51 protein-coding genes, 1 other RNA gene, 1 pseudogene and 1 other annotated feature (1 of these 54 cut by a window edge) are annotated in these 57671 nt (G+C 52.9%); of the genes and pseudogenes, 30 read left to right on the top strand and 23 right to left on the bottom strand.

What is annotated here, in order from left to right; translation table 11 throughout:
• Positions 1-67 precede the first annotated feature (67 nt).
• The 7 genes from cyoE to M2374_RS17280 all read right to left on the bottom strand — a co-directional run bounded on the left by cyoE (position 68) and on the right by M2374_RS17280 (position 7684).
• On the bottom strand, positions 68-958 hold the full coding sequence (cyoE, locus tag M2374_RS17250; protein WP_181688417.1) for a heme o synthase: 891 nt from the start codon (positions 956-958) through the stop codon (positions 68-70).
• Between the two features lie 11 nt (positions 959-969).
• Positions 970-1299, bottom strand: coding sequence for a cytochrome o ubiquinol oxidase subunit IV (locus tag M2374_RS17255; RefSeq protein WP_096758072.1), 330 nt, complete (start codon positions 1297-1299; stop codon positions 970-972).
• Complete coding sequence (locus M2374_RS17260; protein ID WP_096758071.1) at positions 1299-1913, bottom strand: cytochrome o ubiquinol oxidase subunit III; 615 nt, start codon at positions 1911-1913, stop codon at positions 1299-1301. Before M2374_RS17260 ends, M2374_RS17255 begins: the two co-directional genes overlap by 1 nt.
• On the bottom strand, positions 1903-3894 hold the full coding sequence (cyoB, locus tag M2374_RS17265; protein ID WP_096758070.1) for a cytochrome o ubiquinol oxidase subunit I: 1992 nt from the start codon (positions 3892-3894) through the stop codon (positions 1903-1905). Before cyoB ends, M2374_RS17260 begins: the two co-directional genes overlap by 11 nt.
• A 19-nt stretch (positions 3895-3913) precedes the next feature.
• Positions 3914-4861, bottom strand: a complete 948-nt coding sequence (cyoA, locus tag M2374_RS17270) for a cytochrome o ubiquinol oxidase subunit II (RefSeq protein ID WP_181688416.1) — start codon at positions 4859-4861, stop codon at positions 3914-3916.
• A gap of 725 nt (positions 4862-5586) precedes the next feature.
• The gene (ampG, locus tag M2374_RS17275; RefSeq protein ID WP_137362732.1) at positions 5587-7062 is read right to left on the bottom strand and encodes a muropeptide MFS transporter AmpG; all 1476 of its coding nucleotides are present in this window, start codon (positions 7060-7062) and stop codon (positions 5587-5589) included.
• A gap of 43 nt (positions 7063-7105) precedes the next feature.
• The gene (locus M2374_RS17280) at positions 7106-7684 is read right to left on the bottom strand and encodes a lipoprotein (protein ID WP_096758067.1); all 579 of its coding nucleotides are present in this window, start codon (positions 7682-7684) and stop codon (positions 7106-7108) included.
• A gap of 307 nt (positions 7685-7991) precedes the next feature.
• On the opposite strand from M2374_RS17280, the gene bolA reads away from it, so the two are divergent.
• The 9 genes from bolA to fadM all read left to right on the top strand — a co-directional run bounded on the left by bolA (position 7992) and on the right by fadM (position 18478).
• Positions 7992-8309: a transcriptional regulator BolA gene (bolA, locus tag M2374_RS17285; RefSeq protein ID WP_096758066.1), complete on the top strand. Its 318-nt coding sequence runs from the start codon at positions 7992-7994 to the stop codon at positions 8307-8309.
• Between the two features lie 346 nt (positions 8310-8655).
• The gene (gene tig / locus M2374_RS17290) at positions 8656-9954 is read left to right on the top strand and encodes a trigger factor (RefSeq protein WP_096758065.1); all 1299 of its coding nucleotides are present in this window, start codon (positions 8656-8658) and stop codon (positions 9952-9954) included.
• Positions 9955-10201: 247 nt separating this feature from the next.
• Positions 10202-10825 (top strand): ATP-dependent Clp endopeptidase proteolytic subunit ClpP, encoded by a 624-nt coding sequence (gene clpP, locus M2374_RS17295; protein ID WP_096758064.1) that lies wholly within the window; start codon positions 10202-10204, stop codon positions 10823-10825.
• A gap of 251 nt (positions 10826-11076) precedes the next feature.
• Positions 11077-12351, top strand: coding sequence for an ATP-dependent protease ATP-binding subunit ClpX (clpX, locus tag M2374_RS17300; protein ID WP_096758063.1), 1275 nt, complete (start codon positions 11077-11079; stop codon positions 12349-12351).
• Between the two features lie 187 nt (positions 12352-12538).
• Positions 12539-14893 carry an endopeptidase La gene (lon, locus tag M2374_RS17305; RefSeq protein WP_181688415.1) on the top strand — a complete coding sequence of 785 codons (2355 nt, stop codon included), beginning with the start codon at positions 12539-12541 and terminating at the stop codon, positions 14891-14893.
• Between the two features lie 190 nt (positions 14894-15083).
• Positions 15084-15374: a nucleoid-associated protein HU-beta gene (gene hupB, locus M2374_RS17310; RefSeq protein ID WP_219352570.1), complete on the top strand. Its 291-nt coding sequence runs from the start codon at positions 15084-15086 to the stop codon at positions 15372-15374.
• A gap of 203 nt (positions 15375-15577) precedes the next feature.
• Positions 15578-17452, top strand: a complete 1875-nt coding sequence (ppiD, locus tag M2374_RS17315; protein WP_174360584.1) for a peptidylprolyl isomerase — start codon at positions 15578-15580, stop codon at positions 17450-17452.
• 146 nt (positions 17453-17598) lie between these two features.
• Positions 17599-17973 carry a helix-hairpin-helix domain-containing protein gene (locus M2374_RS17320; protein ID WP_096758060.1) on the top strand — a complete coding sequence of 125 codons (375 nt, stop codon included), beginning with the start codon at positions 17599-17601 and terminating at the stop codon, positions 17971-17973.
• A 106-nt stretch (positions 17974-18079) separates the two neighbouring features.
• A complete protein-coding gene (fadM, locus tag M2374_RS17325) occupies positions 18080-18478 on the top strand; it encodes a long-chain acyl-CoA thioesterase FadM (RefSeq protein WP_096758059.1) in 399 nt (132 codons plus the stop codon).
• A gap of 104 nt (positions 18479-18582) precedes the next feature.
• On the opposite strand, the gene queC is transcribed toward fadM, so the two are convergent.
• A complete protein-coding gene (gene queC, locus M2374_RS17330) occupies positions 18583-19278 on the bottom strand; it encodes a 7-cyano-7-deazaguanine synthase QueC (RefSeq protein WP_115259230.1) in 696 nt (231 codons plus the stop codon).
• 64 nt (positions 19279-19342) lie between these two features.
• Positions 19343-21043 carry an SgrR family transcriptional regulator gene (locus M2374_RS17335; RefSeq protein WP_181688414.1) on the bottom strand — a complete coding sequence of 567 codons (1701 nt, stop codon included), beginning with the start codon at positions 21041-21043 and terminating at the stop codon, positions 19343-19345.
• Positions 21044-21166: 123 nt separating this feature from the next.
• Here M2374_RS17335 and cof point away from each other — a divergent pair, with 123 nt between their 5' ends.
• Positions 21167-21985 carry an HMP-PP phosphatase gene (cof, locus tag M2374_RS17340; protein ID WP_137400406.1) on the top strand — a complete coding sequence of 273 codons (819 nt, stop codon included), beginning with the start codon at positions 21167-21169 and terminating at the stop codon, positions 21983-21985.
• A 51-nt stretch (positions 21986-22036) separates the two neighbouring features.
• Here cof and M2374_RS17345 read toward each other — a convergent pair whose 3' ends face one another.
• Positions 22037-23092, bottom strand: coding sequence for a PLP-dependent cysteine synthase family protein (locus M2374_RS17345; RefSeq protein WP_220131786.1), 1056 nt, complete (start codon positions 23090-23092; stop codon positions 22037-22039).
• A gap of 112 nt (positions 23093-23204) precedes the next feature.
• Between M2374_RS17345 and decR the strand changes: the two genes are divergently transcribed.
• The 5 genes from decR to amtB all read left to right on the top strand — a co-directional run bounded on the left by decR (position 23205) and on the right by amtB (position 29134).
• Positions 23205-23663 carry a DNA-binding transcriptional regulator DecR gene (decR, locus tag M2374_RS17350; RefSeq protein WP_164496612.1) on the top strand — a complete coding sequence of 153 codons (459 nt, stop codon included), beginning with the start codon at positions 23205-23207 and terminating at the stop codon, positions 23661-23663.
• Between the two features lie 44 nt (positions 23664-23707).
• Positions 23708-25480 carry a SmdA family multidrug ABC transporter permease/ATP-binding protein gene (locus tag M2374_RS17355; RefSeq protein WP_181688413.1) on the top strand — a complete coding sequence of 591 codons (1773 nt, stop codon included), beginning with the start codon at positions 23708-23710 and terminating at the stop codon, positions 25478-25480.
• On the top strand, positions 25473-27251 hold the full coding sequence (locus M2374_RS17360; RefSeq protein ID WP_181688412.1) for a SmdB family multidrug efflux ABC transporter permease/ATP-binding protein: 1779 nt from the start codon (positions 25473-25475) through the stop codon (positions 27249-27251). The genes M2374_RS17355 and M2374_RS17360 overlap by 8 nt, the downstream gene beginning before the upstream one ends.
• A 226-nt stretch (positions 27252-27477) precedes the next feature.
• Positions 27478-27816 carry a P-II family nitrogen regulator gene (glnK, locus tag M2374_RS17365; RefSeq protein ID WP_096758051.1) on the top strand — a complete coding sequence of 113 codons (339 nt, stop codon included), beginning with the start codon at positions 27478-27480 and terminating at the stop codon, positions 27814-27816.
• A gap of 31 nt (positions 27817-27847) precedes the next feature.
• Positions 27848-29134: an ammonium transporter AmtB gene (amtB, locus tag M2374_RS17370; RefSeq protein WP_096758050.1), complete on the top strand. Its 1287-nt coding sequence runs from the start codon at positions 27848-27850 to the stop codon at positions 29132-29134.
• A 74-nt stretch (positions 29135-29208) separates the two neighbouring features.
• Here the strand turns inward: amtB and tesB are convergent, their stop codons facing one another.
• Entirely contained in the window at positions 29209-30069 is an 861-nt protein-coding gene (tesB, locus tag M2374_RS17375) for an acyl-CoA thioesterase II (protein WP_096758049.1), read from the bottom strand.
• Positions 30070-30281: 212 nt separating this feature from the next.
• On the opposite strand from tesB, the gene M2374_RS17380 reads away from it, so the two are divergent.
• Positions 30282-30851 (top strand): YbaY family lipoprotein, encoded by a 570-nt coding sequence (locus M2374_RS17380; RefSeq protein ID WP_096758048.1) that lies wholly within the window; start codon positions 30282-30284, stop codon positions 30849-30851.
• A 31-nt stretch (positions 30852-30882) separates the two neighbouring features.
• Here the strand turns inward: M2374_RS17380 and M2374_RS17385 are convergent.
• Positions 30883-31272: pseudogene (locus tag M2374_RS17385) on the bottom strand (MGMT family protein).
• Positions 31273-31356: 84 nt separating this feature from the next.
• Here M2374_RS17385 and ffs point away from each other — a divergent pair.
• An RNA gene (gene ffs / locus M2374_RS17390) (signal recognition particle sRNA small type) lies at positions 31357-31453 on the top strand.
• A gap of 50 nt (positions 31454-31503) precedes the next feature.
• Here ffs and M2374_RS17395 read toward each other — a convergent pair.
• Entirely contained in the window at positions 31504-32931 is a 1428-nt protein-coding gene (locus tag M2374_RS17395) for a PLP-dependent aminotransferase family protein (protein ID WP_096758046.1), read from the bottom strand.
• Between the two features lie 88 nt (positions 32932-33019).
• Here M2374_RS17395 and M2374_RS17400 point away from each other — a divergent pair, with 88 nt between their 5' ends.
• Both M2374_RS17400 and M2374_RS17405 read left to right on the top strand, forming a co-directional pair.
• Positions 33020-33631 (top strand): YitT family protein, encoded by a 612-nt coding sequence (locus M2374_RS17400; protein ID WP_146717226.1) that lies wholly within the window; start codon positions 33020-33022, stop codon positions 33629-33631.
• 82 nt (positions 33632-33713) lie between these two features.
• Complete coding sequence (locus tag M2374_RS17405) at positions 33714-34067, top strand: DUF1428 domain-containing protein (protein WP_115259217.1); 354 nt, start codon at positions 33714-33716, stop codon at positions 34065-34067.
• A gap of 53 nt (positions 34068-34120) precedes the next feature.
• Here M2374_RS17405 and M2374_RS17410 read toward each other — a convergent pair whose 3' ends face one another.
• Positions 34121-35674 carry an EAL domain-containing protein gene (locus tag M2374_RS17410; RefSeq protein ID WP_115259216.1) on the bottom strand — a complete coding sequence of 518 codons (1554 nt, stop codon included), beginning with the start codon at positions 35672-35674 and terminating at the stop codon, positions 34121-34123.
• Between the two features lie 184 nt (positions 35675-35858).
• Between M2374_RS17410 and M2374_RS17415 the strand changes: the two genes are divergently transcribed.
• Positions 35859-36119: a type B 50S ribosomal protein L31 gene (locus tag M2374_RS17415; protein ID WP_115259215.1), complete on the top strand. Its 261-nt coding sequence runs from the start codon at positions 35859-35861 to the stop codon at positions 36117-36119.
• A 1-nt stretch (position 36120) separates the two neighbouring features.
• On the top strand, positions 36121-36261 hold the full coding sequence (gene ykgO, locus M2374_RS17420) for a type B 50S ribosomal protein L36 (protein WP_005125190.1): 141 nt from the start codon (positions 36121-36123) through the stop codon (positions 36259-36261).
• Positions 36262-36334: 73 nt separating this feature from the next.
• On the opposite strand, the gene M2374_RS17425 is transcribed toward ykgO, so the two are convergent.
• From M2374_RS17425 to acrA, 5 genes are all read right to left on the bottom strand, one after another.
• Positions 36335-36808, bottom strand: coding sequence for a YlaC family protein (locus M2374_RS17425; protein ID WP_096758041.1), 474 nt, complete (start codon positions 36806-36808; stop codon positions 36335-36337).
• 381 nt (positions 36809-37189) lie between these two features.
• Positions 37190-37408, bottom strand: a complete 219-nt coding sequence (locus M2374_RS17430) for an HHA domain-containing protein (RefSeq protein WP_002892050.1) — start codon at positions 37406-37408, stop codon at positions 37190-37192.
• A 27-nt stretch (positions 37409-37435) separates the two neighbouring features.
• Positions 37436-37810, bottom strand: coding sequence for an Hha toxicity modulator TomB (gene tomB / locus M2374_RS17435; protein ID WP_115259201.1), 375 nt, complete (start codon positions 37808-37810; stop codon positions 37436-37438).
• A 488-nt stretch (positions 37811-38298) separates the two neighbouring features.
• The gene (acrB, locus tag M2374_RS17440) at positions 38299-41448 is read right to left on the bottom strand and encodes an efflux RND transporter permease AcrB (RefSeq protein ID WP_096758039.1); all 3150 of its coding nucleotides are present in this window, start codon (positions 41446-41448) and stop codon (positions 38299-38301) included.
• Positions 41449-41470: 22 nt separating this feature from the next.
• The gene (acrA, locus tag M2374_RS17445; RefSeq protein ID WP_096758038.1) at positions 41471-42664 is read right to left on the bottom strand and encodes a multidrug efflux RND transporter periplasmic adaptor subunit AcrA; all 1194 of its coding nucleotides are present in this window, start codon (positions 42662-42664) and stop codon (positions 41471-41473) included.
• A 141-nt stretch (positions 42665-42805) separates the two neighbouring features.
• Here acrA and acrR point away from each other — a divergent pair, with 141 nt between their 5' ends.
• Positions 42806-43450: a multidrug efflux transporter transcriptional repressor AcrR gene (gene acrR / locus M2374_RS17450; protein WP_096758037.1), complete on the top strand. Its 645-nt coding sequence runs from the start codon at positions 42806-42808 to the stop codon at positions 43448-43450.
• Between the two features lie 126 nt (positions 43451-43576).
• Positions 43577-46942 carry a mechanosensitive channel MscK gene (gene mscK / locus M2374_RS17455; protein WP_115259200.1) on the top strand — a complete coding sequence of 1122 codons (3366 nt, stop codon included), beginning with the start codon at positions 43577-43579 and terminating at the stop codon, positions 46940-46942.
• 46 nt (positions 46943-46988) lie between these two features.
• Here mscK and rsmS read toward each other — a convergent pair whose 3' ends face one another.
• Both rsmS and priC read right to left on the bottom strand, forming a co-directional pair.
• Positions 46989-47150 carry a pleiotropic regulatory protein RsmS gene (rsmS, locus tag M2374_RS17460; protein ID WP_137362740.1) on the bottom strand — a complete coding sequence of 54 codons (162 nt, stop codon included), beginning with the start codon at positions 47148-47150 and terminating at the stop codon, positions 46989-46991.
• Positions 47151-47164: 14 nt separating this feature from the next.
• The gene (gene priC, locus M2374_RS17465; protein WP_096758033.1) at positions 47165-47692 is read right to left on the bottom strand and encodes a primosomal replication protein N''; all 528 of its coding nucleotides are present in this window, start codon (positions 47690-47692) and stop codon (positions 47165-47167) included.
• Positions 47693-47761: 69 nt separating this feature from the next.
• Between priC and M2374_RS17470 the strand changes: the two genes are divergently transcribed.
• From M2374_RS17470 to htpG, 6 genes are all read left to right on the top strand, one after another.
• Positions 47762-48139 (top strand): DUF454 family protein, encoded by a 378-nt coding sequence (locus M2374_RS17470; RefSeq protein WP_096759456.1) that lies wholly within the window; start codon positions 47762-47764, stop codon positions 48137-48139.
• 194 nt (positions 48140-48333) lie between these two features.
• The gene (gene apt / locus M2374_RS17475; protein ID WP_096758032.1) at positions 48334-48885 is read left to right on the top strand and encodes an adenine phosphoribosyltransferase; all 552 of its coding nucleotides are present in this window, start codon (positions 48334-48336) and stop codon (positions 48883-48885) included.
• A 209-nt stretch (positions 48886-49094) separates the two neighbouring features.
• Entirely contained in the window at positions 49095-51020 is a 1926-nt protein-coding gene (gene dnaX / locus M2374_RS17480) for a DNA polymerase III subunit gamma/tau (RefSeq protein WP_135912452.1), read from the top strand.
• Positions 50353-50417: a sequence feature (DnaX frameshifting element), on the top strand. It overlaps the preceding gene by 65 nt.
• A gap of 62 nt (positions 51021-51082) precedes the next feature.
• A complete protein-coding gene (locus M2374_RS17485; protein ID WP_046276079.1) occupies positions 51083-51412 on the top strand; it encodes a YbaB/EbfC family nucleoid-associated protein in 330 nt (109 codons plus the stop codon).
• Positions 51412-52017: a recombination mediator RecR gene (gene recR, locus M2374_RS17490; RefSeq protein WP_096758029.1), complete on the top strand. Its 606-nt coding sequence runs from the start codon at positions 51412-51414 to the stop codon at positions 52015-52017. Before M2374_RS17485 ends, recR begins: the two co-directional genes overlap by 1 nt.
• A gap of 110 nt (positions 52018-52127) precedes the next feature.
• Positions 52128-54002 carry a molecular chaperone HtpG gene (htpG, locus tag M2374_RS17495; protein WP_117342134.1) on the top strand — a complete coding sequence of 625 codons (1875 nt, stop codon included), beginning with the start codon at positions 52128-52130 and terminating at the stop codon, positions 54000-54002.
• Between the two features lie 58 nt (positions 54003-54060).
• On the opposite strand, the gene M2374_RS17500 is transcribed toward htpG, so the two are convergent.
• Both M2374_RS17500 and M2374_RS17505 read right to left on the bottom strand, forming a co-directional pair.
• Entirely contained in the window at positions 54061-54747 is a 687-nt protein-coding gene (locus tag M2374_RS17500) for a GntR family transcriptional regulator (protein WP_115259195.1), read from the bottom strand.
• Positions 54748-54784: 37 nt separating this feature from the next.
• Entirely contained in the window at positions 54785-56695 is a 1911-nt protein-coding gene (locus tag M2374_RS17505; protein WP_181688411.1) for a fructose-specific PTS transporter subunit EIIC, read from the bottom strand.
• A 241-nt stretch (positions 56696-56936) separates the two neighbouring features.
• Here M2374_RS17505 and M2374_RS17510 point away from each other — a divergent pair, with 241 nt between their 5' ends.
• A protein-coding gene (locus tag M2374_RS17510) for a pyruvate formate lyase family protein (RefSeq protein ID WP_181688410.1) crosses the window boundary here: on the top strand, positions 56937-57671 show its 5' end (the start). Its footprint extends 1557 nt past the window's final position; only the first 735 of its 2292 coding nucleotides appear in the window; its start codon is at positions 56937-56939; its stop codon lies off the right edge, out of view.

Raw genomic sequence — 57671 nt, forward strand, 5'->3', positions numbered from 1 at the left:
CAATGTGCTTTTTGTAGGCCGGATAAGGCGTTAGCCGCCATCCGGCATAGAAGATGTGACGATTAACTTACCAGACGTAAGTCAGCAGGTTCTGCGAGTTTGGCACCATAAAGTCGACGGACATCATCACGGAAAGCGCGGTGATGGCAATGATGGAGAAACCGAACAGCTTGCGCGCCCAGACTCTGTCATCTTCCACTTTATATCCGCGCAGCGCCATGCCTAACCACCAGACGCTCACCGCCGCAGCAACAATCAGGTATTTATAACCTGCATAGCCGCCGAGGGTTAGCATCAGCGTGGCGATAGCAAACGCCACGATGTACAGCGTGATATGGTTCTTCGCCACCGAAATGCCTTTCACCACCGGCAGTACCGGAATGTTGGCAGCCTGATAATCCTTAAAGCGGAAAATCGCGATGGCGTAAGAGTGCGGCATCTGCCACAGGCTGAAAATCGCCAGCAGAATCAGCGCACCGCTGTCAAAGCTCCCCGTCACGGCGCAGTAGCCAATCACCGGCGGCGCAGCGCCGGAGAGTGAGCCAATCAGCGTACCGTAGACCGAGTGGCGTTTCATGTACAGGCTGTACACGCCAACATAGACCACGAAGCCCATCACCCCCAGCCAGCAGGCCAGAGGGTTCGCGCCAAACCACAACAGCATAAAGCCAGCAATACCCAGCAAGGTGGCGTATACCAGCGAGACCGCAGGAGAAATCAGACCTTTAACCAGCACACGGTTTTTGGTCCTCTCCATCTTCCTGTCGATATCCCTGTCGATGTAGTTGTTAAATACACAACCCGACGCCACAACCAGTGACACCCCAACCAACGTGTAGATAAACAGGGGATAATCAATGCTACCTTTAGAGGCCAGCAGGAATCCACCAATCACCGAGATCAGGTTGCCAAAGATGATGCCTGGTTTCGTTACTTGCAGGTATTGCTTAAACATCATAATCGCCGCTCTTAGTGCATCATCATGTTGTAGTTCAGGTTCCACATAATCCAGATGGAGCCCACAACCAGAATGGCGATGATTAGCACAGTAAAGACAAAGGCCGTCATGTTCCAACCTTCATCAGATTTGCTATTCATGTGCAGGAAGCACACCAGGTGAACCAGTATCTGTACCACTGCCATAATGAGGATAGTCCCCAGAATAACGGCAGGAGAGGCAGAACCTGTCATCACCATCCAGAACGGAATGACCGTCAGGATGATAGACAGGATAAAACCTGTCATGTAGGTTTTTACGCTGCCATGGGATGCGCCGCCGCTCACGTTTGAATGACTCATTACATCGCCCCCATCAGATAAACAACAGTGAACACGCAGATCCACACCACATCCAGGAAGTGCCAGAACAGGCTCAGGCACATGATGCGGGTACGGTTAGTGCTGGTCAGGCCGCGACGGGCAACTTGCACCATCAGCACCGCCATCCAGATAAGACCGGAAGTGACGTGCAGACCGTGCGTACCAACCAGCGCGAAGAACGCCGACAGGAAACCGCTACGATCTGGGCCCATATCGTTAACAATCAGGTGATGGAATTCATAGATTTCCATCCCGATGAATCCGGCACCGAACAAGAAGGTCAACGCCAGCCAGGAAATCACCTGGCTCTTGTTGTTCTTGTACATGGCAATCGCCGCCATGCCGTAAGTAATGGAGCTGAATAACAGCAGGAAGGTCTCTACCAGGACGAACGGCAGCTCAAAAATGTCCTTACCTGTTGGGCCACCTGCGGTGCCGTTCACCAGAACGGCATAGGTTGCAAACAGAATAGAGAACAGAATGCAGTCGCTCATCAGGTAGACCCAAAATCCGAAGATTTTGTTCTGACCTGCATCGTGGTGCCCGTGTTCGTGCGCGTGGGCATTCGCGTGCGCTAAAGTATCAGTTGCCATTTTTCAGCCCTGCCTTAGTAATCTCATCGAAATGCTGATTTTCCAGTTTTTCGACTTCCGGGACCGGCACGTAGTAATCCACGTCTTCATCAAAGCTTTTCACGATCCAGCTGATAATCATGCCTGCGAAGCTTGCAATTGCCAGCCACCAGATATGCCAGATCATGGCGAAACCAAACAGTGTTGCGAAGGCGGTAATGACGATACCGGCGCCGCTGTTCTTCGGCATATGAATCTCTTCATAGTGCGTAGGTTGCTTATACGCTTCGCCTTTTTCTTTCATTTCCCAGAAGGCATCACGCTCGTGAACGTGTGGCACAACGGCAAAGTTGTAGAACGGAGGCGGGGAAGAGGTTGCCCACTCCAGCGTACGACCACCCCACGGGTCACCGGTCAGGTCACGGTTCTGCTCGCGGTCGCGAATAGACACGTAGATCTGAATCAGCTGGCACAGGATACCCAGTGCAATCAGCGCGGCACCGCAGGCGGCAACGACCAGCATCGGATGGAACTGCGGGTCAATCTGCTGGCTGAGACGACGGGTCATACCCATAAAGCCCAGCACATACAGCGGCATAAATGCCACGAAGAAGCCGATGATCCACAACCAGAATGCGCGTTTGCCCCAGGTTTCGTTCAGCGTGTAGCCAAACGCTTTTGGCCACCAGTAGGTCATACCGGCGAAGCAACCAAATACCACGCCGCCGATGATAACGTTGTGGAAGTGCGCAATCAGGAACAGGCTGTTGTGCAGTACGAAGTCCGCACCCGGAACCGCCAGCAGTACGCCGGTCATACCGCCGACTGAGAAGGTCACGATGAAGCCAATCGTCCACAGCATCGCTGAGTGGAATACGATACGGCCCTGATACATGGTGAACAGCCAGTTGAAGATCTTCACCCCGGTAGGGATGGCGATAATCATGGTGGTAATACCGAAGAAGGCGTTAACGTTAGCGCCTGCACCCATGGTGAAGAAGTGGTGCAGCCAAACAACGAACGACAGAACGGTGATACACACGGTTGCCCACACCAGCGAGGTGTAGCCAAACAGGCGTTTACGCGAGAAGGTCGCTGCGATTTCGGAGAATACCCCGAAGACCGGCAGAATCAGAATGTACACTTCCGGATGGCCCCAGGCCCAAATCAGGTTGATGTACATCATCATGTTGCCGCCCATATCGTTGGTAAAGAAATGGGTGCCCAGATAGCGATCCAGGGTTAGCAACGCGACGGTGACCGTCAAGATTGGGAAGGAGGCGATAATCAGGATGTTGGCGCACAGAGATGCCCAGGTAAATACCGGCATCTTGAACATCGTCATACCCGGTGCACGCATCTTGATGATGGTCACAAAGAAGTTGATACCGGTTAAGGTTGTACCTATACCGGACAACTGCACCGCCCATATCCAATAATCAACCCCGACGCTTGGACTGTACTCTATTCCCGAGAGCGGCGGATAGGCCAGCCAGCCGGTCTGTGCGAATTCACCTACGCCCAGAGACAGGTTAACCAGGATAACGCCGACAACGGTGAACCAGAAGCTCAGGTTGTTCAGGAAGGGGAAGGCAACGTCACGTGCGCCGATCTGCAGCGGAACCACCAGGTTCATCAGACCGATAACAAATGGCATGGCGACGAAGAAGATCATGATCACGCCGTGAGCCGTGAAGATCTGGTCGTAGTGGTGAGGTGGCAGGAAGCCCGCTTCACCTGCAGACGCCAGCGCCTGCTGACTACGCATCATGATGGCGTCAGCAAAGCCACGAATCAACATGACGATGGCGACGATGACATACATGATGCCAAGACGTTTGTGGTCAACCGAAGTCAGCCACTCTTTCCACAGGTAGGTCCACTTACCGAAGTAAGTAATGAGGCCCAGTAAGGCCGCCCCACCGATGATAATGGCAGCGATCGTAACCATGACGATTGGTTCATGGAACGGGACTGCATCCAGTGTCAATTTTCCGAACATCGTATTCTTCCTCGGCCCCTTAGTGAGCGGATTCCGCGTGGCTCATGTCCATGCCTTCCATTCCTTCGTGTGCGCTGTGCTCACCTTCTGGTTTGGCCATGTCCATGCTCTTACCGTGAGCCATAAATTTGTTAATAACGTCTTTAAACAAATCCGGTTTCACGTTGGAGAAATATTCCACCTGGTTGTATTCGCTTGGTACAGCCACTTTCTCGAACGCTGCCATGTCACTCATGGTGTTCGTGGACTGTTTAACTTTAGCAACCCATTGGTCGAATTCGGCGCGGTCCTTTGTTGCGATAGCCTTGAACTTCATACCGGAGAAGCCTGGTCCGCTGTAGCTTGCGGAGATACCATCATAAGTACCGGCTTCGTTGGCGATCAGATGCAGTCGAGTCTGCATACCGGCCATGGCATAAATCTGGCTACCCAGACGCGGGATAAAGAAGGAGTTCATCACGGAGTTGGATGTCACTTTGAATTCAACCGGAGTGTTCGCCGGGAAGGCGATTTCATTCACGGTAGCGATACCCTGTTCCGGATAGATGAAGAACCATTTCCAGTCCATGGAAACCACTTCGATGGTAATGGGCTTCTCGTCATGCGCCAGCGGTTTGCTTGGCTCAAGCGCGTGCGTGGTTTTCCAGGTCAGTACGGCAAGGAAAATGATGATTAAGATAGGCACCGTCCAGACCACAGCTTCCACTTTATTGGAGTGTGACCAGTTCGGGCTGTACTTCGCATCTTTATTGCTTGCACGGTACTTCCAGGCAAAACCAACAGCCATCAAGATGGCAGGAATAACGACGATCAACATCAGGCCAAATGCCGTCAGTATCAATGAACGTTGTTCCAGACCAATCTGTCCTTTAGGGTCAAGCAGCGCAGAATTACAGCCACTGAGTAATGCAGTGCCTGCAATTAATGACAACCATCCCAAACTTTTATTGTATTTCCTGAGTCTCATTTAACGACCTCAATTCCACGGGACCGGGTGGCGTTTAAAGTGTGAGGGCATTTTACGGGAAGGTTACATTACTGTAAACATCATTGGATCTGTGTTACCGGGTTCTGCCGTGCATGTCACATATGTTGCAATATATACCGCGTTGACTTTAAGAACCTGTTGCAACATCACGTTATAACGAAAGCGGGCATGCGGGGGCAGTGCGAAGGGCAATTGGTATAACCAATGCTAAAATAAAACAATTAATTAACAATTGATTATCATTAAAAGGACAATTAGAGAACAAAAAATAGAATGGCGTTGGCTGAATCGAGTAAGGAAAATAGAATTTATAAAAGGCGTCAATAATTTCCAAAATCTATGGCGCACAAAACAACAAATAATATTTTTATTAAGTGTTGTTTATTTAGCCGTTATAATTACGCAGAGTTATTACAACGGCCAAATATGCTCGTCATACTTCAAGCTACGGGTGTGTTGGCAATAACTCGGCCCATCCTGGGCCTCACCCTTACGGGCGCTGTGAACAGCGTTCAAATTCGTTCCCGACGAATTTGTCCTCGCTCACCCCAGTCACTTACTTATGTAAGCTCCTGGGGATTTGCTGCGTCGCCGCGTGATTCGGCCTTTCGGCCTCTCCCCTACGGGGCCAGCGCAAGCGCTGTTCAGAACGCTCACGCCTTTTGTCCCGTAACTCGAATTATTTAGAGCATAAATGTGCAACATCACGCCAGACGCGTTTTGCGCAGCGCCAGATAATCCAGCAATCCACCGAATACCACACCGCAGACTGCGACCACGACCGCAACTTCAAGCAGTTCCGGCAGGAAGGAGAAGTTAGTGTAATCCAGGGCGTTCATTGTCAGCAGTAACAGCCAGACCACCAGCAAACAACAGCCCGCCACCAGCGTCATCAATGCCAGGTTGTACGCGCTACGAAACTCCGTGCGCGGGATAAAACTTTCGTTTTTCCAGCTATGTTCCAGCGTCTGGCGACAGACCAGCAACAGAATAAGGCCTGGGATCGCGGCAAAGACGGAGAACAGATAAAACGTGGGCCAACCGTGTGCTTCGACAAACCAGCCCGCGACCGGGCCGACATAAACGCGCCCCACAGCGGAAAGCGCGGAGAGCAGGGCAAACTGCGTTGCGGAGAAGGATTTATTGCACAGCGTCATCAGCAGAGCAACAAATGCTGCTGTCCCCATCCCACCGCACAGGTTTTCGAAGAATACTGCCGCACCCATGCTAAACATATGTTTGTCGGTAATGGAGAGCAACCAGTAACCCGCGTTCGATGCGCCCTGCAAAATGCCAAAAATCAGCAATGCGCGAAACAGCGACAGGCGTTGCATCAGGATCCCGCCGTACAGTGCGCCAACAATTGTCGCCAGCAGCCCCAGCGTTTTATTGACCACCCCAACTTCACCGGCGTCAAATCCGACGCCGCGGATTAAAAAGGTGGTGGTCAGGCTCATGGCGAAGGCATCGCCAAGCTTATACAGCACAATCAGCAGCAGGATTAACCAGGCGTTGTTACGGCCAAAGAAATCGCGCAGCGGCGCGGCAACTGCTTGTTCCAGCGTTTTAGGGACCGGAATCGCATCTGTGGGTTCGGGGGCTAACAGGGTGGCGATAATACACGGTATCAGCAGGGCCGCCATCAGCCAGTACATGCCCTGCCAGCCAAGCCAGCGATCGGCCATCCACAGCGCCAGGCCACCGGAAACCAGCATCCCTAAGCGGTAGCCGAGCACGCTGATGGCAGCGCCGGTGCCGCGTTCTTCGGCGGGTAAAACATCCGTTTTCCAGGCATCAAAGACGATATCCTGCGACGCTGAGCAAAAGGCGATTACTACCGCCAATGCTGCCATCCATCGCAACTGCGTGCCGGGCTCCAGAAAACCCATTGCAGCAATAGAAATCAGCAGCAAAATCTGTGTGGTCAGCAGCCAGCCTCGACGTCGACCCAAAAACGGCGGTGTGTAGCGGTCCATCACAGGGGACCAGAGGAACTTAAAGACGTAGGCCTGACCGACCAGAGAAAAGAAGCCGATAGTTTTAAGATCGATGTTCTCGACCGTCATCCACGCCTGAAGCGTACCGGAGGTCAGCGCGAGCGGTAAACCGGAAGCAAAACCCAGCATCAGCAGAATTGCTGACTTAGGTTGCTGAAAAATACGTAAGTAGTGACTGGACATGGCGTCTTTAGGCCCGACGTGCGCCGGGCCATAAGGGCAGAAATTAACGTGCGTTCTGCTTGATGAAATCGTGAACGCTGGTGTCCTGAGACATATCAGCGATGGTATCGGTCAGGACGCTGTTAACGGCGTCAGCAATATTTTTGTTAGAGGCCTGCAGCGCGCCTTCAACAGAATAGCTTGCGCGGTAGTTTTTGGTCATCTTGTTGCCGTTGGCTGCGGTAGCAATAATGGCGATGTCTGCCTTGGTGGCGATGTTGTAACGCACGCTACCCTGAGACACGTCGGCGTACAGCTGGCTCACGATGATTTGCAGGTTAACAGCACCGTTTGGACCAATCATATAACCGCGTGCGGTCATCTGTTTTTCCAGCACTTCTTGCAGCAGGAAACGCAGATCGCGGGATGCAGTCAGCGTTACCAGTTGATTGTCGCGGGTGACTTTGGCCAGAGCCTGATCCTGACGCTGATCGGCCCCATTAATGCTGAGGGTCACACCCATCAGGCTAGGGTCCTGCTGCGGCAGGGTAATTTTTGGCGAAACGTCAATGGTGGTCGGTGGCGTTGCGCATCCAGCTAACATAAACAGCGCGACTAACGGAAAGAGGATTTTTTTAAACATGCCAGGGGTTCTCAGTGGATCTACATTTTATGGTTAGAGAAAATTCCCGCCATCATAACATTGCCAGAGACGAGGGGAAGTGGGTAACGCATGTAAATTCATTGCGTTGTCCGTTTATCTACTTTGATGAGACCATAAATGGACTTTTTGCAATAAACCGGACAGTTGAATCAGTGAACTTCATTCGTTTGGCTGAGAAAATCAGATAAACGCTAATTTTTTGTTGCTAAGGTGTAATGGAAACGGTAAAAGCGGCTAGTATTTAAAGGGATGGGTGACATCTCAGCGTTGTCGGAGGAAAAATTTCATGATGATTCGTGAGCAAATAGAAGAAAAATTAAGGGCAGCGTTCCAACCCGTGTTCCTCGAAGTTGTGGATGAAAGCTATCGTCACAATGTTCCGGCAGGTTCTGAAAGCCACTTTAAGGTTGTGCTGGTCAGCGATCGCTTTACAGGTGAACGTTTTCTTAATCGTCATCGGATGATTTACAGTACGTTAACGGCGGAACTCTCCACAACCGTACATGCGTTAGCCCTGCATACCTACACCACCAAGGAGTGGGAAGCGTTGCAGGACACGATTTTTGCATCGCCTCCCTGTCGTGGAGCGGGAAGCATCGCGTAGAAAAACGGATTTGCAACAACCGGCGCTTTTCCAGTATGTTGCTACAGATTATGTGAAAACGGCCTACGGGCCGTTTTGTTTTGTCTGAATTCTGAGTCAGTCGTACAGTATTCAGACAAAAATTAGCCGGGAATTGTGAAAAAAGCCGCAGCAACGCGCGATAACCGTTCTCGACTCATAAAAGTGATGCCGCTATAATGCGCGTCTTATTTTTCGGAATGTCTTCGGGATGATTCTGACGACAGGGAATGTGATTGATTTTGAGAACATCCCGGTTCCGCGAAGCCAACAACCTGTGCTTGCGGAGAAGAGTTGACCGAGCACTGTGATTTTTTGAGGTAACAAGATGCAAGTTTCAGTTGAAACCACTCAAGGCCTTGGCCGCCGTGTAACGATTACTATCGCTGCTGACAGCATCGAAAACGCTGTGAAAAGCGAGCTGGTCAACGTAGCGAAGAAAGTGCGTATTGACGGCTTTCGCAAGGGAAAAGTACCGATGAATGTTGTTGCTCAGCGTTATGGCGCTTCTGTTCGCCAGGACGTTCTGGGCGACCTGATGAGCCGTCACTTCGTTGATGCAATCATCAAAGAAAAAATTAATCCGGCTGGCTCTCCGAACTACGTTCCGGGCGAATACAAACTGGGTGAAGATTTTACTTACGCGGTAGAGTTTGAAGTTTACCCGGAAGTTGAGCTGAAGGGTCTGGACGCAATCGAAGTTGAAAAACCGGTTGTTGAAGTCACCGACGCTGACGTTGACGTCATGCTGGACACCCTGCGTAAGCAGCAGGCGACCTGGAAAGACAAAGACGGCGCTGCTGATGCAGAAGACCGTGTCACCATCGACTTCACCGGTTCTGTAGACGGCGAAGAGTTCGAAGGCGGCAAAGCGTCTGACTTCGTACTGGCAATGGGTCAGGGTCGTATGATCCCAGGCTTCGAAGAAGGCGTTAAAGGTCACAAAGCTGGCGAAGAGTTCACTATCGAAGTGACCTTCCCGGAAGACTACCACGCTGAAAACCTGAAAGGTAAAGCGGCTAAATTCGTTATCAACCTGAAGAAAGTTGAAGAACGTGAACTGCCGGAACTGACTGAAGAATTCATCAAGCGTTTCGGCGTGGAAGATGGTTCTGTTGCCGGTCTGCGTGCTGAAGTACGTAAAAACATGGAACGCGAGCTGAAAGGCGCCGTGCGTAACCGCGTTAAGTCTCAGGCGATCGAAGGTCTGGTAAAAGCGAATGACATCGACGTTCCTGTTGCCATGATTGACAACGAAATCGACGTTCTGCGTCGTCAGGCTGCACAGCGTTTCGGTGGCAACGAGAAACAAGCTCTGGAACTGCCGCGTGAACTGTTCGAAGAACAGGCTAAGCGTCGCGTTGTTGTTGGCCTGCTGCTGGGCGAAGTTATTCGTACCAACGAGCTGAAAGCTGACGAAGAACGCGTAAAAGGCCTGATCGAAGAGATGGCTTCTGCTTACGAAGATCCGAAAGAAGTGGTTGAATTCTACAGCAAGAACAAAGAGCTGATGGAAAACATGCGTAACGTCGCTCTGGAAGAGCAGGCTGTTGAAGCGGTTCTGGCGAAGGCAAAAGTGACTGAAAAAGCCACTACCTTCAACGAACTGATGAACCAGCAGGCGTAATTCGTCGCGTTTTTAGCACGAAATTCGCACATAAGCCCGTCACCTTCCGGTGGCGGGTTTTTTTTTGTCACGCATTTTGCATGGGAAGGGTGCGAAAACAGCGTTTCAGTGTTAGCGTTACAACAAAAGATTGTTATGCTTGAATTATGGCGATGTCGTACCCATTACTGAGGGACTAGCTGATAATCCGTCCATAAGGTTACAATCAGCACAGCAGGTTTTTTCAAATTTTATCCAGGAGACGGAAATGTCATACAGCGGCGAACGAGATAACTTTGCACCCCATATGGCGCTGGTGCCGATGGTCATTGAACAGACCTCACGTGGCGAGCGCTCTTTTGATATCTATTCTCGTCTACTTAAGGAACGCGTCATTTTTCTGACCGGCCAGGTCGAAGACCATATGGCTAACCTGATCGTGGCGCAGATGCTGTTCCTGGAAGCGGAAAACCCAGAAAAAGATATCTACCTGTACATCAACTCCCCGGGTGGGGTAATTACCGCAGGGATGTCTATCTATGACACCATGCAGTTTATTAAGCCGGACGTTAGCACCATTTGTATGGGCCAGGCGTGCTCAATGGGCGCGTTCCTGTTGACTGCAGGGGCAAAAGATAAACGCTTCTGCCTGCCTAACTCTCGCGTCATGATCCACCAGCCTCTGGGCGGTTACCAGGGCCAGGCAACGGATATTGAAATTCATGCCCGTGAAATCCTTAAAGTGAAAGGGCGCATGAATGAACTTATGGCGCATCATACGGGTCAATCGCTTGAGCAGATTGAACGTGACACCGAGCGCGATCGCTTCCTCTCTGCTTCTGAAGCAGTAGAGTACGGTCTGGTCGACTCGATTTTGACCCATCGTAATTGATGCCCAGGACGCAAGTGTGTCGCTATACACTTCATCCTTCACGCTACCTCTTTGTTGGCTGCCAGCGCTCCCCCCAGTTACTTACTTATGTAAGCGCCTGGGGAGTCGCTTAGTTGCCGCCTCGATGTAGCTCGAATGATTTTGTGTATATACTAATGAAGGGCGGCACAACGCTGACAAGCGGCTTGCGCCTGAGAATGGCATTTGCGTCGTCGTGTGCGGCACAAAGAACAAAGAAGAGGTTTTGACTCATGACAGATAAACGCAAAGATGGCTCGGGCAAATTGTTGTACTGCTCTTTTTGCGGCAAAAGCCAGCATGAAGTGCGCAAGCTGATTGCCGGACCATCCGTGTATATCTGCGACGAATGTGTTGATTTATGTAATGACATCATTCGCGAAGAGATTAAGGAAGTCGCACCGCATCGTGAACGCAGTGCGCTGCCGACGCCGCATGAAATTCGCAACCACCTGGACGATTACGTTATCGGTCAGGAGCAGGCGAAGAAAGTGCTGGCGGTCGCGGTATACAACCATTACAAACGTCTGCGCAACGGCGACACCAGCAATGGCGTCGAGTTGGGCAAAAGTAACATCCTGCTGATCGGCCCGACGGGTTCCGGTAAAACGCTGTTGGCTGAAACGCTGGCGCGCCTGCTGGACGTTCCGTTCACTATGGCCGACGCCACCACCCTGACCGAAGCAGGTTATGTGGGTGAGGACGTTGAAAATATCATTCAGAAATTGTTGCAGAAGTGCGATTACGACGTACAGAAAGCGCAGCGCGGCATTGTCTATATTGATGAGATCGACAAGATCTCGCGTAAATCAGACAACCCATCCATCACGCGTGATGTTTCCGGCGAAGGCGTACAGCAAGCGCTGTTGAAACTGATCGAAGGTACGGTTGCTGCTGTGCCTCCGCAGGGCGGACGTAAACATCCGCAGCAGGAGTTCTTGCAGGTTGATACTTCTAAGATCCTGTTTATCTGTGGCGGTGCATTTGCCGGTCTGGATAAGGTGATTGCTAACCGTGTTGAAACCGGCTCCGGCATTGGTTTTGGCGCGACGGTAAAAGCCCAGTCTGATAAAGCCAGCGAAGGTGAACTGCTGTCGCAGGTTGAGCCGGAAGATCTGATCAAATTTGGTCTGATCCCTGAGTTCATCGGACGTCTGCCGGTGGTGGCAACGTTGACCGAGCTGAGCGAGGATGCGCTGATCCAAATCCTGAAAGAGCCGAAAAACGCCCTGACCAAGCAGTATCAGGCGTTGTTCAATCTTGAAGGTGTGGATCTGGAATTCCGTGACGAAGCGCTGGATGCTATCGCCAAGAAAGCGATGGCGCGTAAAACCGGTGCTCGTGGTCTGCGTTCTATCGTTGAAGCTGCACTGCTCGACACCATGTACGATCTGCCTTCTATGGAAGACGTCGAAAAAGTGGTTATCGACGAGTCCGTTATCGGTGGTCAGAGCAAGCCATTACTGATTTACGGTAAGCCGGAAGCGCAGCAGGCATCTGGCGAATAATTAACCATTTTATACAATCGGTTAATCAAAAAGGGGGGATTTTATCTCCCCTTTTATTTTTCCGTAAACATGGCGTTGAATGTGTGGGAAACATCCCCATATACTGACATACATGTTAAAGGTGGTAATAAGAAGCACAGCAATGCCACCTGATTACCTGGCGGACACTAAACTAAGAGAGAGCTCTATGAATCCTGAGCGTTCTGAACGCATTGAAATCCCCGTATTGCCGTTGCGCGATGTGGTGGTTTATCCGCACATGGTCATACCCTTATTTGTAGGGCGGGAAAAATCTATCCGTTGTCTGGAAGCGGCCATGGACCATGATAAAAAAATCATGCTGGTCGCACAGAAAGAAGCATCAACGGATGAGCCGGGTGTAAACGATCTTTTCACCGTCGGGACCGTGGCCTCTATTTTGCAGATGCTGAAACTGCCTGACGGCACCGTAAAGGTGCTGGTCGAGGGGTTACAGCGCGCGCGTATTTCTGCGCTGTCTGATAACGGCGAGCATTTCTCTGCGAAAGCGGAGTACCTTGATTCGCCGGCCATTGATGAGCGCGAACAGGAAGTGCTGGTGCGTACCGCAATCAGCCAGTTCGAAGGCTATATCAAGCTGAACAAGAAAATCCCACCAGAAGTGCTGACGTCGCTTAATAGCATTGACGATCCTGCACGCCTGGCGGACACCATCGCTGCGCACATGCCACTAAAACTGGCGGATAAGCAGTCCGTGCTGGAGATGTCAGACGTTAACGAACGTCTGGAATATCTGATGGCAATGATGGAATCTGAAATCGATCTGCTGCAGGTTGAGAAGCGTATTCGCAATCGCGTGAAAAAGCAGATGGAGAAGTCCCAGCGTGAGTACTATCTGAACGAGCAAATGAAAGCCATTCAGAAAGAACTCGGCGAGATGGACGACGCGCCGGATGAAAACGAAGCGCTGAAACGTAAAATCGACGCGGCGAAAATGCCGAAAGAGGCAAAAGAGAAAGCGGAAGCAGAACTGCAGAAGCTGAAAATGATGTCTCCGATGTCGGCAGAAGCGACCGTGGTTCGCGGCTACATCGACTGGATGGTGCAGGTACCGTGGAACGCGCGTAGCAAGGTCAAAAAAGACCTGCGTCAGGCGCAGGAGATCCTCGATACCGATCATTATGGTCTGGAGCGCGTGAAAGACCGCATCCTTGAGTATCTTGCGGTTCAAAGCCGAGTCAACAAAATCAAGGGGCCGATCCTGTGCCTGGTAGGGCCGCCGGGGGTGGGTAAAACCTCTCTGGGGCAGTCCATTGCTAAAGCGACCGGGCGTAAATACATCCGTATGGCGCTGGGTGGCGTGCGTGACGAAGCGGAAATCCGCGGTCACCGCCGGACCTATATCGGTTCAATGCCGGGCAAACTGATCCAGAAAATGGCCAAGGTGGGCGTTAAAAACCCGCTGTTCCTGCTCGATGAGATCGACAAAATGTCTTCCGACATGCGTGGCGATCCGGCGTCCGCACTGCTTGAAGTGCTGGATCCCGAACAGAACGTGGCGTTCAGCGATCACTACCTGGAAGTGGACTACGATCTCAGCGACGTGATGTTTGTTGCGACCTCTAACTCCATGAACATTCCGGCACCGCTGCTGGATCGTATGGAAGTGATCCGTCTGTCCGGTTATACCGAAGACGAGAAGCTGAATATTGCTAAACGCCACCTGCTGCCGAAGCAGATTGAGCGTAACGCGCTGAAAAAAGATGAACTGACGGTCGACGATAGCGCCATTGTGGGCATTATTCGTTACTACACCCGTGAAGCGGGCGTGCGTAGTCTGGAGCGTGAAATCTCCAAACTGTGCCGCAAAGCGGTGAAACAACTATTGCTTGATAAGTCACTGAAACATATCGAGATCAATGGCGATAACCTGCACGACTATCTGGGTGTGCAGCGCTTTGACTACGGCCGTGCGGACAACGAAAACCGCGTAGGTCAGGTCACTGGTCTGGCGTGGACTGAAGTGGGTGGCGATCTGCTGACCATCGAAACCGCCTGTGTGCCGGGTAAAGGCAAGCTGACCTACACCGGTTCTCTGGGCGAAGTGATGCAGGAATCCATTCAGGCAGCGCTGACCGTGGTACGCGCACGTGCGGAGAAACTGGGTATTAACCCGGACTTCTACGAAAAACGTGATATTCACGTTCACGTCCCTGAAGGGGCAACGCCGAAAGATGGTCCAAGTGCAGGTATTGCTATGTGTACCGCACTGGTATCGTGCCTGACCGGTAACCCGGTTCGTGCGGATGTTGCCATGACCGGCGAGATCACCCTGCGTGGTCAGGTTTTGCCGATCGGTGGTTTGAAAGAAAAACTGCTGGCAGCACACCGTGGTGGTATCAAAACGGTCTTAATTCCTGATGAAAACAAACGTGACCTGGAAGAGATTCCGGACAACGTTCTCGCCGATCTGGACATCCATCCGGTGAAGCGCATTGAGGAAGTTCTGACTCTGGCACTGCAAAACGAACCTTCAGGTATGCAGGTTGTGACGGCAAAATAGTGACCTCGCGCAAAGAGCGTCAATAAAAACAGGGCTGGCAGGCCATTTCGGGCTTGCCAGCCTTTTTTTGTATAGCTAATTTAGATGACGGATTAGGCTTGCCATCATTAACGGGTGTTGTAAGGGCATGGCAGGCCTGATATAACTGCTGCGCGTTCGCACTTTGAAGGATTCAGGTGCGATATAAATTATAAAGAGGAAGAGAAGAGTGAATAAATCTCAACTGATCGACAAAATTGCTGCAGGGGCTGATATCTCTAAAGCTGCGGCTGGACGTGCGTTAGATGCAATTATTGCTTCTGTTACCGAATCCCTGAAAGAAGGTGATGACGTAGCGCTGGTAGGTTTTGGTACTTTTGCCGTTAAAGAGCGTGCTGCCCGTACTGGTCGCAACCCGCAAACTGGTAAAGAGATCACTATCGCCGCGGCTAAAGTACCGGGTTTCCGTGCAGGTAAAGCACTGAAAGACGCGGTAAACTAAGTGATTCCCCCTTTGGGGATGTGACTAAGTACAAGGGCGCATCAACAGATGTGCCTTTTTTATTTGTGATTCCGGGACTTTCTATGTGTTGTGGGCTGACAATCGCCCCAGTTTCTTGTCACAATAGACCTTTCCACGCAGCGTTCAGAAAACGCTATGCTGCGTGAGGTATACAGTCACCTACAGCGGAGTGTGGTTACACCATGATGGACAGCTTACGCACGGCTGCTAACAGTCTCGTGCTCAAGATTATTTTCGGTATCATTATCGTGTCGTTCATTTTGACCGGCGTGAGTGGTTACCTGATTGGCGGAAGCAACAACTACGCCGCAAAAGTGAATGGCCAGGAAATTAGCCGCGGGCAGTTTGAGAATGCGTTTAACAGTGAACGTAATCGCATGCAGCAGCAGCTGGGCGATCAGTTCTCTGAGCTGGCGGCGAATGAAGGCTACATGAAAACGCTGCGTCAGCAGGTGCTGAATCGTCTGGTAGACGAAGCGCTGCTGGACCAATACTCTCGCGAACTGAAGCTCAGCATCAGCGATGAGCAGGTTAAACAGGCTATCCTCTCAACGCCTGCTTTCCAGGTTGACGGTAAATTTGATAACAACCGCTATAACGCAATTGTAAATCAGATGGGGATGACCGCAGACCAGTATGCTCAGGCGCTGCGTAACCAGCTCACCACCCAGCAGTTGATCAACGGCGTAGCCGGGACAGAGTTCATGCTGAAGGGTGAAACGGACGAACTGGCGGCGCTGGTTGCACAGCAGCGTATCGTGCGTGAAGCGACTATTGACGTCAACGCACTTGCAGCGAAACAGTCGGTTTCCGAGCAGGAAGTTGCCAGCTACTACGAGCAGAATAAAAACCACTTTATGATGCCGGAGCAGTTCCGTGTGAGCTACATCAAGCTGGATGCTGCAGCTATGCAGGAAACAGCCAGCGATGCGGATATTCAGTCTTATTATGACCAGCATCAGGATCAGTTCACTCAACCGCAGCGTAATCGCTACAGCATCATCCAGACCAAAACGGAAGATGAAGCCAAAGCGGTACTGGATGCGCTGAACAAAGGTGGTGATTTTGCCGCCCTGGCGAAGGAAAAATCCGCCGACATTATCTCTGCCCGTAACGGCGGTGATATGGGATGGCTGGAAGAATCCACCACGCCAGAAGAGCTGAAGAATGCGGGTCTGAAAGAAAAAGGCCAACTGTCAGGCGTGATCAAGTCTTCTGTGGGTTTCCTGGTTGCTCGTCTTGATGATGTCCAGCCAGCGCAGGTTAAACCGCTGAGCGAAGCACGTGACGAGATTGCGGCGAAAGTGAAGCAGGAAAAAGCGCTGGATGCCTACTATGCGCTGCAGCAGAAAGTCAGCGATGCGGCAAGCAACGATAACGAATCCCTCGCGGGGGCTGAGCAGGCAGCGGGTATGAAAGCCGTTGAAACAGGCTGGTTTAGCCGTGACAGCCTGCCTGAAGAGCTGAATTTCAAACCGGTTTCAGACATCATTTTCAATGGTGGCCTGGTTGGTGAGAATGGCACTCCGGGCAGCAACTCTGACATCATCACCGTGGATGGCGATCGCGCGTTTGTGCTGCGTATTGCTGAGCACAAAGCGGAAGCTGTTAAGCCGCTGGCTGAAGTGAAAGATCAGGTAACCGCGCTTGTTAAGCATAACAAAGCAGAGCAGCAAGCGAAGCTGGATGCCGACAAACTGCTGGCTGCGCTGAAAGCCGGTAAAGGCGATGAAGCAATGAAAGCGGCAGGTCTGAGTTTTGGTGAAGCGAAAACCCTGAGCCGTACAGGTCAGGATCCGCTGAGCCAGGCGGCGTTTGGTCTGGCGCTGCCGGCGAATGACAAGCCGAGCTACGGCGTAGCGAACGATATGCAGGGCAACGTTGTTCTGCTGGCGCTCGACGCGGTGAAAGCGGGTTCAATGCCAGAAGAGCAGAAGAAAGCAATGGTTCAGGGGATTACTCAGAACAACGCGCAGATTGTCTTCGAAGCGCTGATGAGTAACCTGCGTAAAGCGGCAAAAATTAAAGTCGGTGACGCGCTGGAGCAGCAGCAATAATCGAGACGCTTCGCAAAAAATTGCAAAAAGTTGTATACACCAAAGGCCGCTTTCGCGGCCTTTTCCATTTCTGAATTTTGCCATTTGTCTGCCGTTCTCCACCTCGCTATCGTGATTCCACTGTTAACAAACAAGGAGAAAACAGTATGAAACATGGAATCAAAGCACTGCTTATCACCCTTTCATTAACCTGTGCTGGCGTGAGCCAAAGTACCCTGGCCGCGGAACCGGTCGCTAAAAGCCAGGCGGTCCAGACCAAAGCAGAGGGGGCGGGTGCGGCGCATAGCAAAGCGACGGTACCGACGAAAGCCAGCGATGATGAAGGCACCAGGGTAAGCATCAATACCGCGTCGGCGGAGGATTTAGCGCGGGTCATGAATGGTGTCGGGCTAAAGAAAGCGCAGGCGATTGTCAGCTATCGGGAGGAGTACGGGCCGTTTAAAACGGTTGATGACTTAAAACAGGTGCCGGGAATGGGCAGTTCACTGGTGGAGCGTAACCTGGCTGTTTTAACACTTTAATAACTTGCAGAGCGCTGAAAATTTGCCAGACTGTAGAGGTCATACCAGTTATGGCCTCCTTATCCTCAAGTCTATTCCTATAAAAACAAATTAGGGTTCCTGCGCTATGCAAACACAAATCAAAGTTCGTGGTTTTCATCTCGATGTCTATCAACATGTTAACAATGCCCGCTACCTTGAGTTTCTGGAAGAAGCCCGCTGGGACGGTCTGGAAAACAGTGATAGCTTCCAGTGGATGACCGCGCACAACATCGCTTTTGTGGTGGTTAACATTAATATCAACTACCGGCGCCCCGCCGTGCTGAGTGATCTGCTGACGGTCACCAGTCAGGTACAACAGTTAAATGGCAAAAGCGGTGTGTTAAACCAGACCATCACGTTAGAGCCGGAAGGGCAGGTAGTGGCCGATGCGTTGATTACCTTCGTCTGTATCGATTTAAAAACGCAGAAAGCGCTGCCGCTGGAAGGGGAGTTGCGCGAAAAGCTGGAGCAGATGGTGAAGTAAGGGAAGATTGCCGGGCCTGTAAACATCAGGCCTGCAAATGATACCGATTTGTAGGCCGGATAAGACGCATTAGCTTCGCCATCCGGCATTATCATCGCGATAAATTACTTTAACCCGGTTTTCTGCTTCATGGCCGCCATCACTGCCGGTTTATCCGCCAGATAATGGTTCAGGCCGTTGGCACGCAGGTTACAGGCGGCACACTGGCCGCAACCGTCGCCCTTAACGCCGTTATAGCAAGTCAGCGTCTCTTCACGCACCAGATCCAGCTTGCCCCAGTAGTCGGCCAGTGCCCAGGTTTCGGCTTTATCAAGCCACATCAACGGGGTTTCAAAGCGGATATCTTTTGCCATGCCCAGACTTACGGCATGATTCAGCGCTTTGACAAACTCATCGCGACAATCAGGATAGCCGGAGAAATCGGTCTCGCAAACGCCAGTAATGACCGCTTCCGCTTGCACCTGATATGCATAAATCGCTGTCAGCGTTAAGAACAAAATATTACGTCCGGGCACAAAGGTGTTGGGAATGCCGTTGGCTTCCGGTTCGTAATCCGGTACCGGAATGTTATCGCGGGTCAAGCTACTGACCGCCAGTTCGCTAAGCAGCGTGACGTCGAGAACTTTGTGTGCGCGTGCGCCGAGTTTTAAGGCCAGGTCACGTGCGACATCAATCTCAGCGCGATGGCGCTGACCATAATCAAAGGTCACACAGTGCACTTCATCATATTGATGCAGCGCCTGCGCCAGACAGGTGGTGGAGTCCTGACCTCCACTAAATACGACAACGGCACGTTTCATGGTTTTTCCTGACAAATAACGAAAACCCTATGGTAGCGCCTGGGCGCGGCGTCGACCAGCTTCTTCACGATGAAGGCGGCGGCAGCCAGGCCTCGGTGAATTCAAACCAGCCTCTGGGGTTGAGCCGCACGCCGTTGACGCCCGGTGGGGCGCTAATGCGGTAATGGTAATTAAACAGCGGCGTTAGCGTGGCGTCATTCATCAGGTTAGTGAAAACCTGCTGTAACGCCGCGTGACGATGATCCTCATTAGCCTGGGTTTGCAGCGCATCCAGCGTGGCCTGTAGATGAGAGAATGCCGGGGCATCCAGAACATGCGGCCAGAGCTGATCGCAGCGTAGCCACTGTTCAAGTGTATATTCTGGTGCTTCGCCAATCAGACGGTCGCCCATCATCAGGTCGGCCTGGGCCAGAGGATGGTCACCGTCCCAGTTCTTGGCATTGTGAAAAATCAGCGTTAACTCGCAGCCCAGCGTTGCCAGTACCTGGCGAAGCTGTTCGGCCATGGCGTGCAACTCTACTGGCAGGTGATATACCAGCGTCAGTTTTTCCGGCAGGGCCACTTCATCCAACTGATCCCATTGCGGAATGGTCCACCCTGGCAGCAGCGCATTGCTTGGGGTAATCAGATTCTCTTCCACCTCAAGCGTCTGCAACAGGGAAGAGCGGTGGATGATATTGACCAGCCGACGCGCCTGAAGCACGTTCAGTCGTGCGCTTTTCCTGAGGGTTAAATAACAAAATCCGAGGCTGATCCCGCTACTGACCTGGCTAAGCATCGGCAGTTCCTCAGGCTTGCCAATGGCAATTTGCACCGGATGGCGGCAGCTGGTACCCAGATCCTGGTCGAAAAGCTGCGGTGTTATCCAAAATTCAATGGCTTTCAGCAACGGGTGGCTGAGGTGATAGTGGTCATGGCTCTCGATACGGACCAGTTCCGGTGTAAACAGCGTCAGCCTAAACGGACCGGTGCCGACGAGCGGCTGTTCCGGGTGCGCCAGATGACTGCTGTAGCTGGCCAGACGGTGTGCCAGCCAGAAGTCGGGGCGATGTAAAATAAACGTCAGGCATTGAGGGTGAGTCACCTCAATACGCTTCACGCTGATTAATAATTTATTGAGCGCGGGCAGCTCCAGCAGCTGTTGCAGGCGTTGATGTAGCTGCGAGGTGCTAAGCGCGTCACCGTTATGCCAGTGCAGCGTGGAGCGAATATAGAAATCCCAGCGCAGGCCGTCGGCGGAGATATCCCAGTGGTGGGCCAAATCACCGCAGGGGCGCTGGGTCGTACTGTCAAAACGGGTCAGTCCGGAGAAGACTTGCCCGGCAAGATGTTGTTCGGCACGACCGGGGAGAAAGCCGGGGCGGAGGGGATCAAGTGGGCGATAGTAGGGAATACGCAGGGTTGGCGTATCGTTATGCCACTGGCCGCCCATAAACGGCTGCAGCAGCGTTCTTAATTCTCCGGGAGCCAGCTGCGCCAGCTCCAGCACGCTACGCTGTTCTCCCTTTTGCAACGCCTGCTCCATCATCGTATTACGCAGCGAGTCGGGCGTGACCAAAAAGCGCAATTGTCCCCGTTTTCCGCGTCCTGAGCGTGCTTCCCATGCCAGCCAGCCCGCCTCCTGTGCCTGGCGTAGCAGCGTACGGACATGGCGCTCGCTGCAAAAACAGCGTTCAGCCAGTTCGCCGACGGTGACCGACTGCGGCTCTCCGTTTGAGGGCTGCCAGAGGCGTTGGTACTGATTCAATCGATTCAAAAGTCGCATTTGCACTTCATCCTTCGGGCAACATAAACCCGGAACAATTCGTTTTATCTATTCACTATTACTTCCGTATATCTCAGGTGATACTGAACCACAAGTTAACCGCGTCACAGTGTGGAGAAAGAAATGGCTCGTCTGGCTGCATTTGATATGGATGGCACCCTGCTGATGCCGAATCACCATTTAGGTGACGAAACACTCTCGACGCTGGCGCGCCTGCGTGAACGCGACATCACCCTGACGTTTGCCACTGGCCGCCATGTGCTGGAGATGCGTCATATCTTAGGGACCCTCTCGCTGGACGCATTTTTGATAACGGGTAACGGGACGCGTATTCATTCGCTGGAAGGGGATGTACTGCATCGTCAGGATCTGGCACCCGAGGCAGCAGATATCGTCCTGCATCAGAAGTGGGATACCCAGGCCAGCATGCATGTCTTCAATGACAATGGATGGTTCACCGGGCAGGAGATCCCGTCGATCCTCAAGGCGCATGTGTACAGCGGATTCCGTTATCAGATCGTGGATGTGAAACGTATCCCCGCGCATCAGGTGACGAAGATCTGCTTCTGCGGCGATCATGACGACCTGATACGCCTGCGCATTCAATTGAATGAGGCGCTGGGTGAGCAGGCAAATCTCTGTTTTTCCGCCGTAGACTGTCTTGAAGTGCTGCCGCTGGGCTGTAACAAAGGCTCCGCGCTGGCGGTACTGAGCGACCATTTAGGTTTTTCTATGGCCGAGTGCATGGCATTTGGTGACGCGATGAACGATCGCGAGATGCTGGGCAGCGTGGGGCGAGGTTTGATTATGGGCAACGCCATGCCGCAATTAATTGCTGAGCTTCCTGATTTACCGGTGATTGGACATTGTCGCAATCAGGCGGTATCGCACTTTTTAACACATTGGCTGGATAATCCGCATCTACCTTATTCCCCCGAATGAGAGATCCCTTCCAGCAAGCCAGACCATTAGGTCTGGCTTTTTTTTGCCGGCTTACTGGGTATTCAGCAGTTGGGCGATTTCCGCTTTCCATGGTGTCAAATCGCCAATATGCGTATTAACCCACTCTGGGTTGTAGTAGGTCTCAAGATAACGTTCGCCGCTGTCGCACAGCAACGTTACCAGTGAACCTGTTTCTCCAGCCTCACGCATGCGGGCGGCAAGTTGCAGCGTACCCCACATATTGGTCCCGGTTGAAGCTCCGACTTTGCGGCCCAACTGCGTTTCCAGCCAGTGCGCGGTAGCGACGCTGGCGGCATCCGGCACGCGCAGCATTTCATCAACCACGTCCGGAATGAAAGAGGGCTCGACGCGCGGGCGACCGATACCTTCGATTTTACTGCCCACCGGGCTGCGTAATGTGGCGTCACGCGCCTGCCAGTATGGCAGAAAAACAGAGTTTTCCGGATCGACCACCATCAGCCTGGTGTCGTAACCCTGGCAGCGAATGTAGCGCCCAATGGTTGCTGACGTGCCGCCGGTTCCGGCGCTCATCACAATGTGGCGGGGAACGGGATGTGGCTCGCATGACATCTGGCGGAAGATACTGTCGGCAATATTGTTATTGCCGCGCCAGTCGGTAGCGCGCTCAGCGTAGGTGAACTGATCCATATAATGGCCGTTGAGTTCACGGGCCAGCTGTTCAGACGCGGCATAAATTTCGCAGGCGCTTTCCACGAAATGGCAGCGACCGCCGTAAAACTCAATCTGCTCAACTTTGCGTTTTGCCGTGCAGGACGGCATGACGGCGATAAACGGTAGCCCCAGCAGGCGGGCGAAATAGGCTTCAGAAACCGCCGTGGAGCCGGAAGACGACTCAATAATGGTGGTGCCTTCTTTGATCCAACCATTGCACAGTCCGTACAGGAACAGTGAACGCGCCAGTCGATGTTTCAGGCTACCGGTCGGATGTGTACTTTCATCTTTCAGGTACAGCTGAATCCCCGGGAACGCCGGAAGTGACAGGCGGATAAGATGAGTATCTGCGGAGCGTTGATAATCCGCATTGATTTCATTGATGGCGTTTTTAACCCAGGAGCTATTCATCATTAATATCCATTTGTCATTTTGTGCCTAGAGTAACGAAAAGCACGGAAAAAATTGTTGCCATTTAGCCTTTAAAATAGAATGTAGGGAGAAAATTCTTCTCTGTGGAGTGGATATGTTAGACAAAATTGACCGCAAGCTGCTCAGCTTGCTGCAACAGGATTGTACCCTTTCTTTGCAGGCACTCGCAGATGCCGTTAATCTGACAACCACCCCCTGCTGGAAACGACTCAAGCGACTTGAGGATGACGGCGTTCTGCTTGGCAAAGTTGCGCTGCTGGATCCCGAAAAGCTGGGACTTGGGTTAACGGCCTTTGTGCTGATCAAAACGCAGCATCACAGCAGTGAATGGTACTGTCGCTTTGTGACTGAAGTGACCGGGATGCCAGAGGTACTGGGATTCTGGCGCATGGCCGGGGAGTATGACTACCTGATGCGAGTTCAGGTCGCCGACATGAAACGCTATGATGACTTCTACAAACGGCTGGTGAACAGCGTGCCGGGGTTGTCGGACGTTACCTCAAGCTTTGCGATGGAACAGATTAAATACACAACTGCTCTACCTATTGAATAATTCTCCCGGCGCTCATTGTCGGAAATCATGTCAGGACATAACGCGTGCGATTATTTGCTCAATTAAGCTGGTACTTTCGCCGGGAGTGGCGTCGCTACCTCGGGGCAGTGGCCCTGCTTATCATCATCGCTATCCTTCAACTTATTCCGCCTAAAGTGGTCGGAATTATTGTTGATGGCGTGACGGCTCAACGCTTCACGACCGAACGCCTGCTAATGTGGGTTGGCACAATTGCGCTGATTGCGGTGGTGGTCTATTTGCTGCGCTACGTCTGGCGCGTGCTGCTGTTTGGGGCATCCTACCAGCTGGCAGTTGAGCTGCGCGAAGATTATTACCGTCAGTTGAGCCGTCAACATCCTGAATTTTATCTGCGCCATCGCACGGGCGATCTGATGGCGCGCGCCACCAACGATGTTGACCGGGTGGTGTTCGCCGCCGGAGAAGGTGTGCTGACGTTGGTCGACTCGCTGGTGATGGGCTGTGCGGTGCTTATCGTCATGTCTACGCAAATAAGCTGGGAGTTGACGCTATTTGCCTTGCTACCGATGCCGGTGATGGCGCTGATGATTAAGCGTTACGGCGATCGGCTTCATAACCGCTTTAAGCAAGCGCAGGCGGCATTCTCCAGCCTCAACGATCGTACTCAGGAGAGCCTGACCAGCATTCGCATGATTAAAGCCTTTGGTCTGGAGGACCGGCAGTCAGCCTTATTTGCCGCAGATGCGCAGGATACCGGTAAGAAAAATATGCGCGTCGCGCGCATCGACGCCCGCTTCGATCCCACCATTTATATCGCTATTGGTATGGCGAACCTGCTGGCGATTGGTGGTGGAAGCTGGATGGTGGTTCACGGTTCGCTGACGCTCGGTCAGCTGACCAGCTTTATGATGTATCTCGGTCTGATGATTTGGCCGATGCTGGCGTTGGCGTGGATGTTTAATATCGTCGAGCGCGGTAGCGCCGCCTACAGCCGTATTCGCGCCATGTTGGCGGAAGCTCCCGTGGTTAATGATGGCACGGAACCCGTGCCGGAAGGGCGCGGGGAACTGGCGGTTGCGATTCGTGAGTTCAGCTACCCGCTGATGGCGCGCCCGACGTTGGAAAACGTTAATTTCCAGCTTAAGCCTGGGCAGATGCTGGGTATTTGTGGGCCGACCGGTGCGGGAAAAAGTACCATTCTGTCGCTGATCCAGCGCCACTTTGATATTACCCAGGGCGACGTGCGCTTTCATGATATTCCGCTGACGCGCTTACAGCTTGATAGCTGGCGCAGTCGGCTGGCAGTTGTTAGCCAGACGCCGTTCCTGTTTTCGGACACCGTCGGCAATAACATTGCACTTGGACGCCCGCAGGCGACGCAGGCCGAAATCGAACATGTGGCGCGCCTCGCCAGCGTGCATGAGGATATTTTACGTTTGCCGCAGGGATATGACACCGAAGTGGGCGAGCGGGGCGTGATGCTCTCGGGCGGGCAAAAACAGCGAATTTCTATTGCGCGCGCGCTGCTGCTTAATGCGGAAATTCTGATTCTTGACGATGCGCTGTCGGCGGTAGACGGCCGTACCGAACATCAGATCCTGCATAACCTGCGCCAGTGGGGCGAGGGAAGAACGGTTATTATCAGCGCCCACCGCTTGTCGGCGCTGACAGAAGCCAGCGAGATTATCGTGATGCAGCACGGACATATTGCCCAGCGTGGCGACCATGACACGCTGGTCCAGCAACCCGGTTGGTACCGCGATATGTATCGCTATCAGCAGCTGGAAGCGGCGCTGTCTGATGCCCCGGCGTTAAATGAGGGGGCGGCGAATGCGTAGTTTTGGGCAATTATGGCCGACGCTGAAACGGCTGCTGCGCTATGGTTCACCGTGGCGAAAACCACTGGGCATTGCGGTGGTGATGCTGTGGGTGGCGGCGGCGGCAGAAGTCAGCGGTCCGCTGCTGATAAGCTACTTTATTGATAACATGGTGGCGAAAAACAATTTGCCGTTGGCGATGGTGGCTGGTCTGGTTGCGGCTTATGTCGGTCTGCAACTGCTGGCGGCGGGACTGCACTATGCGCAGTCACTGTTGTTTAACCAGGCTGCCGTCGGTGTGGTGCAACAGCTACGCACGGATGTAATGGATGCTGCGCTGCGCCAACCGTTGAGTGAATTTGACATCCAGCCCGTCGGACAGCTTATCTCTCGTGTAACCAACGATACCGAAGTGATCCGCGACCTGTACGTGACGGTCGTGGCGACGGTACTGCGCAGTGCGGCTCTGATTGGTGCCATGCTGGTGGCGATGTTTAGCCTCGAATGGCGTATGGCGCTGGTGGCGATGGCTATATTCCCGGCGGTGATGGTGGTGATGGTGATTTATCAGCGCTACAGCACGCCGATTGTGCGCCGCGTTCGTGCCTATCTGGCCGATATCAACGATGGCTTCAATGAAGTCATTAACGGTATGAGCGTGATTCAACAGTTTCGTCAGCAGGCGCGCTTTGGGGAGCGCATGGGCGAGGCCAGCCGTTCGCACTACATGGCACGCATGCAGACCTTGCGGCTGGACGGTTTTTTACTGCGTCCGTTGCTGAGCCTGTTTTCCGCCCTGATCCTCTGTGGTTTACTGATGTTGTTCAGCGTGACCTCTGGCACGTCCATCGAGGTTGGCGTGCTGTATGCGTTTATCAGCTATCTCGGGCGTCTGAACGAGCCGCTGATTGAGCTGACGACCCAACAATCTATGCTGCAGCAAGCGGTTGTCGCCGGTGAGCGCGTCTTCGAACTGATGGACAGACCGCGTCAGCATTATGGCGATGATGATCAGCCGCTGAAGAGTGGCAACATTGAGGTTGATAACGTGTCATTTGCTTATCGCGATGACAATCTGGTGCTGAAAAATATTAGCCTGTCCGTGCCTTCACGTAGTTTTGTGGCGTTGGTTGGGCATACCGGTAGTGGCAAGAGTACGCTCGCCAGCCTGATGATGGGCTACTATCCGCTGACGCAAGGGGAGATCCGTCTGGACGGGCGCCCCCTCTCCTCGTTGAGTCACGGCGTCTTACGTCAGGGCGTCGCGATGGTGCAGCAGGATCCGGTTGTGATGGCGGACACCTTCCTGGCAAACGTCACGCTGGGCCGCGATATTTCTGAAGATCGAGTGTGGCAGGCGCTGGAGACCGTACAGCTGGCTGAGCTGGCACGCGGTCTGAGTGACGGTATTCACACCCGATTGGGCGAACAGGGCAATAATTTGTCCGTGGGGCAGAAACAGTTGCTGGCATTGGCGCGGGTCCTGGTCGAAACGCCGCAGGTATTGATTCTGGATGAAGCCACCGCCAGTATTGACTCCGGCACGGAGCAGGCCATTCAGCAGGCGCTGGCTGCTGTGCGCGAACACACTACGCTGGTGGTGATTGCCCATCGACTCTCCACGATCGTGGAAGCAGACACCATTCTGGTGCTGCACCGGGGGCAGGCCGTTGAGCGCGGCACACATCAGCAATTGCTGACGGCGCAAGGCCGCTACTGGCAAATGTATCAGCTGCAACTGGCCGGTGAAGAGCTGGCGGCCAGTGCGCATGAGGATTCCATTATTGCCTGATGGCGCAGTGCGTTTCAGGCCTACGGATAAATTGGTTCAAGAAGCATCAACAATCTGGTGCAAAAATGTAACGCACTATGCACCGTTATAGTGCGTTTTTTCTTTTTCTACCCCGGCCGCGCCCTGCGAGCCTGAATCATCCCGCGTTTTTCATTCCTGGCACACCCCTTGCAATATTCATCCTGTGTATCTGCAGCCACTACTGAATTCTGACTGGAGGGGATCTATGAAGCTGGTTACCGTGGTAATCAAACCGTTCAAACTGGAAGACGTCCGTGAAGCACTGTCTTCTATTGGTATTCAGGGGCTGACCGTCACCGAAGTAAAGGGCTTTGGTCGACAGAAAGGCCATGCCGAGTTGTATCGGGGAGCCGAATACAGCGTCAATTTTTTACCGAAGGTGAAGATTGATGTGGCGATTGCCGACGATCAGCTTGATGAGGTGATCGACGTCATCAGCAAGTCGGCCTACACCGGAAAAATTGGCGACGGCAAAATTTTTGTCGCCGAGCTGCAACGTGTGATTCGTATTCGTACCGGCGAAGCCGACGAAGCCGCACTGTAACTTCTGGCACACAGTGATAGGAAACCAAAAAATGAAGATAGCAACGATGAAAACGGGTATCGCTTCACTGGCACTGCTGCCGGGACTGGCGATGGCAGCGCCAGCCGTCGCGGACAAAGCTGATAACGCCTTTATGATGATATGTACCGCGCTGGTGTTGTTTATGACCATTCCGGGCATCGCGCTGTTTTACGGCGGTTTGATTCGTGGCAAGAACGTTCTGTCGATGCTGACGCAGGTGACGGTGACGTTTGCACTGGTCTGCATTTTATGGGTGGTGTATGGCTACTCGCTGGCCTTTGGCGAGGGGAATAGTTTCTTCGGCAACTTCAACTGGGTGATGCTGAAAAACATTGCTCTGACGGCGGTAACGGGAAGTTTCTACCAGTACATTCACGTTGCGTTCCAGGGCTCATTTGCTTGCATCACCGTTGGACTTATCGTTGGGGCGCTGGCTGAACGCATTCGCTTCTCTGCGGTACTGATTTTTGTGGTGGTATGGCTGACGCTGTCCTACATTCCGATTGCGCATATGGTCTGGGGCGGTGGTCTGTTGGCCTCCCATGGCGCGCTGGATTTTGCGGGCGGGACGGTGGTGCATATCAACGCCGCGATCGCCGGGCTGGTGGGTGCTTATCTGATTGGCAAGCGTGTGGGTTTTGGCAAAGAGGCTTTCAAACCGCATAACCTGCCGATGGTCTTTACCGGGACCGCAATTCTCTACATCGGCTGGTTTGGTTTTAACGCAGGTTCTGCTGGGACGGCAAATGAAATCGCTGCGCTGGCCTTTGTGAATACTGTGGTGGCGACCGCTGCTGCCATTCTCGGCTGGATCTTCGGTGAGTGGGCGCTGCGCGGTAAACCGTCGCTGCTGGGGGCGTGTTCTGGTGCCATTGCGGGCCTGGTTGGCGTGACCCCTGCTTGTGGTTACATTGGCGTCGGCGGTGCGTTGATCATCGGGGCAATTGCCGGTCTGGCGGGGCTGTGGGGCGTGACGATGCTGAAGCGTTTTCTGCGCGTTGATGACCCGTGCGATGTGTTCGGTGTGCACGGCGTTTGCGGCATTGTCGGCTGTCTTCTGACCGGGGTGTTCGCCGCCAGTTCGCTGGGTGGCGTAGGTTTTGCTGAGGGCGTGACCATGGGGCATCAGGTGCTGGTGCAGCTCGAAAGCGTGGCGATTACCATTGTCTGGTCCGGCGTGGTGGCCTTCATCGGTTATAAGCTGGCGGACATGACGGTCGGGCTGCGCGTACCGGAAGAGCAGGAGCGCGAAGGGCTGGATGTGAACAGCCACGGTGAAAACGCCTACAACGCTTGATATTTCACTCTGCCGGATGGCGCTAAACGCTTATCCGGCCTACGACAGACGTAGTCTGTAGGCCGGATAAGACATCAGTTGCGATTGCGCATCACCCCTTCCTGTACGGTAGAGGCAACCAGCACGCCGTCCTGTGTATAAAATTCCCCGCGCACAAAGCCCCGTGCACCGGAGGCAGAGGTGCTCTCGACGTTATACAGCAACCACTCATTGATATTGAAAGGACGATGGAACCACATCGAATGGTCGATAGTGGCTATCTGAATCCCTTTCTCCAAAAAACCAATTCCGTACGGTTGTAGCGCCACAGGCAGGAAGTTCAGGTCGGAGGCGTAACCCAGCAGATACTGATGCACGCGTAGGTCGTCCTGCACCGTACCGTTGGCGCGGATCCACACCTGGCGTGCCGGTTCGGCGACATGGCCTTTGAGCGGGTTATGAAACTCCACCGGACGCACTTCCAGTGGGCGGTCATTGATAAATTTCTCTTTCAACAGCGGCGGCAGCAGATGTGCCACTGAACGGGCAATTTCGGTTTCGGATTTCAGCGCGTCGGGCCCGGGTGCGTGCGGCATGGTTTTTTGATGTTCAAAGCCCTCTTCCGGCGCCTGAAAAGAGGCGGTCATGTAGAAAATGGGCTTCCCGTTCTGGATGGCGGCAATGCGGCGAGCGCTGAAACTGTTACCATCGCGCAGCACTTCGACATCGTAAATTATCGGTTTTTGGCTATCGCCAGGACGTAAAAAGTAGCTGTGAAAGGAGTGCACCAGCCGCTCTTCCGGCACGGTTTCTTTAGCGGCATACAGCGCCTGTCCGACGACCTGCCCGCCAAAAACCTGGCGTAATCCTAAGTCTTCACTTTGGCCGCGAAAGAGTCCTTCTTCAATTTTTTCCAAATTCAACAATGTCAGCAAACTTTTTAGTGCCAGACTCATAGGTGCTCTCCAGGTCATGTCGATGTCGCAGCGAAGTAGGCAGAGTATAACGCAATTTTGAAAGTGGTCCGATGGGTGCAATTGTCTGAATTACCGGTCGATTGCAGGCAAAAATAGCTACTTTGTGCCACACTTAGTCACGTTATGTTTTTGTTAACCACTCTTCTGGCGAGGAAAGTTCTCGCTGGTGCATTGACGATAAGGAGAATTTAATGAAACTCGTGCACATGGTAAGTGGTTTAGCCGTTGCGGTCGCGCTGGCGGCCTGTGCTGATAAAAGTGCAGATATTCAGACGCCTGCGCCAAGCCCTACTACGTCAATTGCTGACACACAGTCAAAAATTCAACAGCCGAATGTTTCTGGTACGGTGTGGATCCGCCAGAAAGTTGCGCTGCCACCGGATGCCGTACTGACCGTCACACTGTCGGACGCTTCGCTGGCGGATGCCCCGTCAAAAGTTCTGTCGCAAAAAGCGGTGCGTACTGAAGGGAAGCAGGCGCCATTTAGCTTTGTGCTGCCGTTTAACCCGGCAGATATTCAGCCGAACGCCCGTATTTTGTTGAGTGCAGCCATTATGGTGAACGACAAACTGGTGTTTATTACGGACACCGTGCAGCCGGTTATCAACCAGGGCGGTACCAAGGCCGATCTGACGCTGGTTCCTGTTCAGCATACGGAAGTTCCGGTTCAGGCCAGCGGTGGTGCGGCAACTACGGTGCCGTCAACGTCTCCCACGCAGGTGAATCCGTCTTCAGCCGTCCCTGCACCTACGCAGTACTAAGACTGGCATAACCCTCTCCGCCAGGGGAGGGTTAATACACCCAGCGATAACGTTGTAAATCGATGTGCCCACTTCCCGAAACCACCACCCCTTCAGACAGCAATGCCTGACGCTGGCGCTGTAGATCCGGCCCGGTCAGCGATATAGCACCATGGCGATTAACGACTCGATACCACGGCAGGGTGCTGCCTTCGGGAAGCCGTTTGAGGACGCCGCCGACCTGACGCGCTGCACGCGGAGATCCGGCAAGTCTGGCGACATCACCATAGGTAGTGACGAATCCTTCGGGGATTGAGGCGACAATTTGCCAGACGCGTTGGGGGAAAGAGTCTTGTATATCCATCATTTATTCCTGCGCTAATTCCCCAGCATAATCTGGAATGGCGGGTGAGTGAAGCCGCATTGCACAAGAAAACAGCATCTGGTGCTGGATGGGTTGCAATTACACGGTGCAGCAGTGATAATGCGCCTGCGCGTTGGTTAACAACGCTCTCAATGGGGGCTCTGTTGGTTCTCCCGCAACACTACTCTGTTTACCAGGTCAGGTCCGGAAGGAAGCAGCCAAGGCAGATGACGTGTGTGCCGGGATGTAGCTGGCAGGGCCCCCACCCAATTCTGCCGTTCGGCAATCTCTTTCACCTTTCCTCGTCACTTAGATTATTTTACGTATTTTCCCATGACTTGCCTGTGAACGCAGAGTGTCCCAGATCGGCTGCAATGTGTTGAAGGCGGCGCGCATCGTGTCATCCGGCAGCGCGAAGGGCATGCGTAAGAAACGATCGAATGCACCCGCTAACCCAAAGCGCGTTCCGGTACCTAACTGAATACCGGCGCTGTCGGCGCGAGTGGCAAACAGCGTCGCCAGCGTATCGGGCAATTCTACCCAGAAAGATAACCCGCCCTGCGGTTGGGTAAATTGCCATTCCGGGAAATGCGATCGCATCAGAGTATGGCACTGGTCGCGTCTGGCGGTGAGCAGTTGTCTTCTGTCCGGGAGAAACTGCGCGGCGTTATCCAGCAGCCAGCCGGTAGCGAGCTGTTCCAGCACCGGTGAGCCTAAATCGAACGTGTCGCGGGTTTGCACCAGTGCGGCAATAGTCCGTGATGACGCCCGCACCCAGCCAAGACGTAATCCTCCCCAGAAACTTTTACCGGCAGACCCCAACATAATGATGGGTGCATCGCGATTGAAGGCGGCGAGCGGCGGTGGTGGTGGGGCGTCATACCACAGATTGACCATGGTTTCGTCCACCACCAGCGTGGTGTGCGTTTTGGCGGCGATATCGGCCACCACCTGGCGTGTGGCGGCGTCCATACAACGTCCGGTAGGATTGTGAAAATCCGGCATCAGGTAGGCCATGCGTGGGGCGGTTTGTGCGATGGTGGCGACAAGACCCGCAGTATCCCACCCCTGTTCGGGCAGTGACACCCCCACCGGTCGGCAGGAGGCCCCCTGAATCGCCGCAATAGCGAGCGGGTAAGTGGGATGATCAACCACTACGCGATCGCCTGGACCGGTAAGCAACCGCAGGATCAGCGCCAGCCCGCTGACTGCACCATTGACCACCATAACCTCATCCGGCTGCGTGGGTAATCCGCGTTCGCAGTAATGCCGGGCAATGGATTCGCGCAAAGACGGTAGCCCCTGGGGCAGATACCCGGAACTTAATAGATGCTGCGGTATGGCAAACAGCGCCTGCTGGTAAGCCTGATGAATTTCGGGACCTGCGCTGAGCGCGGCGGTGGACAGATCGAGTGCGGTACCGGTGACGGTGCGAGTCGGTACATGGCGAATATGTTCCGGCAGGATCACCCGTGAGCCGCTACCCTGGCGGCTTTCCAGATATCCTTCTTCCCGCAGCTGTGCCATTGCGCTGGCGATAGTTGTTCGGCTGACTTCCAGCACCGTAGCAAGTTCGCGCTCGCCGGGAAGCCGGCTATCCAGCGCCAGCCGGCCATCCAGTATCAGCAGACGCAAGGCTTCGGCCAGCTGTCGCCAGATTGGGGTACGTGAGGGACTCTCCTGCCAGTGCCCGAGCAGGCGCTGGAGAGACTGACTTCCATAACGACGAGATGACATTGCAGTCCACTTTTTGGAAACTGGTCATTAATCATAGTGCCAATTGCGTTGAAGATGAAGACTGTCTGCGCAGGGAGAGGAGAAAAGCATGCTGCGTCGTTTACTGCAATTGTTTATCGGGCTGACGCTTTACGGCGTGTCGACGGCGATGTTTGTGCGTGCGGATTTAGGCGCTGATCCCTGGAACGTTTTTCATCTGGGTGTGGCAAATCTGTTGTCGATGAACATCGGCTTGGTGATTATTGCCGTGGGCGTATTGGTCCTGTTGGCATGGATCCCACTACGCCAGCGTCCGGGGTTTGGCACATTGAGTAATGTCATTATGATTGGGCTGGCGGCTGATGTGGCGCTGATGGTAATCCCGGGATTTGAATCCCTGTTTGCCCGCAGCGGTTTGTTGGTATCTGCGGTGATACTGAACGCCTTAGCGACCAGTCTGTATATCGGTGCGGGGTTCGGTGCTGGCCCACGAGATGGTCTGATGACCGGCATTCACGCGCGTACCGGTTGGCCGGTGAGGCGAATTCGAACGGCCATCGAAGTGTCGGTGTTGTTTATCGGTTGGCTACTCGGGGGAACCCTGGGCGTTGGTACGGTGCTGTATGCACTGGCGATTGGTCCGCTCATTCAGCTTTGCCTGCCGTGGTTTCGGCATCAGCCGCAGTCACGCATTCGGGTTCGGAATGAACCTACGGCATGATCGCGGGCTGACGACTAAACTTAATCTCGACTGACGCGGCCAGAATTGGCTTGCCGCGCAGTAAACTTCGGAGGCTTTTCTCATGAAGTATGTTGATGGTTTTGTGGTTGCCGTACCCGCTGAAAACAAGGAGGCGTATATCGCGATGGCGGCAAAAGCGGCTCCGCTTTTCAAGGAGTTCGGTGCATTGCGCGTGGTGGAATGCTGGGCAGACGATGTCCCTGACGGCAAATTGACCGATTTTCGCATGGCGGTAAAAGCGCAGGATCATGAAGAAGTGGTATTCAGCTGGATTGAGTATCCTTCAAAAGAAGTCCGTGACGCGGCGAATCAGAAGATGATGTCCGATCCCCGAATGAAGGAATTTGGCGAATCGATGCCCTTTGATGGCAAGCGCATGATCTACGGTGGATTCTCGCCCATTATGGATGACTGACGTGACTGGCTGTGCGGCGTGCCGCCAGCCATCTCAATCTTTTCGCATGTCGGCTACAGTCGTGTCTCCGCCCACAGGATAAACTCTGCCTTTGGCAATGCCTTACTGTATAGCCAGCCCTGGCCGTACTGCACGCCATGCTGTCGTAGCCACTCTTCCTGATTTTTCGTCTCGATACCTTCTGCCACCATTTCCAGCTTCAGCGTTTTTGCGATCTCGATAATATGCGGCGTCACGTTGTTGTATCCCAACGCATCCACGAACGATTTATCGATCTTCAAAATATCGACATCCAGATCCTGCAAGTAACTGAGACTGGAATAACCGGTGCCAAAATCATCAATGTAAATCGAATGGCCTGCCTGGCGGTACTTGGCGATGAACGGAGCGCTGGTTTTCGGATCGGCAAAGGCGCGTTCTGTGAGTTCGAGTGCAATTTGCGACGGGTTTATCTGATAGTGATTCACCTTCCGGCTGAGCAGACCTGGCAGCGTTTCTGATGTCAGATTATCGGCTTCAAGATTGATGGAGATATGCTGCTCCGGATGGTGATGAAGCCATTTGCCCAGATCGTCAAACACGCTTTCGATAATCAGGCGAGTGAGAGGGGTTGTCAGGCCGGTCTGCTGTGCCAGCGCGACGAAAATCTCTGGTGAGAGAAAACTGCCATCGGGCTGCGGCCAACGGGCCAGCGCTTCGGCACCTACCACTTTCCCGGTACGAAGAGAAATGATCGGCTGATAGTACACCTTAATTTCACGGCGCTGGATAGCCTCCTGCAACTGATGATGGGGAGACTGCAAACGACGTAAAATACGCAGAACAAAGGCGGCGGTCAGCAGACCGATAAGAATTCCCGCCGGGAGCCAGATAAGCGCCTGTCGGTGCCATATTTTTTTCAGCGGCAGCGTAGATGCCCAGCTGACGACGGTAATACCTAATGCAGGGAAGGGGCGGGCGTTGTAAATAACGCCCTCTTTTTGCAAATGCGTAGTGGCATTATCTTGTTGAAAATTTTGCAAAATATCTTCTGGTAGCGTTCCGCTACTGGTGACAATCCTGCTTTTATCGGCGCCAATAATGGCGACATCAATCGGCCACGAACCAAACGGAACAACGTCAATGAATGTGGCGGGATCGACCATCACCACATAGTTTTCGCTGCCTAATGCAGCCATAAAACGCTGGATACCTAAGTCGTTATCCGTGGTTAACCAGGCACGGTAGCCATCCTCGGTGACTTTCATCGCCGCAGGGAAGGCGACAGCACGGCTTTTATTCTCGAGGGAAGAGCATTGCGGGACGTTGTCCTTGAGGTACACCACTTCCTGAATGTAACGATAGCTGTATGACAAACGACGCATTTCCAGTAAATGTTCCGTTCCGCAAGGTTCTCCCTTGAAGGTCTCAATCTGGCGTAATGCTTTTTTCGCCTGCTCGCCGACCCTTTCTGTGCGCAAAGCAACCCGGCTGGTGTAAGAATCAAGCTCGTCCATAAATTTAGTTTCAACCTGACGATACGCCAGCCACAGACTCAAACCCACTGGCGCAAGGATGGACAGAATCAGTATTCCGGTCACCAGGCCGATCAAATGTCGTGTTGTCACAGTGATATCCTTATTTACACAGCGTAGGGAAAGTATATCCGAAAGTGAAAAATCTATTCGAATGACCTAATAGATTTAAGAGGGGTATTTCCAGATTAATTACCCACTGTGTAAATGAGGTTGAGCCAGGGACGAGAGTAGTGTACTTTATTGTTATGTTATAATGTAACAATTAGAGGTTGCTATGAAACCGGATATCCATCCTTTTTATCGTACTGTGGTATTCCACGACACCAGTGCCAATGAGTACTTTAAGGTCGGTTCGACCATCAAAACGGAACGTGAGATTGAATTTGAGGGGCAAACGTATCCCTACGTGACCCTTGATATTTCGTCTAAATCACACCCGTACTACACCGGGAAGCAGAAGACGTTCGACAACGAAGGCAGTGCGGCGCGCTTCCAGAAACGTTTTGGCCATTTTATTGGCACTAAGCGAGGTTAATATGCAGGTTCTTAATTCACTTCGCAGTGCCAAACAGCGCCACCCTGACTGTCAGATAGTCAAACGCAAAGGGCGTTTGTATGTTATCTGCAAAACGAATCCGCGATTTAAAGCGGTGCAGGGCAGGAAGAAAAGACGTTAGACATTTTGCCAACATTTCAGGGAAACCAGTGCGTGCCAGCGGGTACGCACTTTTTTATTGGCTGGTAGGCAAGCTACTGACCGGCAGCTTCTGCGCGAGTTAGCGTGAAGACGTCGTAGAAAGAGAGTTCGCCTTTCCGCGCCATCATTTTTTGCAATTGGGCTTTACGTTCGCCATCCACCCGCGGTGAATGCAGAATGGTCTCGATAAGCGCTGGCGGAACAAAACGGGTGTTATACCATTCGCCGTTATAGCAGACTCTGAAGTCCAGCACGTCGATGTCTTCGAAACGGTAACGCGGCGCGACGTCAAAAAAGAAAAAACCATTGAGGATGACAAACAATACCACCAGCAGCCACACTGAATCGACCAGCGTTTCTGATTGCAGCATAACCGCCAGCGTGGCGAACCAGGCGACATACATGCCAATAAACAGTCCCGGATACTTGCGAATGAAGCTGATGCTAAAGCGCGGTCTGTTATCGCGCTTTTCGCGCACATTTAAGTCGTCAATTGTTTCGGTGAGCAGGCGCTGTATTTCTGTCATCTCTTGCCTTCGTGATGTCTTCAATATTCAGGTGGGATCGACCCATTTTAAGAGGGGATAGTGCCTGAAAAAAGTAACAGATTAACCACAATTTAGCATAACAGTTACATTTGAACGTATAGCGTTTTGATGAGGCGCGCAGGATTGCCGCCTACAACGGTGTTTTTGACCCAACAGGTTATGCAGGACAGTCTGCATCTTCTGTTTGCCGAACGTTCATTATGGCAAAACAATAAAACGCAATGCGCACAGGGGAGCGTTCCCATTACCTTATTGTGATCGAAGTCACCTGATTTGAATTAAATAACTATTGTAAATATGAGGAGGTGGTCAGCCAGACAAACAAATCTAACGCGATACCTGACTTAACCTCGTGAACAATTAGCGAATAAATTTCCAAACGGAAGTTGGAATCTTGTCGTACAGCTTATTCATCGTCAATTCAGCAAGGCGATGATCTGCTGCTGAGTAAAATACAGCCAGTTCATTGTCGGACAATTCATATTTATTTTTCTCAATAACGCGCTCGAGCGTGTCAATTGTCTGGCAGCGTCGAAGACGCATCAAATAATCTGTTTTAGTTAATGGTTTATCAGACATAACTCTTACCTATGATTGTAATATTTTTTAACAAGACAAACTAACAGGATTAGCCCTGGTGGCATTGACAAAACAGCGAAACAGTCGATTTCCGGACTTTCGCCATTTCTGCAAATCCTGCGTATTAATACCATAATTGCTGAACAACATAAAAGTGTCATCCAGGTATTCATCAATCTGCGCAATCAGCTTATTGTCCTCATTGTACTTAATTTTATAATTAAGTGCGAAGGTTGCAATATGCTCTATCAGTTCGTTGAGCTGCAGGCTGGTTGCTGAAGTCGGGTCATTAACCCAGCCATGGTTGCTTTGTTCAAGGTTTGCAAGACAGTCATGATACAAGGTTTCGCAGAGAAATTTAAGCTGAGCGATATCATGCCGTTTGGGTGAGTACTCGTCCATAGCGCATCCCCTTCTTAGTGGTTTAAACTAACCGAACACCTTCGGGGTGGATACAACAAACTACCTGAAACTTGCCCGTGACGCCTGATGATTTAACTATAATCTACTCTAAAAAAGATTTCATCGTCATATCATGAAAAATTACAATTGCGTAAAATTATGATGTGGCACCCTTTTTACATTTTACCTTAAAAATGAAGGTATTCGAAATGGAACAACTTCTTTATTGTTCGGGCAATCATCAGGTTAACGGAGTTAGCTTTAGCAATCAAAGGCAACCTCTAACAATGCAGATTAGCTGCTAGGATTAATCTTAATAATTATTCAGGTAAAATAAGAAACCTCAAGAATTCTTAAGAATAGCCTTTAAGCCTACAGGGATTATATCGCTTATTCACTCGGCAGAAAATAAACGTAATCACAATAAGTGATTTTTATGATTTTTCCAGAAAAAAGGCCGCTTGCGCGGCCTTTTCATTAGCGATGAATCAATGGTGATCAACCGGGTGGCTGTGTTCAACATCTTCATTCTTGCGGCTAAAGCGGCGGCGAACCACCACAAAGAACACTGGAACGAAGAAGATAGCCAGTACGGTTGCTGTAACCATCCCGCCCATTACGCCAGTACCAACGGCGTTCTGCGCGCCACTCCCTGCGCCGGAGCTGATAACCAACGGCATAACGCCAAGAATAAAGGCCAGCGAGGTCATCAGGATCGGACGTAAACGCATACGAACTGCATCCAGCGTCGCCTCGATCAACCCTTTACCCTCTTTATCCATCAAGTCTTTGGCGAATTCGACGATCAATATCGCGTTCTTCGCCGACAACCCAATGGTTGTGAGCAGGCCTACCTGGAAGTAAACGTCGTTAGTTAATCCGCGGAACGTCGCGGCCAGCAACGCACCGATAACCCCCAGCGGAACCACCAGCATAACGGAGAACGGAATTGACCAGCTCTCGTACAGTGCTGCCAGACACAGGAAGACGACGATCAGTGAAATGGCATACAGGGCCGGAGCCTGGTTGCCAGACAGTCGTTCCTGATAGGACATCCCGGTCCAGTCATAGCCGATACCGGACGGCAGTTTGCTTGCCAGTTGCTCCATCATTGCCATGGCTTCACCGGTACTTTTACCCGGTGCAGCCTGGCCTAAGATTTCCATGGAAGGCAGACCGTTATAGCGTTCCAGTCGCGGTGAACCATATTCCCAACGTGAGGTAGAGAAGGCGGAGAACGGTACCATTTGTCCATCGCTACCGCGAACGTACCAGTTTCCAATATCTTCCGGCAACATACGGTATTCCGCTTCAGACATGACGTAAACTTTCTTCACACGACCGCGGTCGATGAAGTCGTTCACGTAGCTTCCGCCCCATGCTGCACCCAGAGTTGTATTAATATCACTAATGGAAACGCCCAGCGCCTGCGCTTTTTCCTGATCGATATCGATCTTGAACTGCGGCGTATCTTCCAGGCCATTAGGACGAACACCGACCAACAGATCCGGATGCTTGGCCACTTCACCAAACAGCTGGTTACGCGCCTGTGTTAGTTTGTCATGGCCCAAACCACCCTGGTCAATCAACTGGAAGTCAAAACCCGTTGCGGTACCCAGTTCGACAATCGCGGGCAGGTTAAAGGCGAAGACCATCGCATCTTTAATCTTCGAGAACGCCCCCATCGCGCGAGCGGTGATTGCCTCGACCTTGTTCTCATCACCCGGACGTTCGCTCCAGTCTTTTAACGACACGAAGGCAATACCGGTGTTCTGACCGCGTCCCGCAAAACCGAAGCCGTTAACGGCAAATACCGATTCAACGTTATTTTTTTCTTTGGTCAGATAGTAATCCGTCATTTCGTCCAGCACCTTCTGGGTACGCTCTTGCGTAGCACCTGCAGGTAGCTGAGCCATGGACAGGAATACCCCCTGGTCTTCATCCGGCAAGAAGGAGCTTGGCAGGCGAACGAACAGATAAGCCATGCCGACGACAATGATCAGATACAGCGCCAAATAACGACCCGTACTGCGCAGAATGCCGCCAACGCTGTCGGTATAGTGGTTGGTGCTCTTATCGAACATGCGGTTAAACCAGCCGAAGAAGCCTTTTTTGCCTTCTCCGTGATCGCCCTTAGCGATCGGTTTGAGCATGGTGGCACAAAGAGCCGGCGTCAGAATCAACGCCACCAGTACTGACAACGCCATTGCAGAAACAATGGTGATGGAGAACTGACGGTAGATTGCCCCGGTAGATCCGCCAAAGAATGCCATCGGGATAAATACCGCTGACAGCACCATCGCGATGCCCACCAGTGCGCCCTGAATCTGGCCCATTGATTTACGCGTCGCTTCTTTCGGCGGCAGTCCTTCCTCCGCCATAACGCGCTCAACGTTCTCGACCACCACGATGGCGTCATCCACCAACAGGCCGATGGCGAGCACCATCCCGAACATCGTCAGGGTGTTTATCGAGAAGCCGAAAATGGCCAGCACTGCAAAGGTACCCAGCAAGACCACCGGTACGGCAATGGTCGGAATCAACGTCGCGCGGAAGTTCTGCAGGAACAGATACATAACCAGGAACACGAGGATGATTGCTTCCACCAGCGTTTTCACCACTTCGTGAATTGAGATTTTCACGAACGGCGTGGTGTCATACGGGTAAACAATTTTCAGGCCTGATGGGAAGAACGGCTCCATCTTCGCCAGTTCAGCGCGGATGGCGCTAGCGGTATCCAGGGCGTTAGCACCTGTCGCCAGTTTGATACCCAGACCGGAAGCCGGTTTGCCGTTAAACTTCGCAATGATGTCGTAGTTTTCGCCACCCAACTCCACTTTCGCCACGTCACGCAGACGAACCTGAGAACCGTCCTGATTCACTTTCAGCAGAATTTTGCTGAATTCATCGGCAGAGGTCAGACGGGTTTGCGCGATGATTGACGCGTTAAGCTGCTGGCCTTTCACCGGTGGCGTACCACCTAACTGACCGGCTGCAACCTGGGCGTTCTGCGCTTTAATGGCGTTGATCACATCAACCGGCGTCAGCTGGAAGTTGTTCAGTTTGTTCGGATCCATCCAGATACGCATTGCGTACTGGGAACCGAACAGCTGAACGTCACCCACACCTGAAGTACGGCTGATGGCGTCCTTCATGTTAGCGCCCACGTAGTCTGAAATATCTTCCTGGGTCATGGTGCCGTTGGTGTTGATAACACCGACAACCATCAGGAAGCTACTTGAAGACTTCTCTACGCTAACCCCTTGTTGTTGAACTTCCTGAGGCAGTAACGGCATCGCCAGCTGCAGTTTGTTCTGTACCTGCACCTGTGCGATATCCGCATCCGTACCTGACTGGAAGGTAAGGGTGATCTGCACGGTACCCGTGGAGTCACTGTTGGAGGACATGTACATCAGGTTATCGATACCGTTCATATTCTGTTCGATAACCTGCGTAACAGTATCCTGTACTGTTTTCGCATCAGCGCCAGGGTAGGTCGCGGAGATCGTCACTGCAGGCGGTGCTATAGTTGGATATTGCGCTACCGGCAATTTGAGGATCGCGAGCCCCCCTGCCAACATGATGATAATGGCGATCACCCACGCAAATATGGGGCGATCGATAAAGAAATTAGGCATGTCTTAACGGCTCCTGTTTAAGTTAAGACTTGGACTGTTCAGGCTGGCTACCGCTTGCGGCTTGCTGGTTGTTATCCGCGGTGACTTCCTGCGCTTTTACCTGCGCGCCTGGACGTACTTTTTGCAGCCCCGTGACAATCACGCGGTCGCCTGGCTTAAGTCCTTCTGTGACCAACCATTTATCGCCAATTGCTTGTGCTGCCACAATCTGGCGGGTTTCCACTTTGTCATCAGCACCGATAACTAACGCGCTGGCTTCACCGCGCGGTGTACGGGTTACGCCTTGCTGCGGAACCAGTATTGCCGTTGGGTTGATCCCTTCTTCCAGACGAGCACGGACGAACATACCCGGCAGTAAGGTGTGATCCGGGTTAGGGAAGATGGCGCGCAGCGTGATAGAACCGGTGGTCTGATCAACTGTCACGTCAGAAAACTCCAGCGTACCGGACTGCGGGAATTTAATGCCGTCGCTGGTCACCAGTTCCACTTTCGCTTTACCGTTCTCTTGCTTCAGCTTGCCGTTCGCCAGCTCTTGTTTCAGTCGCAGGAAATCGTTGCTTGATTGTGTGACGTCGACATAGATCGGATCCAACTGCTGTACGGTTGCCAGCGCGGTCGCCTGACCGTTTTGCACCAGGGCACCTTCCGTAACGGCAGACTTACCAATACGGCCGCTAATTGGCGACGTGACTTTGGTATACGCCAGGTTAATACGCGCCGTTTCTACTGCGGCTTTCGCGGCAATAACGGCAGCATTTGCCTGTTGCGCATCGGCCTTGGCGGTATCGTATTCCTGTTGACTGATGTACTTGGTACCCAACAGTTTCTGATAACGATTCACCGTCAACTGAGCGATATTAGCTGCCGCCTGCGCTTTAGCCAGATCGCCTTTTGCACTTTCATATGCGGCCTGGTAAGTAGCAGGATCAATCTGATAGAGAGACACACCCGCTTCAATGTCACCGCCTTCTGTGAAATTACGCTTCAGGATGATGCCGCTAACCTGAGGGCGAACTTCTGCAATGCGGAAAGCACTGGTGCGACCCGGGAGTTCAGTTGTTATCTGTAGAGGTTCAGCTTTGAGCGTCACAACTCCAACCTCTGGCATCTGCTGGCCCCCTTGTTGGGCCTGTTTGTCGTCACATCCTGTTAGCGCTAAGCTGCCTGAGAGCATCAGAACGACTGCCAGAGGCGTTAACCCTCTGTTTTTGTTCATATGTAAACCTCGAGTGTCCGATTTCAAATTGATCAATGGCTTAAAGCCTATAAACCCATTGCTGCGTTTATATTATCGTCGTGCTATGGTACATACATTCACAAATGTATGTAAATCTAACGCCTGTAAATTCACTAACATATGGCACGAAAAACCAAACAACAAGCGCAGGAAACGCGTCAACACATTCTCGATGTTGCTCTGCGTTTGTTCTCGCAACAAGGGGTCTCTTCCACCTCGCTTGCAGAGATCGCAAAAGCCGCTGGCGTCACGCGTGGTGCAATCTATTGGCATTTCAAAAACAAGTCGGATTTATTTAGTGAAATCTGGGAGCTGGCAAAACCCAATATTGATGAACTAGAGTCTGAGTATCAGGCAAAATTCCCTGACGATCCACTATCAGTATTAAGAGAAATTTTAGTTTACGTTCTTGAAGCTACCGTGACAGAAGAACGCCGGCGTTTGCTGATGGAGATTATATTCCACAAATGCGAGTTTGTCGGGGAAATAGCCTCTGTTCAGTTGGCACAACGTAGCCTGTGTCTTGAAAACTATGATCGCATCGAGCAAACCCTTCGCAACTGTATGAACGCAAAAATGTTGCCGGAGAACCTGAACACGCGTCGTGTGGCGGTGTTACTGCGCAGCTATCTTTCCGGCATTTTAGAAAACTGGTTATTTGCACCAGAGTCTTTTGATCTGAAAAAAGACGCGCGTGAATATGTCGCTGTGCTGCTGGAAATGTGTCTGCTGTGCCCTACGCTTCGCGTGCCTGAGACCTGCTGACCAGAGGGTTTCACTCCAGGAATTTTCCTGGACATTTTCACCCCCGCTATTTTGTCCATCACAGCCGTGATATTCTAGCTGCTTGACTATTTTCGGTCACTTTTCTGGTTAGAAACATTCATCCTCATGACTATGTTGCAGCTTTATAAACGTTCACAGCATCTCATTGCTATTACCATTATTTTCTTCATTCTATTGCTGTCTTGCCAGTCATCAGCATTTGCGCGAGCGCAACAGAATGGCGAACTGCCGACGAAAGCGGATATTCAGAGCCAGCTAGACACGCTGAATAAACAAAAAGATCTTTCTGCGCAGGATAAATTGGTTCAGCAGGATCTCATCGATACCCTCGCTACGCTGGATAAAATTGAACGCGTGAAGGACGAGACCGTTCAACTACGCCAGAAAGTGGCCCAGGCGCCGGAAAAAATGCGCGAGGCGACGGCGGCGTTAAATTCGCTCAGCGATGTCGATAATGACGATGAAACGCGAAAAACCCTGAGTGCGCTCTCTCTGCGACAGCTCGAATCGCGCGTCGCCCAGGTGCTGGATGACCTGCAAAGCGCGCAAAACGATCTGGCCGCTTATAACAGCCAACTGGTCTCGTTGCAGACGCAGCCTGAGCGCGTGCAAAACGCGATGTACACCGCCTCGCAGCAAATGCAGCAAATCCGCAATCGCCTGGATGGAACCAGCGTTGGCGAGGCGGCATTACGCCCCAGCCAGCAGGTGCTGCTTCAGGCGCAGCAGGCGTTGCTGAATGCGCAAATCGACCAGCAGCGTAAAAGCCTGGAGGGCAACACGGTTTTGCAGGATACCCTGCAAAAACAACGGGATTACGTGACGTCCAACACCAACAGGCTCGAACATCAGCTCCAGTTGCTGCAGGAAGCGGTGAACAGCAAACGTCTGACGTTAACCGAAAAAACCGCGCAGGAAGCAGTGACGCCAGATGAAGCGGATCGTATCCAGACCAATCCGTTGGTAAAACAGGAACTGGATATTAACCATCAGCTTAGCCAGCGCCTGATTTCCGCCACGGAAAACGGCAACTCACTGATGCAGCAAAACATTAAAGTCAAAAACTGGCTTGATCGTGCGCTGCAATCGGAACGCAATATTAAAGAACAAATCGCTGTGCTGAAGGGCAGTCTGCTGCTGTCGCGCATTCTGTATCAGCAGCAGCAAACGCTGCCGTCGGCAGACGAGCTTGCTGATATGACTAACCGCATTGCCGATCTGCGTCTGGAGCAATTTGAAGTCAACCAGCAGCGTGATGCGCTGTTCCAGAATGATGCCTTCGTTGCCAAACTGGAAGAAGGGCACAGCAATGAAGTGAACGGCGAAGTTCATGATGCGCTGCTGCAGGTTGTGGATATGCGCCGTGAACTGCTGGACCAGCTGAATAAGCAGTTGGGAAATCAGCTGATGATGGCGATTAACCTGCAGATCAACCAGCAGCAGTTAATGAGCGTGTCGAAGAACCTCAAGAGCATCCTCACTCAGCAAATTTTCTGGGTTAACAGCAACCGCCCAATGGACTGGGATTGGGTGAAATCCTTCCCGCAAACGCTCAAAGACCAGTTTAAATCGATGAAAATCACCGTGAACTGGGAAAAAGCCTGGCCGGCGGTGTTTATCGCATTCCTGGCCGGTTTGCCGCTGCTGTTGGTAGCCGGGCTTATCCGCTGGCGCCTGAAGTGGCTGAAAGCGTACCAGGCGAAACTCGCCGCCGCGGTGGGTAACTTGCGCAATGACAGCCAGCTCAACACACCTAAAGCGATACTGATCGATCTGATTCGCGCCTTGCCGGCATGCCTGATTATCCTTGCCGTGGGCTTGATTCTGCTGACTATGCAACTGAACGTCAGCGATCTGCTATGGGCATTTAGCAAGAAAATGGCCGTCTTCTGGCTGGTGTTTGGCCTGTGCTGGAAGGTGCTGGAAAAAGACGGCGTGGCGATCCGCCACTTCGGCATGCCCGCGAAACAGACCAGCCACTGGCGCCGCCAGATCGTGCGTATTAGCCTGGCACTGCTGCCGCTGAATTTCTGGTCGGTGGTCGCTGAGCTTTCGCCCCTCAATCTGATGGATGATGTGCTTGGGCAGATTGTTATTTTCTTTAACTTGCTACTTATTGCCTTCCTGGTATGGCCAATGTGTCGTGAGAGCTGGCGTGATAAGGAATCGCACGGTCTGCGCCTGGTGACGATAACCGTATTGTCGATTATTCCGATCGCGCTAATGGTGCTGACGGCGACCGGTTATTTCTATACCACGTTGCGTTTATCCGGTCGCTGGATTGAGACCGTGTATCTGGTGATCATCTGGAACCTGCTGTACCAGACGGTGCTGCGCGGATTGAGCGTTGCGGCGCGCCGAATTGCCTGGCGTCGTGCACTTGCCCGTCGTGAGAATCTGGTGAAAGAAGGGGCCGAAGGCGCTGAGCCGCAGGAAGAACCTACCATTGCGCTGGAGCAGGTCAACCAGCAAACGCTGCGTATTACCATGCTGCTGATGGTGGCCCTGTTTGGCGTGCTGTTCTGGGCTATATGGTCCGATCTGATCACCGTGTTCAGCTATCTCGACAGTATCACGCTCTGGCATTACAACGGCACAGAAGCCGGTGCCGCGGTGGTAAAAGATGTCACTATGGGCAGCCTGCTGTTTGCGATTATTGCCTCAATGGTGGCCTGGGCGCTGATCCGCAACTTACCGGGTCTGCTGGAAGTGTTGGTGCTGTCGCGCCTGAAAATGCGCCAGGGCGCATCGTATGCGATCACCACAATCCTCAACTACGCGATCATTGCTATCGGTGCGATGACGGTCTTCGGGTCGCTCGGCGTATCGTGGGATAAATTGCAGTGGCTGGCCGCGGCTCTGTCGGTCGGTCTCGGTTTTGGCTTACAGGAAATCTTCGGTAACTTTGTCTCGGGTCTGATCATTCTGTTCGAACGCCCGGTGCGTATCGGCGATACCGTCACGATTGGCACTTATTCCGGGACAGTCAGTAAGATTCGTATTCGTGCGACCACCATTACCGACTTTGATCGCAAAGAAGTGATCATCCCGAACAAAGCGTTTGTGACCGAGCGACTGATCAACTGGTCGCTTTCAGATACCACCACGCGTCTGGTTATCCGCATTGGGGTCGCTTACGGTTCAGATCTCGATAAAGTGAAGAAAGTGCTGCTGCAGGCGGCAATGGAACACCCGAAAGTGATGCACGATCCTGAGCCAGCCGTGTTCTTCACCGCCTTCGGTGCCAGCACGCTGGATCACGAACTGCGTCTGTATGTCCGTGAACTGCGCGACCGCAGCCACACGGTTGATGAACTTAACCGCGCGGTTGACCGCTTGTGCCGTGAAAACAACATTGATATCGCCTTTAACCAACTCGAAGTGCACTTGCACAACGCCAAAGGGGATACTGTGACTGAAGTTAAGCGCGACATCATCAACGGTGATGATCCGACGCCTTCAGTAGGCTAATAGGAAATGTGATTGCCTGATGGCGCAGCGCCATCAGGCAATCCTGCTACCGTTCTTTTTTGGATGATGTGAGCTGTTTCGTTTCATAATCCCGCTTAACGATCTCTAGTGCTTTCAGCACGGTTTCAGGCGCAACCTGATTCTCTTCAAGTAAGACAATCAAATCGACGGCCAGTTTGACTTCGTCCGGGGCGCTTTCAAGTGACATACATTCTCCGACGATTAACGGGTGATACGTGCGAGCACGTTTTCTATTCTTTCCAGCGCATGGCGACAGCGTGCCAGACGCGCCTCGAAGGCTTCCACTTCTCGTAGCAGGCGCTGCTGCTCCTCAAAATTAGTTGCCCGAGCCAGTTGAGCCTTACGTTCGCGCGTCATCTCGACCAGTCGGCGCTCATATTCCTGATGTTGAACGCGTTTGCGCTGCCAGCGGGCAAGCCCTGGCGACGCGCTGTCCCATTCTCTGAGCGACCAGGTGGCGGTCTCACGGGAAATGGCTTCCAGTTGAGACGCTAAATGTTCAGCCAGCCAGGCTACCTGGGGACGCTGCTGGTGTTCAACGGCATGGCGTAACGCGCTCAGGTTAGCATCGGCTTCATCCAGGCAGGCCTGTAACCGTGTGCTGCGGGTGCGAAAAAGCTGGCGATCGAAGCGGGCGCTAAGCGTTGCGTGATGCGCAAGAGGGGCGCAACGCTGCCGCAGGCTGTTGAGCTGGCTTTCGAGCGTCTGAAGCAGCAGGGCGGTTTTCACGATAACACTCCGATGAAAATGAGAACCGTTATGCTAAAGTAGCGATTCTCTGTGTTAAGTATTGATATTATGCGACGCATTATTCTAATCATCATTGGCTGGATAGCGGTAGTGTTAGGCACGCTGGGTGTGGTTTTGCCCCTGTTGCCCACAACACCGTTTATGCTGCTGGCCGCCTGGTGCTTTGCCCGCTCATCGCCGCGTTTTCACGATTGGCTACTGTACCGTTCATGGTTCGGCGGTTATCTGCGCCACTGGCAGAAACACCGTGCGATGCCGTCAGGGGCAAAGCCGCGCGCCATTGTGTTTATTTTGCTGACGTTTGGCGTTTCGCTGTGGCTGGTTGAGATGATGTGGGTACGCGGACTGCTGTTGGTTATTCTCGCCTGCTTGTTGATTTTTATGTGGCGGATCCCGGTGATTGATGAAGAGCAACAAAAGCACTGAAGCATAATAATCGCTGTTGCAATTGTCTCCCGCAGCCAGTAAATTTGACCGTTTTCGAGCACAGGCGCAGGCGGTCAAAGGTTAAACAGATGTAACCTTTGCTCTTTATATATACAAAAAATCATTCAAGACGCGTCGAGGATGGAGTATATAGTGCGCCGTGAAGTAATACCGTATCAATCAGGCACAAACTTATGACCGCAACTGCACAGCAGCTTGAGTTTCTCAAAGATAGCATCAAAAGCATCAACGACTACCCAAAACCGGGCATTCTTTTCCGCGATGTCACCAGCTTGCTGGAAGACCCGAAAGCTTACGCACTCAGCATTGAACTGCTGGTTGAGCGTTACAAAAATACGGGTATCACGAAAGTTGTCGGCACCGAAGCGCGCGGCTTCCTGTTTGGCGCACCAGTCGCCCTGGGGTTGGGCGTCGGGTTTGTTCCGGTGCGTAAACCCCATAAACTGCCACGCGAAGTAATTGCTGAAAGCTATGAGCTGGAATACGGCACCGATCAGCTGGAAATCCATGTTGATGCTATCAAACCGGGCGACAAAGTTCTGGTTGTAGACGATCTGCTGGCGACCGGCGGAACCATCGAAGCGACCGTGAAGCTGATCCGCCGTCTGGGTGGTGAAGTGACCGATGCGGCGTTCATCATCAATTTGTTCGATCTGGGTGGCGAACAGCGCCTGGAAAAACAAGGGCTGACCTGCTACAGCCTGGTCCCTTTCCCGGGCCACTAAGTCGGACTATCTTTTTTGCCATTTTGGCCCCGGTCAGTGCTCAAAATCCTCACGTACTACGTGTACGCTCCGGTTTCTGTGCGCTGCCCGAAACCAAACTGACTGCAACGATAACGCCCGAATATAACGTGTCAACCTCGCCGTCGCTGCGAGGTTGTGTTAGCATTACTCCCCTGTGAATCCACCCTCCAGCCTTTCAGAGCCTGCCAATGAGTTATCAGGTCTTAGCCCGAAAATGGCGCCCACAAACCTTTGCTGACGTCGTCGGCCAGGAACATGTGCTGACGGCACTGGCTAACGGCTTGTCGTTAGGGCGTATTCATCATGCTTATCTTTTTTCCGGCACCCGTGGTGTCGGTAAAACCTCTATCGCCCGTCTGCTGGCGAAGGGACTCAACTGTGAAACCGGCATTACCGCCACGCCCTGCGGGGTGTGTGACAACTGCCGTGAAATCGAGCAGGGACGTTTTGTCGATCTGATTGAAATTGACGCCGCGTCGCGTACCAAGGTCGAAGATACCCGCGACCTGCTGGATAACGTCCAGTACGCGCCCGCACGTGGACGCTTCAAAGTCTATCTGATCGACGAAGTGCACATGCTGTCGCGCCACAGTTTTAACGCCTTACTGAAAACGCTCGAAGAGCCGCCAGCGCACGTTAAGTTCCTGCTGGCGACTACCGATCCGCAGAAGCTGCCGGTCACTATCCTGTCGCGCTGCCTGCAATTTCATCTTAAAGCGCTGGACGTTGAGCAGATCCGCCATCAGCTTGAGCATATCCTCAATGAGGAACACATCGCCCACGAACCGCGTGCACTGCAGCTGTTGTCGCGCGCGGCGGACGGGAGCCTGCGCGATGCGCTAAGCCTGACCGATCAGGCGATTGCCAGCGGCGACGGTCAGGTCTCAACTCAGGCGGTGAGTACCATGCTCGGTACGCTTGACGACGATCAAGCGCTGTCTCTGGTTGAGGCGGTGGTTGCCGGGAATGGCGAACGCGCCATGACGTTGGTTAATGACGCTGCCGCGCGTGGTATTGAATGGGAAGCGCTGCTGGTTGAGATGCTGGCGTTGCTGCACCGGATTGCGATGGTTCAGCTCACGCCTTCCGCGCTCGGTAGCGATATGGCCGCCATTGAACAACGTATGCGCGAACTGGCGCGGACCGTGCCGCCGACCGATATTCAGCTGTATTACCAGACTCTGTTAATTGGACGTAAAGAGCTGCCGTATGCGCCGGACAGGCGTATGGGCGTAGAAATGACGCTGCTGCGGGCGCTGGCTTTTCACCCGCGCGTCCCGCTACCGGAACCCGAAGTCCCTCGCCAGTCGTTTGCACCCGCGGCTCCTACCGCGATCATGGCACCGACACAGGCCCCGGAGCAACAACCTGCGCCTGCGCATCAGGACGTGCCGTTGTCTGAGGCAACCAGCCAGGTGCTGGCTGCGCGTAGTCAGCTGCAGCGTGCTCAGGGAGCGACCAAAGCAAAAAAGAGTGAACCGGCAGCCGCATCCCGCGCGCGGCCGGTGAATAATGCTGCGCTGGAAAGACTGGCGTCGGTGACGGAACGCGTTCAGGCGCGCCCGGCGGCCTCTACGCTGGAGAAGGCACCGGCGAAAAAAGAAGCCTATCGCTGGAAGACGACCAATCCGGTTGCAGAAGTCAAAGAAGTTGTTGCCACGCCAAAGGCGCTGAAAAAAGCGCTGGAACATGAAAAAACACCGGAACTGGCGGCAAAACTGGCGGCGGAAGCCATTGAACGCGACCCGTGGGCCGCGCAGGTCAGTCAGCTTTCATTGCCCAAGCTGGTGGAGCAGGTGGCGCTCAATGCCTGGAAAGAAGAGAATGGCAACGAGGTTCGCCTGCACCTGCGTTCCACGCAGCGGCACCTCAATTCCAGCGGTGCGCAGCAACGACTTGCTGAAGCATTGAGCAGCTTAACGGGCTCAGCGGTTGAATTGACCATCGTTGAAGATGATAATCCTGCGGTGCGCACGCCGCTGGAGTGGCGTCAGGCCATTTATGAAGAAAAACTTGCGCAGGCGCGTGAGTCAATTATTGCGGATAATAACATTCAGACGCTGCGTCGTTTCTTCGATGCGGAGCTGGACGAAGAGAGTATTCGCCCCATTTGATCGTAAGCCATTTTCCATGGTTTTATGGTTGTCATCCCTTAACGTGATTGAGAGAGAAGCCTATGTTTGGTAAAGGCGGTCTGGGTAACCTGATGAAACAGGCCCAGCAGATGCAAGAAAAAATGCAGCAGATGCAGGAAGAAGTGGCCAAGCTGGAAGTGACCGGCGAATCGGGTGCGGGTCTGGTGAAAGTGACCATCAACGGCGCGCATAACTGCCGTCGTGTGGAAATCGACCCAAGCCTGTTGGAAGACGACAAAGACATGCTGGAAGATCTTGTTGCTGCGGCATTCAACGATGCGGCTCGTCGCATTGAAGAGACCCAGAAAGAGAAAATGGCCTCCGTTTCCTCTGGTATGCAGCTGCCGCCTGGCTTTAAGATGCCGTTCTGATGCAAACCAGCCCGCTGTTAACTCAGCTTATGGAAGCACTGCGCTGCCTACCGGGCGTTGGCCCGAAGTCAGCGCAGCGCATGGCGTTCGCGCTACTTCAGCGCGATCGCAGCGGCGGGATGCGTCTGGCGCAGTCGTTAACGAAGGCGATGTCGGAAATCGGCCACTGTGCTGATTGCCGCACCTTCACAGAACAAGAAGTATGCAACATCTGTGCGAATCCGCGTCGCCGGGAAAACGGCCAAATTTGCGTGGTAGAGAGTCCTGCGGACATCTACGCCATTGAGCAAACGGGGCAGTTTTCCGGCCGTTATTTCGTGCTGATGGGACACCTGTCGCCGCTGGATGGCATCGGGCCTGATGATATCGGGCTTGATCGTCTGGAGCAGCGACTGGCGTCTGAGCACATCAATGAAGTGATCCTGGCGACCAACCCGACGGTCGAAGGCGAGGCTACCGCCAACTACATTGCCGAGCTGTGCATGCAATATGACGTTGAAGCCAGCCGTATCGCCCACGGCGTACCGGTTGGCGGTGAGCTGGAAATGGTCGATGGCACCACGCTGTCGCACTCTCTTGCCGGGCGTCATAAGATTAAATTCTGAACAAACGGAAGCCGCGACGGCGGTTTCCGCTTGAAATTATCATTCCCTGTCCCCATTTCACTCTCAACGTGTTTTTACCATTAAAAATGGCATTGTTGAGGTAGATCTACATGAAAGGACAAGAAACTCGTGGTTTTCAGTCAGAAGTAAAACAGCTTCTGCACCTGATGATCCATTCTCTGTATTCCAATAAAGAAATCTTCCTGCGTGAGCTTATCTCTAACGCCTCCGATGCGGCAGACAAGCTGCGTTTCCGTGCGCTGTCTAACCCGGACCTGTATGAAGGTGACGGTGAACTGCGCGTGCGTGTCTCCTTCGATAAAGATAAGCGTACGTTGACCATCGCCGACAACGGCGTGGGGATGAACCGCGATGATGTTATCGATCATCTGGGGACCATTGCTAAATCCGGTACCAAATCTTTCCTCGAATCTATGGGTTCCGATCAGGCGAAAGACAGCCAGTTGATCGGCCAGTTCGGGGTGGGTTTCTATTCTGCATTTATCGTGGCTGACAAAGTCACCGTGCGCACCCGTGCAGCGGGCGACAAGCCGGAGAACGGCGTGTTCTGGGAGTCTGCGGGCGAAGGTGAATACACCGTGGCCGACATTACCAAAGACGATCGCGGCACCGAAATCACCCTGCACCTGCGTGAAGGGGAAGATGAGTTCCTCGATGACTGGCGTGTACGCTCCATCATCAGCAAATATTCTGACCATATCGCCCTGCCGGTAGAGATTGAAAAACAGGAAGAGAAAGACGGTGAAACCGTGGTTTCCTGGGAGAAAATCAACAAGGCGCAGGCGCTGTGGACGCGTAACAAGTCGGAAATCAAAGACGACGAGTACAACGAATTCTACAAGCACATCGCTCATGACTTCACCGACCCGCTGACCTGGAGCCACAACCGTGTGGAAGGTAAGCAGGAGTACACCAGCCTGCTGTACATCCCTTCGCAGGCCCCGTGGGATATGTGGAACCGCGATCACAAGCACGGTCTGAAGCTGTACGTCCAGCGCGTGTTCATCATGGACGACGCCGAGCAGTTCATGCCGAACTACCTGCGTTTTGTGCGCGGTCTGATAGATTCCAACGATCTGCCGCTGAACGTGTCCCGTGAGATCCTGCAGGACAGCACCGTCACCCGTAACCTGCGCAGCGCGCTGACCAAACGCGTACTGCAGATGCTGGAAAAACTGGCGAAAGACGATGCAGAAAAATACCAGACCTTCTGGAAACAGTTTGGCCTGGTCCTGAAAGAAGGTCCGGCGGAAGACCACGCCAACCAGGAAACCATCGCCAAGCTGATGCGTTTTGCTTCTACGCACACCGACTCTTCTGCACAGACCGTGTCGCTGGAAGACTACGTGTCGCGGATGAAAGAAGGACAGGAGAAGATTTACTACATCACCGCTGACAGCTATGCGGCGGCGAAGAGCAGCCCGCACCTGGAACTGCTGCGTAAGAAAGGCATCGAAGTTCTGTTGCTGTCCGATCGCATCGACGAGTGGATGATGAACTACCTGACCGAGTTCGACGGCAAGCCGTTCCAGTCCGTTGCTAAAGCTGACGAGTCTATCGACAAACTGGCGGATGAAGTCGACGAATCGGCAAAAGAAGCTGAAAAAGCGCTGACCCCGTTCGTTGAGCGCGTGAAAAACCTGCTGGGCGATCGCGTGAAAGAAGTGCGCCTGACGCACCGTCTGACCGACACACCGGCTATCGTAACCACCGATGCGGACGAAATGAGCACGCAAATGGCGAAGCTGTTTGCCGCTGCGGGCCAGGCCGTGCCGGAAGTGAAATACATCTTTGAACTCAACCCGGACCACGTGCTGGTTAAACGCACGGCGGATACCCAGGATGATGAGCAATTTAAAGAGTGGGTTGAACTGCTGCTGGATCAGGCGCTGTTCGCAGAACGCGGCACGCTGGAAGATCCTAACCAGTTTATCCGTCGCATGAACCAGCTGCTGGTGTCGTAATTTCACCACAGATTGAGCATTACCGTAAAAGGGCAACGCAGGTTGCCCTTTTTTATGCTTAACGCATCGACACCGTGGTTACGCTATTGGTTGCCAGCGTTTCCTGGGTGTACTGTGCCAGCTCGCCGCTTTGCAAATAGACTTTGTGCTTAATACACAGGCTGATTTGTCCTTCCGGTAAACGTAACAGCCACGCTTCATCTGCATTGAGTATTTTCCCCGACCAGATTTTTACATCGTGACTGATGGCGTAGCCGCAGGTTTGCTCAATATAGTGCAGCACCGACTGGCGACAGTTTTCCTCAGTGAACGCCGGGAACAACGCCCGCGGCATCCAGGTTTCTTCAATGATAGTCGGCTGCTGGTTAATGATGCGCATGCGACGATAGTGGATCAGCGGTGTATCTGATGGTAAGTCGAAAAGCGCGGCGATCTCGGGATCGCTCGAAAGTGCGTCGTAACTGAGTACCACGTTGTCCAGCGTCTGATCGCGGTGTATACGCTCAGACAAGGTAATGACATTGTTGTCCTGATAAAACTCCGGCGGGTTCACGAAGATCCCTGAACCCTGCCGGGTATGGACAAATGACTCTCTTTTCAGCCGCGCAACGGCTTTCTGAATAGTCGGTCGACTGACGCCATAGCGTTCTGCCAGCGCATGTTCACCTTCGACCGGTTCACCGGCAGCGTATTCCCCTTTGAGGATTTTCTCTCTTAACAACAGGTAGATATCAAGATACTTCATGGCGTCCGTTCTGGCGCGTCTGACTACGCGCCCTTGGTTAGGCTTGCGATTGAACGAGTAATTGCTGCTTTTTCGCCATTCTAAGTCGTTTGAGCACAATAGCAATTGCGGCTGTGGTGATAATGCCGCCGCTCATTGCGATCAACGCCATCAGTGGCTGATCGAAACCGCCGAGCAGCACGATAATTGGCCCACCATGTGCGACATTGCAATGTAATCCGAAAACAAAACCGAGGATGCATGCCACCGCAGAGCCAATCATGTTGGCTGGAATAACAGACAGCGGATCGCGGGCGGCAAAGGGAATCGCGCCCTCAGAAATTCCGACCAGTCCCATCGCCGCTGCCGCCTTACCGTTTTCGAACTCCTCGTCATCAAATAACGTAAAGCGTCTGCCAATAAAGGCCGCCAGCGCCATTCCCAGTGGCGCAACCGGAATGGCCGCTGCCTGCGCGCCCATAAACTGAGTTTGCCCCTGGGCGATAAGACCCACGCTGAACATGAAGACCACTTTGCCAAACGGTCCCCCCATATCAAAGCCCTGCATTAGCCCCATCACCAGACCGATTAAAATAATATTACCCGTGGAAAGGTTGGTCAGCAGATGATTCAGGAAGGCCATCAGATCAGCAACTGGTGCACCAATAACAAAGATAAATAATGCGGCGATGAAGGCGGTGCCCGCAATCGGCGCGATCATGATAGGCACCAGCGGCAGCAGCATTTTGTGCCATGAAAGGTGGGTCAGCCAGCGGATGAAATAGCCCACCAGCAGTCCGGCAATAATTGCACCGATAAACCCGCAGCCGGCGCTGGCTCCGTAAAACGAACCGGTATTGGCAATCCAGCCGCCGATAAGCCCTGGAGCCAGGGCGGGCCGCTCGCCAATGGCGAATGCAATATACCCGGCGAGGACCGGAATCATCAGCGTGAAGCCAACGACGCCGACATTCAGTACTTGATTCCACAGGCTTCCTTCCGGGATAGCCAGTCCGGACGGTGTCGGCACGCCACCCAGTGCCAGCGCGAGGGCAATCATTAACCCGCCGGTGACCACAAACGGGATCATATAGGAGACCCCATTCATCAGAGACTTGTACAACTGGCTGCGTACCGTGGTGCTCGACGTCTGGGTCTTCGCTGTGGCTCTCGCCTGGTAAGGCTGTGCCGCCAGGGCTTGGTGAATCAATCCCTGTGCATCTTTGATGGCCGCTTTGACCCCAGTAATCACCACCTTTTTGCCATTAAAACGGTCCAAATCGACCTGCTTATCGCAGGCGACGACAATGGCGTCAGCCCGGGCGATATCAGCGTCGCTGGGTGCATTTTTGACGCCAATAGAGCCGTTGGTTTCAACAATGGCTTCATAACCCATTTCCGCAGCGGCTTTTTCCAGCATCTCAGCGGCCAGGTAAGTGTGCGCGATACCCACCGGGCAGCCGGTTACGCCGATAATCAGCCCACGAGAGGCCTCAGCACTAACCTTTTCGTGACACGCCTCTTGTTGGCAGAAATAGTCCACGACCGCCTGAACGTCCTGACAGGCCAGGATCTGCCTGACGCTGTCCTCTTCGACCAGACGTGAAGAGATCTGTGCCAACACATCGATATGCGCAGTGCTGGCCTGTTTTGCTGAGGCGATCATCAGGATCAGATGTGTCGGCTGGCCATCTTCCGCGCCATAATCAATGCCCTGACGGCTGATACCTATCGCCACCGCCGGTGATAAAACGCTGTCGCAACGTGCGTGCGGCAGCGCAACGCCGCCTTCAAATCCAGTATTCCCGGTCTCTTCTCGTGCCCATACCTCCTGGAGAAACGCGTCGGTGTCGCGAATTTTATTCGCGCGCAATAACAGGTCGGCGAGTTCAGCAAGTGCCGCGTCTTTTTGGTTTGATTTGAGATCCAGACAAATCAACGCCGGTTGAACAAGGTCGTTTATCTTCACAGTAGACTCTCTATGATTATTTGTATTTACAACTTTCGCAGAGGCTAAAAGTTTACCTGCGAAATGATCTTGATATTGATCATCTCTTTAGATGCGTATTTGACTGTTATTTCGGTTATGCAGGCTGTTTCACACAATGTGATTGATGATGATTTGTTCGTTTATTGATTTTTGATTTAGGTCAAGGATCGTAATTTGTAATTACAAGTTAATAGGGGACGTTTCTTTTGGAGGCAGGGCCGTGAGCAAACAAGCGATTATCGCCGAACAAGTTGATGTGAATAAAAAGATCCCGTGCGAAAAAAGCCCGGAAGAACAACTCGCGATTATGGAGGCCTACACCGAGGCGTTTCAGTCAACCCCGGAGCGTTTTCAGCGCGAGGTCCGCTGTCTGCAGGCGCTTTACCCCACGCTGTTCCGCCGTCCCTGTGCTGACGATCTGATCCTGGGACGCGTCGATGCGCTGCCGATTGGTTTTGGCTGCGTCACCTCAGTTGGCGGTGTGGGTCATTACTGCAATTTTGCCCGGCTGGACGAACTGCGGAAAATGCTGGAGTTCCCCGACCAACAATACCGAATCGATGTGCTTGAGCGCTTCTGGCGCGAGCATGACACCCGTTCTGTCTATTTTCGCCAGGCGCTGACCGATGACACGCTCGGCAAATTCGTTGACGTTAACTTTCCGGCGATTGCGACGGCGCGTTTAAGCGGCATGTATCTGGATTATCCGCAGTTGATGACGCTTGGGATCGGTGGGTTGCTGCAACGCATCGAACAGCAGCAACTGCAGGCTGAACGCGCCGGGGATGAGGCCGCGGTGCAGTTACAGCAATCTTTCAAGGACGTACTGGGCATTTTGCAGCAGGTGATTGACCGTCACATTGAAATAGCTGCCGATGAGATGGTGGAATGCACGGATGTGGAGCGCTGTAAGCATCTGCTGCTGTTAATGCGCGAGTTGGGCGCTATTCGTCAT

The sequence above is a fragment of the Citrobacter sp. JUb117 genome (genome assembly GCF_024809055.1).
GTDB classification, from domain to species: Bacteria; Pseudomonadota; Gammaproteobacteria; order Enterobacterales; family Enterobacteriaceae; genus Citrobacter; species Citrobacter gillenii.

Coding starts and splice junctions, on each gene's coding strand:
- acrR (WP_096758037.1), top strand. CDS start 42,806: ATGGCACGAAAAACCAAACAACAAGCGCAGGAAACGCGTCAACACATT.
- M2374_RS17485 (WP_046276079.1), top strand. CDS start 51,083: ATGTTTGGTAAAGGCGGTCTGGGTAACCTGATGAAACAGGCCCAGCAG.
- M2374_RS17335 (WP_181688414.1), bottom strand. CDS start 21,043: ATGCGACTTTTGAATCGATTGAATCAGTACCAACGCCTCTGGCAGCCC.
- M2374_RS17320 (WP_096758060.1), top strand. CDS start 17,599: ATGAAACATGGAATCAAAGCACTGCTTATCACCCTTTCATTAACCTGT.
- ykgO (WP_005125190.1), top strand. CDS start 36,121: ATGCAGGTTCTTAATTCACTTCGCAGTGCCAAACAGCGCCACCCTGAC.
- tomB (WP_115259201.1), bottom strand. CDS start 37,810: ATGGACGAGTACTCACCCAAACGGCATGATATCGCTCAGCTTAAATTT.
- cyoB (WP_096758070.1), bottom strand. CDS start 3,894: ATGTTCGGAAAATTGACACTGGATGCAGTCCCGTTCCATGAACCAATC.
- htpG (WP_117342134.1), top strand. CDS start 52,128: ATGAAAGGACAAGAAACTCGTGGTTTTCAGTCAGAAGTAAAACAGCTT.
- M2374_RS17430 (WP_002892050.1), bottom strand. CDS start 37,408: ATGTCTGATAAACCATTAACTAAAACAGATTATTTGATGCGTCTTCGA.
- decR (WP_164496612.1), top strand. CDS start 23,205: ATGTTAGACAAAATTGACCGCAAGCTGCTCAGCTTGCTGCAACAGGAT.
- M2374_RS17470 (WP_096759456.1), top strand. CDS start 47,762: ATGCGACGCATTATTCTAATCATCATTGGCTGGATAGCGGTAGTGTTA.
- amtB (WP_096758050.1), top strand. CDS start 27,848: ATGAAGATAGCAACGATGAAAACGGGTATCGCTTCACTGGCACTGCTG.
- rsmS (WP_137362740.1), bottom strand. CDS start 47,150: ATGTCACTTGAAAGCGCCCCGGACGAAGTCAAACTGGCCGTCGATTTG.
- M2374_RS17260 (WP_096758071.1), bottom strand. CDS start 1,913: ATGGCAACTGATACTTTAGCGCACGCGAATGCCCACGCGCACGAACAC.
- M2374_RS17415 (WP_115259215.1), top strand. CDS start 35,859: ATGAAACCGGATATCCATCCTTTTTATCGTACTGTGGTATTCCACGAC.
- M2374_RS17360 (WP_181688412.1), top strand. CDS start 25,473: ATGCGTAGTTTTGGGCAATTATGGCCGACGCTGAAACGGCTGCTGCGC.
- tig (WP_096758065.1), top strand. CDS start 8,656: ATGCAAGTTTCAGTTGAAACCACTCAAGGCCTTGGCCGCCGTGTAACG.
- M2374_RS17255 (WP_096758072.1), bottom strand. CDS start 1,299: ATGAGTCATTCAAACGTGAGCGGCGGCGCATCCCATGGCAGCGTAAAA.
- M2374_RS17380 (WP_096758048.1), top strand. CDS start 30,282: ATGAAACTCGTGCACATGGTAAGTGGTTTAGCCGTTGCGGTCGCGCTG.
- M2374_RS17400 (WP_146717226.1), top strand. CDS start 33,020: ATGCTGCGTCGTTTACTGCAATTGTTTATCGGGCTGACGCTTTACGGC.
- M2374_RS17425 (WP_096758041.1), bottom strand. CDS start 36,808: ATGACAGAAATACAGCGCCTGCTCACCGAAACAATTGACGACTTAAAT.
- ampG (WP_137362732.1), bottom strand. CDS start 7,062: ATGTCCAGTCACTACTTACGTATTTTTCAGCAACCTAAGTCAGCAATT.
- M2374_RS17500 (WP_115259195.1), bottom strand. CDS start 54,747: ATGAAGTATCTTGATATCTACCTGTTGTTAAGAGAGAAAATCCTCAAA.
- lon (WP_181688415.1), top strand. CDS start 12,539: ATGAATCCTGAGCGTTCTGAACGCATTGAAATCCCCGTATTGCCGTTG.
- fadM (WP_096758059.1), top strand. CDS start 18,080: ATGCAAACACAAATCAAAGTTCGTGGTTTTCATCTCGATGTCTATCAA.
- cyoE (WP_181688417.1), bottom strand. CDS start 958: ATGATGTTTAAGCAATACCTGCAAGTAACGAAACCAGGCATCATCTTT.
- acrA (WP_096758038.1), bottom strand. CDS start 42,664: ATGAACAAAAACAGAGGGTTAACGCCTCTGGCAGTCGTTCTGATGCTC.
- recR (WP_096758029.1), top strand. CDS start 51,412: ATGCAAACCAGCCCGCTGTTAACTCAGCTTATGGAAGCACTGCGCTGC.
- glnK (WP_096758051.1), top strand. CDS start 27,478: ATGAAGCTGGTTACCGTGGTAATCAAACCGTTCAAACTGGAAGACGTC.
- acrB (WP_096758039.1), bottom strand. CDS start 41,448: ATGCCTAATTTCTTTATCGATCGCCCCATATTTGCGTGGGTGATCGCC.
- M2374_RS17280 (WP_096758067.1), bottom strand. CDS start 7,684: ATGTTTAAAAAAATCCTCTTTCCGTTAGTCGCGCTGTTTATGTTAGCT.
- queC (WP_115259230.1), bottom strand. CDS start 19,278: ATGAAACGTGCCGTTGTCGTATTTAGTGGAGGTCAGGACTCCACCACC.
- cof (WP_137400406.1), top strand. CDS start 21,167: ATGGCTCGTCTGGCTGCATTTGATATGGATGGCACCCTGCTGATGCCG.
- mscK (WP_115259200.1), top strand. CDS start 43,577: ATGACTATGTTGCAGCTTTATAAACGTTCACAGCATCTCATTGCTATT.
- cyoA (WP_181688416.1), bottom strand. CDS start 4,861: ATGAGACTCAGGAAATACAATAAAAGTTTGGGATGGTTGTCATTAATT.
- M2374_RS17345 (WP_220131786.1), bottom strand. CDS start 23,092: ATGATGAATAGCTCCTGGGTTAAAAACGCCATCAATGAAATCAATGCG.
- bolA (WP_096758066.1), top strand. CDS start 7,992: ATGATGATTCGTGAGCAAATAGAAGAAAAATTAAGGGCAGCGTTCCAA.
- apt (WP_096758032.1), top strand. CDS start 48,334: ATGACCGCAACTGCACAGCAGCTTGAGTTTCTCAAAGATAGCATCAAA.
- M2374_RS17395 (WP_096758046.1), bottom strand. CDS start 32,931: ATGTCATCTCGTCGTTATGGAAGTCAGTCTCTCCAGCGCCTGCTCGGG.
- ppiD (WP_174360584.1), top strand. CDS start 15,578: ATGATGGACAGCTTACGCACGGCTGCTAACAGTCTCGTGCTCAAGATT.
- M2374_RS17405 (WP_115259217.1), top strand. CDS start 33,714: ATGAAGTATGTTGATGGTTTTGTGGTTGCCGTACCCGCTGAAAACAAG.
- clpP (WP_096758064.1), top strand. CDS start 10,202: ATGTCATACAGCGGCGAACGAGATAACTTTGCACCCCATATGGCGCTG.
- tesB (WP_096758049.1), bottom strand. CDS start 30,069: ATGAGTCTGGCACTAAAAAGTTTGCTGACATTGTTGAATTTGGAAAAA.
- dnaX (WP_135912452.1), top strand. CDS start 49,095: ATGAGTTATCAGGTCTTAGCCCGAAAATGGCGCCCACAAACCTTTGCT.
- clpX (WP_096758063.1), top strand. CDS start 11,077: ATGACAGATAAACGCAAAGATGGCTCGGGCAAATTGTTGTACTGCTCT.